This window comes from Sphingomonas aurea (genome assembly GCF_030678875.1).
Classification (GTDB): Bacteria; Pseudomonadota; Alphaproteobacteria; order Sphingomonadales; family Sphingomonadaceae; genus Sphingomonas; species Sphingomonas aurea.
The window spans coordinates 1-55,646 of record NZ_JAUUDS010000002.1 but is presented as its reverse complement, the minus strand read 5'-3'; the positions used below and the strand labels follow the sequence as shown (position 1 = coordinate 55,646).

The 55,646-nt window shown below is 68.2% G+C and carries 54 protein-coding genes (1 of these 54 running past the window's edge); 30 read left to right on the top strand and 24 right to left on the bottom strand.

The window, feature by feature from the left end:
* Both Q5H91_RS06385 and Q5H91_RS06380 read left to right on the top strand, forming a co-directional pair.
* A protein-coding gene (locus Q5H91_RS06385) for a sensor histidine kinase (RefSeq protein ID WP_305172464.1) crosses the window boundary here: on the top strand, positions 1 to 1,052 show its 3' portion. It extends 712 nt beyond the left edge of the window; 1,052 of the gene's 1,764 nt are visible here — the last part of the coding sequence; its start codon lies beyond the left edge, outside the window; it ends in the stop codon at positions 1,050 to 1,052.
* Positions 1,053 to 1,054: 2 nt separating this feature from the next.
* The gene (locus Q5H91_RS06380) at positions 1,055 to 2,332 is read left to right on the top strand and encodes a sigma-54-dependent transcriptional regulator (RefSeq protein WP_305172837.1); all 1,278 of its coding nucleotides are present in this window, start codon (positions 1,055 to 1,057) and stop codon (positions 2,330 to 2,332) included.
* A gap of 46 nt (positions 2,333 to 2,378) precedes the next feature.
* Here Q5H91_RS06380 and Q5H91_RS06375 read toward each other — a convergent pair whose 3' ends face one another.
* The 4 genes from Q5H91_RS06375 to Q5H91_RS06360 form a co-directional block, all read right to left on the bottom strand.
* Positions 2,379 to 3,167 (bottom strand): substrate-binding domain-containing protein, encoded by a 789-nt coding sequence (locus Q5H91_RS06375; protein ID WP_305172463.1) that lies wholly within the window; start codon positions 3,165 to 3,167, stop codon positions 2,379 to 2,381.
* 368 nt (positions 3,168 to 3,535) lie between these two features.
* Entirely contained in the window at positions 3,536 to 4,948 is a 1,413-nt protein-coding gene (locus Q5H91_RS06370; protein WP_305172462.1) for a glycoside hydrolase family 27 protein, read from the bottom strand.
* Between the two features lie 47 nt (positions 4,949 to 4,995).
* Positions 4,996 to 5,736: a FadR/GntR family transcriptional regulator gene (locus Q5H91_RS06365; protein WP_305172461.1), complete on the bottom strand. Its 741-nt coding sequence runs from the start codon at positions 5,734 to 5,736 to the stop codon at positions 4,996 to 4,998.
* On the bottom strand, positions 5,733 to 7,052 hold the full coding sequence (locus Q5H91_RS06360) for a glycoside hydrolase family 27 protein (RefSeq protein ID WP_305172460.1): 1,320 nt from the start codon (positions 7,050 to 7,052) through the stop codon (positions 5,733 to 5,735). The genes Q5H91_RS06365 and Q5H91_RS06360 overlap by 4 nt, the downstream gene beginning before the upstream one ends.
* A 280-nt stretch (positions 7,053 to 7,332) precedes the next feature.
* On the opposite strand from Q5H91_RS06360, the gene Q5H91_RS06355 reads away from it, so the two are divergent.
* Entirely contained in the window at positions 7,333 to 10,176 is a 2,844-nt protein-coding gene (locus Q5H91_RS06355) for a TonB-dependent receptor (RefSeq protein WP_305172458.1), read from the top strand.
* Positions 10,177 to 10,336: 160 nt separating this feature from the next.
* Here the strand turns inward: Q5H91_RS06355 and Q5H91_RS06350 are convergent, their stop codons facing one another.
* From Q5H91_RS06350 to nhaA, 5 genes are all read right to left on the bottom strand, one after another.
* On the bottom strand, positions 10,337 to 10,927 hold the full coding sequence (locus Q5H91_RS06350; protein ID WP_305172457.1) for a glutathione S-transferase N-terminal domain-containing protein: 591 nt from the start codon (positions 10,925 to 10,927) through the stop codon (positions 10,337 to 10,339).
* 76 nt (positions 10,928 to 11,003) lie between these two features.
* Positions 11,004 to 12,212, bottom strand: coding sequence for an Aq_097 family APC-type transporter (locus Q5H91_RS06345; protein ID WP_305172456.1), 1,209 nt, complete (start codon positions 12,210 to 12,212; stop codon positions 11,004 to 11,006).
* On the bottom strand, positions 12,209 to 13,615 hold the full coding sequence (locus Q5H91_RS06340; protein ID WP_305172455.1) for a DUF2254 domain-containing protein: 1,407 nt from the start codon (positions 13,613 to 13,615) through the stop codon (positions 12,209 to 12,211). The genes Q5H91_RS06345 and Q5H91_RS06340 overlap by 4 nt, the downstream gene beginning before the upstream one ends.
* Positions 13,612 to 15,204: a DUF389 domain-containing protein gene (locus Q5H91_RS06335; RefSeq protein ID WP_305172453.1), complete on the bottom strand. Its 1,593-nt coding sequence runs from the start codon at positions 15,202 to 15,204 to the stop codon at positions 13,612 to 13,614. Before Q5H91_RS06335 ends, Q5H91_RS06340 begins: the two co-directional genes overlap by 4 nt.
* Positions 15,201 to 16,412, bottom strand: coding sequence for a Na+/H+ antiporter NhaA (nhaA, locus tag Q5H91_RS06330; protein ID WP_305172836.1), 1,212 nt, complete (start codon positions 16,410 to 16,412; stop codon positions 15,201 to 15,203). Before nhaA ends, Q5H91_RS06335 begins: the two co-directional genes overlap by 4 nt.
* A gap of 459 nt (positions 16,413 to 16,871) precedes the next feature.
* On the opposite strand from nhaA, the gene Q5H91_RS06325 reads away from it, so the two are divergent.
* From Q5H91_RS06325 to Q5H91_RS06315, 3 genes are all read left to right on the top strand, one after another.
* The gene (locus Q5H91_RS06325) at positions 16,872 to 18,212 is read left to right on the top strand and encodes a chloride channel protein (protein WP_305172452.1); all 1,341 of its coding nucleotides are present in this window, start codon (positions 16,872 to 16,874) and stop codon (positions 18,210 to 18,212) included.
* Positions 18,209 to 19,792, top strand: a complete 1,584-nt coding sequence (locus Q5H91_RS06320; protein ID WP_305172451.1) for an MFS transporter — start codon at positions 18,209 to 18,211, stop codon at positions 19,790 to 19,792. Before Q5H91_RS06325 ends, Q5H91_RS06320 begins: the two co-directional genes overlap by 4 nt.
* Positions 19,793 to 20,004: 212 nt before the next feature.
* A complete protein-coding gene (locus Q5H91_RS06315) occupies positions 20,005 to 20,709 on the top strand; it encodes a glutathione S-transferase family protein (RefSeq protein ID WP_305172449.1) in 705 nt (234 codons plus the stop codon).
* A gap of 66 nt (positions 20,710 to 20,775) precedes the next feature.
* Here the strand turns inward: Q5H91_RS06315 and Q5H91_RS06310 are convergent, their stop codons facing one another.
* The 4 genes from Q5H91_RS06310 to Q5H91_RS06295 all read right to left on the bottom strand — a co-directional run bounded on the left by Q5H91_RS06310 (position 20,776) and on the right by Q5H91_RS06295 (position 26,463).
* Positions 20,776 to 21,636, bottom strand: coding sequence for a hypothetical protein (locus tag Q5H91_RS06310; protein ID WP_305172448.1), 861 nt, complete (start codon positions 21,634 to 21,636; stop codon positions 20,776 to 20,778).
* Positions 21,636 to 22,937, bottom strand: a complete 1,302-nt coding sequence (locus Q5H91_RS06305) for a PQQ-dependent sugar dehydrogenase (RefSeq protein WP_305172447.1) — start codon at positions 22,935 to 22,937, stop codon at positions 21,636 to 21,638. Before Q5H91_RS06305 ends, Q5H91_RS06310 begins: the two co-directional genes overlap by 1 nt.
* Positions 22,934 to 23,368: a DUF2231 domain-containing protein gene (locus Q5H91_RS06300; protein WP_305172446.1), complete on the bottom strand. Its 435-nt coding sequence runs from the start codon at positions 23,366 to 23,368 to the stop codon at positions 22,934 to 22,936. Before Q5H91_RS06300 ends, Q5H91_RS06305 begins: the two co-directional genes overlap by 4 nt.
* A 107-nt stretch (positions 23,369 to 23,475) precedes the next feature.
* Positions 23,476 to 26,463, bottom strand: a complete 2,988-nt coding sequence (locus tag Q5H91_RS06295) for a TonB-dependent receptor (RefSeq protein WP_305172445.1) — start codon at positions 26,461 to 26,463, stop codon at positions 23,476 to 23,478.
* 267 nt (positions 26,464 to 26,730) lie between these two features.
* On the opposite strand from Q5H91_RS06295, the gene Q5H91_RS06290 reads away from it, so the two are divergent.
* Positions 26,731 to 27,252: a hypothetical protein gene (locus Q5H91_RS06290; protein ID WP_305172444.1), complete on the top strand. Its 522-nt coding sequence runs from the start codon at positions 26,731 to 26,733 to the stop codon at positions 27,250 to 27,252.
* Between the two features lie 106 nt (positions 27,253 to 27,358).
* The gene (locus tag Q5H91_RS06285; protein ID WP_305172443.1) at positions 27,359 to 29,770 is read left to right on the top strand and encodes a glycoside hydrolase family 127 protein; all 2,412 of its coding nucleotides are present in this window, start codon (positions 27,359 to 27,361) and stop codon (positions 29,768 to 29,770) included.
* A 34-nt stretch (positions 29,771 to 29,804) separates the two neighbouring features.
* On the opposite strand, the gene Q5H91_RS06280 is transcribed toward Q5H91_RS06285, so the two are convergent.
* The 3 genes from Q5H91_RS06280 to Q5H91_RS06270 form a co-directional block, all read right to left on the bottom strand.
* A complete protein-coding gene (locus tag Q5H91_RS06280) occupies positions 29,805 to 30,773 on the bottom strand; it encodes an agmatine deiminase family protein (protein WP_305172442.1) in 969 nt (322 codons plus the stop codon).
* A 187-nt stretch (positions 30,774 to 30,960) separates the two neighbouring features.
* Positions 30,961 to 31,575 carry a 30S ribosomal protein S4 gene (rpsD, locus tag Q5H91_RS06275; protein ID WP_305172441.1) on the bottom strand — a complete coding sequence of 205 codons (615 nt, stop codon included), beginning with the start codon at positions 31,573 to 31,575 and terminating at the stop codon, positions 30,961 to 30,963.
* 161 nt (positions 31,576 to 31,736) lie between these two features.
* Positions 31,737 to 31,973 carry a hypothetical protein gene (locus Q5H91_RS06270; protein ID WP_305172440.1) on the bottom strand — a complete coding sequence of 79 codons (237 nt, stop codon included), beginning with the start codon at positions 31,971 to 31,973 and terminating at the stop codon, positions 31,737 to 31,739.
* Between the two features lie 86 nt (positions 31,974 to 32,059).
* On the opposite strand from Q5H91_RS06270, the gene Q5H91_RS06265 reads away from it, so the two are divergent.
* Positions 32,060 to 32,371 carry a chorismate mutase gene (locus Q5H91_RS06265; RefSeq protein ID WP_370655239.1) on the top strand — a complete coding sequence of 104 codons (312 nt, stop codon included), beginning with the start codon at positions 32,060 to 32,062 and terminating at the stop codon, positions 32,369 to 32,371.
* Positions 32,372 to 32,637: 266 nt separating this feature from the next.
* On the opposite strand, the gene Q5H91_RS06260 is transcribed toward Q5H91_RS06265, so the two are convergent.
* Genes Q5H91_RS06260 through rpiB form a run of 5 tightly spaced genes read right to left on the bottom strand, consistent with a single transcriptional unit; the run spans position 32,638 to position 35,772 of the window.
* Complete coding sequence (locus Q5H91_RS06260) at positions 32,638 to 33,378, bottom strand: RNA methyltransferase (protein ID WP_305172439.1); 741 nt, start codon at positions 33,376 to 33,378, stop codon at positions 32,638 to 32,640.
* Positions 33,375 to 33,836 (bottom strand): transcriptional regulator NrdR, encoded by a 462-nt coding sequence (gene nrdR, locus Q5H91_RS06255; protein WP_305172438.1) that lies wholly within the window; start codon positions 33,834 to 33,836, stop codon positions 33,375 to 33,377. The genes Q5H91_RS06260 and nrdR overlap by 4 nt, the downstream gene beginning before the upstream one ends.
* 8 nt (positions 33,837 to 33,844) lie before the next feature.
* Positions 33,845 to 34,018, bottom strand: coding sequence for a small multi-drug export protein (locus Q5H91_RS06250; RefSeq protein ID WP_305172437.1), 174 nt, complete (start codon positions 34,016 to 34,018; stop codon positions 33,845 to 33,847).
* Between the two features lie 3 nt (positions 34,019 to 34,021).
* Positions 34,022 to 35,332, bottom strand: a complete 1,311-nt coding sequence (gene glyA / locus Q5H91_RS06245) for a serine hydroxymethyltransferase (protein WP_305172436.1) — start codon at positions 35,330 to 35,332, stop codon at positions 34,022 to 34,024.
* Positions 35,329 to 35,772 (bottom strand): ribose 5-phosphate isomerase B, encoded by a 444-nt coding sequence (rpiB, locus tag Q5H91_RS06240; protein ID WP_305172435.1) that lies wholly within the window; start codon positions 35,770 to 35,772, stop codon positions 35,329 to 35,331. Before rpiB ends, glyA begins: the two co-directional genes overlap by 4 nt.
* A 282-nt stretch (positions 35,773 to 36,054) precedes the next feature.
* Between rpiB and Q5H91_RS06235 the strand changes: the two genes are divergently transcribed.
* Positions 36,055 to 36,297 carry a DUF2312 domain-containing protein gene (locus Q5H91_RS06235; RefSeq protein ID WP_305172834.1) on the top strand — a complete coding sequence of 81 codons (243 nt, stop codon included), beginning with the start codon at positions 36,055 to 36,057 and terminating at the stop codon, positions 36,295 to 36,297.
* Between the two features lie 248 nt (positions 36,298 to 36,545).
* On the opposite strand, the gene Q5H91_RS06230 is transcribed toward Q5H91_RS06235, so the two are convergent.
* Positions 36,546 to 38,018 (bottom strand): helicase HerA domain-containing protein, encoded by a 1,473-nt coding sequence (locus Q5H91_RS06230; RefSeq protein WP_305172434.1) that lies wholly within the window; start codon positions 38,016 to 38,018, stop codon positions 36,546 to 36,548.
* A gap of 146 nt (positions 38,019 to 38,164) precedes the next feature.
* On the opposite strand from Q5H91_RS06230, the gene Q5H91_RS06225 reads away from it, so the two are divergent.
* The 7 genes from Q5H91_RS06225 to ruvB all read left to right on the top strand — a co-directional run bounded on the left by Q5H91_RS06225 (position 38,165) and on the right by ruvB (position 43,103).
* The gene (locus Q5H91_RS06225) at positions 38,165 to 38,464 is read left to right on the top strand and encodes a hypothetical protein (RefSeq protein WP_305172433.1); all 300 of its coding nucleotides are present in this window, start codon (positions 38,165 to 38,167) and stop codon (positions 38,462 to 38,464) included.
* A 100-nt stretch (positions 38,465 to 38,564) separates the two neighbouring features.
* Positions 38,565 to 39,104: a DUF1003 domain-containing protein gene (locus Q5H91_RS06220; protein WP_305172432.1), complete on the top strand. Its 540-nt coding sequence runs from the start codon at positions 38,565 to 38,567 to the stop codon at positions 39,102 to 39,104.
* Positions 39,105 to 39,133: 29 nt separating this feature from the next.
* Complete coding sequence (locus Q5H91_RS06215) at positions 39,134 to 39,877, top strand: YebC/PmpR family DNA-binding transcriptional regulator (protein WP_305172431.1); 744 nt, start codon at positions 39,134 to 39,136, stop codon at positions 39,875 to 39,877.
* 139 nt (positions 39,878 to 40,016) lie between these two features.
* Positions 40,017 to 40,529 carry a crossover junction endodeoxyribonuclease RuvC gene (gene ruvC, locus Q5H91_RS06210; RefSeq protein WP_305172833.1) on the top strand — a complete coding sequence of 171 codons (513 nt, stop codon included), beginning with the start codon at positions 40,017 to 40,019 and terminating at the stop codon, positions 40,527 to 40,529.
* A gap of 4 nt (positions 40,530 to 40,533) precedes the next feature.
* Entirely contained in the window at positions 40,534 to 41,130 is a 597-nt protein-coding gene (gene ruvA, locus Q5H91_RS06205) for a Holliday junction branch migration protein RuvA (protein ID WP_305172430.1), read from the top strand.
* A 36-nt stretch (positions 41,131 to 41,166) separates the two neighbouring features.
* Positions 41,167 to 41,895 (top strand): ParA family protein, encoded by a 729-nt coding sequence (locus Q5H91_RS06200; RefSeq protein WP_305172429.1) that lies wholly within the window; start codon positions 41,167 to 41,169, stop codon positions 41,893 to 41,895.
* A 188-nt stretch (positions 41,896 to 42,083) separates the two neighbouring features.
* The gene (ruvB, locus tag Q5H91_RS06195; RefSeq protein WP_305172427.1) at positions 42,084 to 43,103 is read left to right on the top strand and encodes a Holliday junction branch migration DNA helicase RuvB; all 1,020 of its coding nucleotides are present in this window, start codon (positions 42,084 to 42,086) and stop codon (positions 43,101 to 43,103) included.
* Between the two features lie 10 nt (positions 43,104 to 43,113).
* Here ruvB and Q5H91_RS06190 read toward each other — a convergent pair whose 3' ends face one another.
* Both Q5H91_RS06190 and Q5H91_RS06185 read right to left on the bottom strand, forming a co-directional pair.
* The gene (locus Q5H91_RS06190; protein ID WP_305172426.1) at positions 43,114 to 43,410 is read right to left on the bottom strand and encodes a type II toxin-antitoxin system RelE/ParE family toxin; all 297 of its coding nucleotides are present in this window, start codon (positions 43,408 to 43,410) and stop codon (positions 43,114 to 43,116) included.
* Positions 43,407 to 43,661 (bottom strand): type II toxin-antitoxin system ParD family antitoxin, encoded by a 255-nt coding sequence (locus Q5H91_RS06185; RefSeq protein WP_305172425.1) that lies wholly within the window; start codon positions 43,659 to 43,661, stop codon positions 43,407 to 43,409. Before Q5H91_RS06185 ends, Q5H91_RS06190 begins: the two co-directional genes overlap by 4 nt.
* A gap of 105 nt (positions 43,662 to 43,766) precedes the next feature.
* On the opposite strand from Q5H91_RS06185, the gene ptsP reads away from it, so the two are divergent.
* From ptsP to Q5H91_RS06120, 13 genes are all read left to right on the top strand, one after another.
* Entirely contained in the window at positions 43,767 to 46,040 is a 2,274-nt protein-coding gene (gene ptsP / locus Q5H91_RS06180) for a phosphoenolpyruvate--protein phosphotransferase (RefSeq protein ID WP_305172424.1), read from the top strand.
* 111 nt (positions 46,041 to 46,151) lie between these two features.
* Positions 46,152 to 47,126 carry a helix-turn-helix domain-containing protein gene (locus Q5H91_RS06175; RefSeq protein ID WP_305172422.1) on the top strand — a complete coding sequence of 325 codons (975 nt, stop codon included), beginning with the start codon at positions 46,152 to 46,154 and terminating at the stop codon, positions 47,124 to 47,126.
* 33 nt (positions 47,127 to 47,159) lie between these two features.
* On the top strand, positions 47,160 to 48,104 hold the full coding sequence (locus tag Q5H91_RS06170) for a tetratricopeptide repeat protein (RefSeq protein WP_305172421.1): 945 nt from the start codon (positions 47,160 to 47,162) through the stop codon (positions 48,102 to 48,104).
* Positions 48,076 to 49,137 carry a tRNA lysidine(34) synthetase TilS gene (gene tilS, locus Q5H91_RS06165; protein WP_305172420.1) on the top strand — a complete coding sequence of 354 codons (1,062 nt, stop codon included), beginning with the start codon at positions 48,076 to 48,078 and terminating at the stop codon, positions 49,135 to 49,137. The genes Q5H91_RS06170 and tilS overlap by 29 nt, the downstream gene beginning before the upstream one ends.
* 106 nt (positions 49,138 to 49,243) lie before the next feature.
* A complete protein-coding gene (gene ftsH, locus Q5H91_RS06160) occupies positions 49,244 to 51,208 on the top strand; it encodes an ATP-dependent zinc metalloprotease FtsH (RefSeq protein ID WP_305172419.1) in 1,965 nt (654 codons plus the stop codon).
* A gap of 72 nt (positions 51,209 to 51,280) precedes the next feature.
* The gene (locus tag Q5H91_RS06155; protein ID WP_305172418.1) at positions 51,281 to 51,661 is read left to right on the top strand and encodes a hypothetical protein; all 381 of its coding nucleotides are present in this window, start codon (positions 51,281 to 51,283) and stop codon (positions 51,659 to 51,661) included.
* A gap of 83 nt (positions 51,662 to 51,744) precedes the next feature.
* Positions 51,745 to 52,104, top strand: a complete 360-nt coding sequence (locus Q5H91_RS06150) for a ribosomal maturation YjgA family protein (RefSeq protein ID WP_305172417.1) — start codon at positions 51,745 to 51,747, stop codon at positions 52,102 to 52,104.
* 109 nt (positions 52,105 to 52,213) lie between these two features.
* Complete coding sequence (locus Q5H91_RS06145) at positions 52,214 to 53,476, top strand: glutamate-5-semialdehyde dehydrogenase (protein ID WP_305172416.1); 1,263 nt, start codon at positions 52,214 to 52,216, stop codon at positions 53,474 to 53,476.
* Positions 53,477 to 53,507: 31 nt separating this feature from the next.
* The gene (locus Q5H91_RS06140; protein WP_305172415.1) at positions 53,508 to 53,768 is read left to right on the top strand and encodes a hypothetical protein; all 261 of its coding nucleotides are present in this window, start codon (positions 53,508 to 53,510) and stop codon (positions 53,766 to 53,768) included.
* Positions 53,769 to 53,793: 25 nt separating this feature from the next.
* Entirely contained in the window at positions 53,794 to 54,054 is a 261-nt protein-coding gene (locus Q5H91_RS06135; RefSeq protein WP_370655238.1) for a type II toxin-antitoxin system RelE/ParE family toxin, read from the top strand.
* On the top strand, positions 54,051 to 54,653 hold the full coding sequence (locus tag Q5H91_RS06130; RefSeq protein ID WP_305172413.1) for a nicotinate-nucleotide adenylyltransferase: 603 nt from the start codon (positions 54,051 to 54,053) through the stop codon (positions 54,651 to 54,653). The genes Q5H91_RS06135 and Q5H91_RS06130 overlap by 4 nt, the downstream gene beginning before the upstream one ends.
* Positions 54,654 to 54,661: 8 nt before the next feature.
* Positions 54,662 to 55,090 (top strand): ribosome silencing factor, encoded by a 429-nt coding sequence (gene rsfS / locus Q5H91_RS06125; protein WP_502619498.1) that lies wholly within the window; start codon positions 54,662 to 54,664, stop codon positions 55,088 to 55,090.
* Positions 55,091 to 55,097: 7 nt separating this feature from the next.
* A complete protein-coding gene (locus Q5H91_RS06120) occupies positions 55,098 to 55,520 on the top strand; it encodes a 23S rRNA (pseudouridine(1915)-N(3))-methyltransferase RlmH (RefSeq protein WP_305172412.1) in 423 nt (140 codons plus the stop codon).
* The last annotated feature ends 126 nt before the right edge of the window (positions 55,521 to 55,646 follow it).

The following is a 55,646-nucleotide window of genomic DNA, read 5'->3' as shown; positions in this document are numbered from 1 at the left end:
CTCTCCTGGCGAGCCACTATCGCATCGGCAAGGATGCGACCGCCAGAGGGCCGACGGGCGAGCGGATGATCGTCGGCCGAACGGTCATGCCCGTACCCGGATGGCGGTTGCTGAACGTGGTGCCAGCGGCCCCATCCCTGGCCGAGGCGCGCAACCTGGCGCGACTGACGACGTTCACCGCGACGCTGCTGGTGGCCGCGGTCGTTATCTTCCTTCTCTGGTGGAATGCGCGGGCTGCTGTGTCGGCGGCGATCCGCGAACGGCTGGAGGCAGCGGTCGAGGAACGGACGGCGGCGTTGCGGGAGGAGATGGCGGAGAGGGTCGCGATCGACCGGCGGTTTCGCGACGCGCGCGAGGAGCTGGCGCAGGCCAATCGGCTGGGATCGCTCGGGTCGATCACCGCGGGGCTCGTCCACGAGATCAACCAGCCCGTCGCAACCATCCGCACGCTGTCCGAGAACGCCCTCCACCATCTCGCCGGCGGGCGGGTCGACCGGGTCGGCAAGAGCCTGGCATCGGTGGTCGAGATGACCGCGCGGATCGGCTCGATCACTCAGGAAATGCGCCGTTTCGCCCGACGCGGAAAGGGCAGGATCGGCCCGGTCGAGCTGGACGCGGTGATCGCGAGTGCACGATTGCTGATGGCCGACCGGTTCCGCGCCGCGCAGGTGACGCTGGACCTGCCGCCCGCCGGCCAGCCCGCGGTCGTCGCGGGGCGCGTGCGACTGGAGCAGGTGGTGGTCAACCTGCTCCAGAACGCGCTCGACGCGGTCGCGGGAACGGCCGATGCCCGGATCGCGACGGTCGTGGAACGGCAGGGTGACACGGTAACGGTGACCGTTGCCGACAACGGGCCGGGAATCGATCCCGCGCTCGCCGACGTCATCTTCGAGCCGTTCGTGACGGGCAAGGCGGAGGGACTGGGCCTTGGCCTGGGTATCGTTCGCGACATCATGGCGGAGTTCGACGGAACGGTCGCGGTCGTCCCGTCGCCGCTGGGCGGCGCGGCGTTTCGCGTGACGCTGATCCATGCCGGGGAGAATGTAGTTTGAAGGTGCTTCTGATCGACGACGACGACGATCTGCGTACCGCGCTGGTCGATTCGTTCGCGATCGCGGGACTCGAGGTCGACGACTTCGGCGACGGAGTCGCCGCGCTGGCCGGGATGGAGCCGGGCTATGCCGGGGTGGTGGTCGCCGATATCCGCATGCCCCGGATGGACGGGCACGCGGTGCTGGAGGCGGTCGTCGCACTCGATGCGGAGATACCCGTCATCCTCATGACCGGGCACGGCGACGTGGCGATGGCGGTCGCCGCGCTGAAGCGCGGTGCCTTCGACTTCATCGCCAAGCCGTTCGCCGCCGACCATCTGGTCGCCAGCGTCCTGCGCGCGATGGATGCCCGCCGGCTGGTGCTCGAGAACCGCCGCCTGCGGATCGCGGCCGAGGATGCCGAGAGCCACTATCCGCTGCTGGGCACGACCGCGTCGATGACGGCGCTGCGGCACGCGCTGCGCCAGCTGGCGCAGGTCGACGTCGACGTCCTCATCGAAGGCGAGACGGGCACCGGCAAGGAAGTCGCCGCCCGCCAGCTGCATCGGTGGAGCGCGCGGCGGAACAGGCCGTTCGTGGCGGTCGACTGCGCAGCGATGCCCGATCACCTGATCGACGAGGTCCTGTTCGGCGACCGCGGATCGGGCGGGCGCATCGCCGAGGCCAACCGGGGCACCCTTTTCCTCGACGAGATCGACAGCATGTCGACCGCAATGCAAGGCAAACTCCTCCGCATCATCGAGGAACGCGAGCTGCCCGCGACGGGCGCCGCCGGGCCACGTATCGTCGACCTGCGCGTCGTCGCGGCTGCCAAGGCCGACCTGGCCGCGGCGGTGGCGCGCGGCGATTTCCGGGAGGATCTGCTCTACCGCCTCGAAACGGTTCGGGTGCGGATGCCGCCGCTGCGCGAGCGCCGCGCCGACGTGGCGATGCTGTTCGCCTATTTCCTGCGCGAGGCGGCGGAACGGTTCGATCGCCCGGTGCCGCCGATCACCGGGCTGGTCGAGGCGCGGCTGCTGGCGGACCCGTGGCGCGGCAACGTGCGTGCGCTCCAGAACTATGCCGTGCAGACTGTCCTCTCGCTGGGCGGCGAACCGGCGGCGACCGACGACCTGTCGCTCGCGGATCAGGTCGCCCGGTTCGAGGCGGCGGTCATCGCCGATACGCTGCAACGGGTCAGCGGGGACGTGGCGGCGGCGGCCGATGCGCTGCAACTGCCCCGACGTAGCCTGTACGATCGCCTGCAGCGGCACGGTATCGACGCGGGCACCTATCGATAGCCGCGGAGCTGGAAGCGCACTTCGCCTCCACTCCGCCGCCAATCCCTTACCGGCGCGCCGGCTCCATGCCCGCCCGCCGGATCGCCGCCACCGTCGCCGGCTTCTGCGAGGACAGATAGCGGATCAGCTGCTTGGCCGCCTTCGGTTCCTTCGCGTCATTCACGATCCCGGCGGTGAAGGTCTGGATGATCTGCACCTCGGACGGCAAATGCCCGATCATCGTGATGCCCGGCACGTTCACCAGCTCGCTCGACGGGCCGATCGCCAGGTCGGCCTTGCCGGTCTTCAGCATCTCGACCGACTCGGTGCCGCGCGCGACGAGCGTCAATGTCACCGACGCTGGCAGGTCGAGCCGTGGAAACACCTTGTCGCGCACGAACTGGCCGCTGGTGCTGCCCGGCATGACGATGCGGCCTGCCTCGATCAGTGTCTGGCGAAAGGCCGCCACCGTCGCGATATTCGGTGGTGCCGCCCCCGTCCGCACTGCGGCCGCCAAAGGTGCTGTGGCGAGGCCGACCGCCGAGCCCTTGCGGATCCGGCCGTCTTCGGCCAGCCGGTTCAGACCCTCGCGCGAGAGGATCACGACATCCGCAGGCGTGCCGTGAGCGAGCTGGTAGCGAATGGTCTTCGGCCCGACCCCTTCCGAAGCGCCGGAGCCGGTTTCGACCTTGATCCCAGTCTCCTTTTCGAAACCGGGCAGTAGTTCGCGATAGGCTTGCGCGAACCCGCCGGAGGTAATCACCTTCAACGTCGTGGGCGTGCCGGCGTCGGCACCGCCCAGAAACACGGATGCCACGCCCGTGGCGAGCGCCACGACGACGAAACGCTTGTTCATACACCTGTCCTTCCAAGGATTGCGGATGCTGTGAGATGTTCCACTGGCGGGGGCTCTGTGCCGGAGCCGGTCCACGCCGCGAAAAGCCGTTCGGACCGTACAGGCCGGTAACTACCGCGGTCGACATTCCCGTGCCGATACAGGAAGATGTGCGACGGACGCGGTGACCCTGGGGCCTGTGGTCACGCCAACCTCGCCAAATTGTCGGCCCGATGCAAGCGTTTTCCCGAGCGCTGAAACCCAGTCACCGCCAGGGCGCCGAGGCGGTGAGAAGGTCCGTCTATGGCGAGCGGTCAATCGGGAGGGCGGGGTGCTGGCGACAATCCCCGTCCCGGGCGGGTCGACCTACTGCCGCTCTGGTGGAGCGGTTATTTGGATAAGCGGTAAAGCGCCGCGCCGTGGACGGGCAGCGTGGCTGCGATCCGGCGGGTTGCGGTTCCCAGATCGCGGCCTGCCCACAGGTCGCGGACCCGGACCGTTCCATTCAGCCCCAATTGGTCGAAGCCGATCGCCACCTCGCGGGGCTTGCGCTTGGGGTTCAGCTTGTCCCCGGGATGGAACAGCGCGACGTAGCGGTCGTCGGACCCTTCCGCACGCGCCGACCAGATGCGCGTGCCCCACAGAACATCGTGCGGCCGGTTGTCGGTCGATCGCTGGTTCACGTCCAGCACTTCACGATTGGTCAGCAGCGCCAGCGTCGGCGCGTCGAGGTGGCGCAGATCGCCGCCCATGATGAGTGGTGAGCGGGCGATCGCCCATAAGGTCATCAGCGTTCGCTGTTCGTCGGGGGTGAACTTGGTGTCGCGCGCGCCGAGCGCCAGCCGGCCGAGCGGAAGCATGTCGGCGTCGGGCCAGGCGCCGGGACGACGATAGGGCGTCCAATTCTCCAGCCGGGCGAACTGCGCCTCCAGCATGGGCCACTCGTCCCAGAAGTCATCGGCGATGCGCCACATCTGGGCGTGGCGGGAGACGTGATCGCCCTGGAGCAGCGGCGTCTCGCCGGGCGACAGGCTAAGCACGATGGGTCGCCCGCACTTGCTGATCGCAGCATGCACCGCCTCGATCTCTGCGGCACGGGTGTCGTAGGGGTAGCTCATGTCATCGATCTTGATGAAGTCGAGTCCCCAGGACGCGTAGAGGCGGAAGACGCTGTCATAATAGGCCTGGGCGCCCGGCTTCGTCATGTCCACGCCCCACATGTCGGGGTTCCAGTGGCAGGGATTGCCGCGGTCGGCGACGTCGGCGGCGCGATATGGTGTGCCCTCGATCGGCAGGTTACGTTCCACCGCCAGCCGCGGAATGCCGCGCATCAGGTGGATGCCGAACTTCAGCCCCCGTGCGTGGAGCCGCTGCGCCAATGGTGCGAAGCCGCGCCCGCCTGCGCTCGACGGAAATCGGTTGGGCGCCGGCAACAGGCGGCCATAGCCGTCCAGCGTCGGCACCGGCGTAGCGCTATAGTCGTAGCTGGAGGCGGAGGGCTCGTACCACTGGATGTCCACGGTGAAGACGTCGTAACCGAACGGCAGCAGCTTCCTTGCCATGATGTCGGCAGTTTCCAGCGCCTGCGCCTCGTTGATGGTGGTTGCGAAGCTGTTCCAGCTGTTCCAGCCCATCGGCGGCCGCAGCGCCAGCATCGGCGCGTCATTTCTGGACGATGCAGCGGGTAGGGGCAGGGGAGTTTGCGCGTGCAGCGCGGCAGGTGCCGCTGCCATCCCGGCCGCCGCGGTCATCAGCACGTCGCGACGGCTGATCGCCGGTGGTTCGGTCGTCGAGTGTCTCATAGCTTCAGGTCCGCTTTATTCTGTCGATCGGCTGCGGCATTGCGGCACTATCGCCCCACCGTTCCGCCCATGCCGAACCAGGTGTCGGCCAGCGCATTGCGCACCAGCATCTGCATTCGCGCGCGCGCGAGTTCAGGATCGCTCGCGGCGATCGCGTCGTACACCAGCCGGTGTTCGGGAACCGGGTCGCGGGGCAGCGCGCGCTTGCGCTGTTTGAACCGGGTCGACCACTCGACGCCTGCGGCGATACCCGAGCCGAGCGCGGTCAGCGCGTCGTTGTCGGATGCCGTCAGGATCATCTCATGGAAGCGACGGTCGGCCGCCTGCCCCTCTTCGGTCGCCAGGGTCAATCGATCCATGTCGATCAGCGCCTGGTCCATCGCCGCCAGATCCTCGTCGCTGCGTCGCTCCGCTGCCAGGCACGCCGCGAAGGGCTCGATTGCCTCGCGCAGCTCGAATAGGCTGCGCAGCAGTCGCATGTCAGGCGTTCCCGCAAAGGCCCAGGCGAGCACCTCGGGATCGAGCATGTTCCAGCGCTGGCGTGGCAGGACGCGCGTGCCGGTCTTGGGCCTGCTTTCGACCAGCCCCTTTGCGATCAGCGCCTGCACCGCTTCCCGGTAGACGCCGCGCGACACCGCCAGGTCGGCGGCGTGGCTGACCTCGCCGGGCAACAGCTCGCCGGGCCGAAACTCGCCGGAGAGAATCGACCGACCCAGCGATTGCAGAAGGGAACCGCGGACGCGGCGGCCGACCATGGACATCTCCGTGACCTTCGGACCCGCGATCATGCCCGCAGGCGATACAGGCCCGCGCCGTGGGGAGGCAGTTGCTGGACGAAGCGGCTCGTAGTGCGCGGCAATTCCTGTCCGCTCCACAGGTCGGTGACCGCCGCGCCACCAGCCAGCCCGATCTCGCGCAACCCGATGCCGACCATCTTGGATTTGTCGGTGGTGTTGAACAGGGCGAGGTAGCGGTCGGTCGGCGCGCCTTCGGGCTTTGCCGACCAGATCCGCGTGCCGTCCTCGACGAAGTGCGGCTGGTTGTCGGTCGAGGCCTGGTTGACCGCGAGCACCGCGCGGTTGGTCAGCAACGCCAGTGTCGGCGCGTCGAGGTGGCGCAGGTCGCCGCCCATGATGAGCGGAGAGCGGGCGATGCTCCACAGCGTCATCAGTGTGCACTGCTCGTCGGGTGTGAATTTGGTGTCGCGCTTGCCGAGGGCGAGACGACCCAGCGGGAGCATGTCGGCGTCGGGCCACGCGCCCGGGCGGCGCCAGGGGTTCCAGTTCTCGAGCCGGGTGAACTGCGCCTCCAGCATCGCCCACTCGTCCCAGAAGTCGTCGGAGATGCGCCACATCTGCGCGTATTCGCGGACATGGCCTCCGCGAATGACGGGCGTCTCGCCGGGCGACAGGCTGAGCATCATCGGGCGACCGGTGTTGGCGATGGCCTTGTGCGCACCCTCGATCTCCGGCGCATGCGCGTCATAGGGGCGGCTCATGTCGTCCATCTTGACGAAGTCGACGCCCCAGCCGGCATAGAGTTTGAAGACGCCGTCGTAATAGGCCTGCGCGCCGGGCTTGCGCATATCGACGCCGTACATGTCGGGGTTCCACGGGCAGATGCTGGTGGTGTCGGCGATGTCGGCCGCGCGGTAGCGGGTGCCCAGGATCGGCAGGTTCTTCTTCACCGCCAGCCGTGGGATGCCGCGCATCAGGTGGATGCCGAACTTCATCCCCATGCGATGCACGTCGGCGGCTAGCCTGGTGAAGCCCGAGCCATCGGCACTCGACGGGAAGCGATTCGGCGCGGGGATTAGGCGGCCATAGCCGTCCATCGCCGGCACCGGCGCCGTGTTATATTCGTAGCTCGACGCATTCGGCTCGTACCACTGGATGTCGACGGTGAAGATATCATAGCCGAACGGCAGCAGCTTGCTCGCCATGATCGCGGCGGTCTCGCGGGCCTGCGCCTCGGTGATCGTGGTGGCGAAGCTGTTCCAGCTGTTCCAGCCCATCGGCGGACGCGGCGCGAGCAGGCCGGAACGGCGCGGGGCCGCGCCACCCAAGGCCGCGGCTCGCGTGGACAACGCAACCGTGCCGGTCATCGCCCCCCCGATCAGTGCATGGCGCCGACTGATTGCGGATGTCGTCATCGAAAAACCCCTCCTTGACCTATTTGTCCGCGCCATCGGACGGGCGCGTTGGTCGCTAAACTCCGACAAGCTAATTACGAAAGCGCTCTGCTGCAACCGCCAAGAAATCCCATAATTCTTTCCTGTAAAGACTATTTCGCAAATACATCACGGCGTGCTTGCAAAGCATTACTCCGACATATACCCGTCTGCCGCCGCCACGAACAATAATGGTTGGGCACAAGGAGGGGTAATGAAAGCTGCATTGCTTTGCGGCGCGGTGCTATTCGCCTGCGCATCTTCATCTGCCTATGGGCAGTCAAACGCTAATTCGATAGCAGAGACGGGAACGCCGCAAGCCGACACGCCGGAACAGTTGCGGCCGCCGTCGGAGGGTGACGATATCGTCGTCACCGGTATCCGCAGCAGTCTTCGCTCGTCCGTCGCAACCAAGCGCAATGCAGAGAACATCGTCGATTCGATCTCTGCCGAGGACACGGGCAAGTTCCCCGACAACAACGTCGCTGAATCCTTGCAGCGCATCACCGGCGTCGCCATCGATCGCTCGGGCGGCGAAGGCCAGTTCATCACCGTTCGCGGCCTGGGGCCGGAGTTCAACACGGTGCTGGTCAACGGCCGCATCATGGCGACCGACAATGATGGCCGTGAATTCTCGTTCGACGTGCTGTCGTCGAACATGATCCAGCGCACCGACGTCTATAAATCCTCGCTGCCGCAGTTGCAGGAAGGCGGCATCGGCGCGACCGTCAACGTCGTCACCGCGCGTCCGCTCGACGGAAAGACCGGTTTCCACGCCTCGCTCGCCGCCGGCGGCATCTATGACGGCCTGGCGAAGAAGACGAGCCCCGACCTGTCCGGCGTCCTCAGCTGGGCTAATGACGACAAGAGTTTCGGCGCGGTACTCTCCGCCTCCTACACGGATCGCAAGAGCCAGCGCGACTTCGTCGACCTGAACGGCTGGATCCTGGGGCCGGAAGGCCTCATCAACGGTAGCGCCAACTCCAGGGGGCTGACCGCGTCGTCGCTGGTGACCAGCGGCAACATCCACACGCCGCGCAACCTGAACTTCAATCGCGAAGCCAATGAGCGCGAGCGTATTAACGTCGCGGGATCGATCCAGTCGCAGATCAACGACAATCTGCTGCTGACCGTCGACGGCATCTATTCGCGGTTCAACGTCAACACGACCAACCGCTTCTTCGGTATCTTCTACACGCCGCGGTTCATTGGCGTGACGACGGACGCCAACGGCACGGTGACCGGCTTCAACCGGCCCGGATCGCAGTTCCTGGCGGCGAACCCGGCACTGACCGATCCGTCCCTGGCGGACGATCGCGTCACCCTGTCGCAGAACGACAACATCGTCACCGGGCAGCAGCGCAAGACGCAGAGCTTCCAGACCGGCACCAACCTGGCCTGGGACGTCAGCGACCGGCTGCAGATGAAGTTCGACGTGTCGGCGACCCAGGCGACCCGCAACCAGCCGCGCTACTTCCTGGTGGTCGGCTCGCTGGCGCAGACCTCACCGCGGTTCGACCTGACGCCCGAGAACGACCTGCCGACCGCGTCGAACCTGGGGCCGATCACGGACGCCAGCCTGATGCGGGCGCATTACGGCCTGAACGAATATACCCGCGTCAAGGACAAGGGCATCGAGTTCCACGCCGACGGCACCTACAAGATCGACAACGGCATCATCAAATCGCTGATGTTCGGCGCAGCCTATAACGAGCGGCGCAAGACCCGCCGTCTCGCCGACAATTCGGACTCGGTCTGCACCTATTGCGGCTACGAGGTGACGATCCCCGCCAATCTGGTGACGCCGTACAAGCTGAACGGCTTCCTGACCAAGGCGTCGGGCAGCGAGAATGTGCCGTCACAGTTCTTCACCTTCGATCCGGCGGCGGTGTTCGCCTATATCTCGCAGCCGTCCGTGCTCGCTACGCCCCGCCAGGGACGCACCGCGGCCCAGCAGGCGGCGGAGGCGGCACGGGTCACCGCGCTGCAGGGCGGCCCCTACGGTCTGCGCAATCGCCCGGCCCAGACGCTCGACGTTCAGGAGAAGGTCGCCGCCGGCTATGTCAATGCCACCTTCGGCGGCGAGGGCTGGTCAGGCAATATCGGTGCCCGCTTCGTCGATACCCGCGTCGTGTCGCGCGGCTTCGGACAGCAGGTGCTGAACATCTTCGTCAACCCGGGCGACGACAACCTCAACTTCACCTTCGGTGCGCCGCAGTCATTGTCGGTCAGCAATCACTATTCCGACCTGCTGCCGTCGGCCAACCTGAAGTATGAGCTGGCCTCGCGCATGTTCCTGCGCGCCGCGGTGTCGAAAACGGTGACCCGCCCGACGCTGACCTCGCTGGGCGTCGACAACAGCTATAGCGGCCGCATCACCGCAGCGACGTCGAGCGGCGGCAACCCGCTGCTCAAGCCGTTCAAGTCGACCAACTACGACCTGTCGTACGAATATTACCTCAACGACATCAGCTATGTCAGTGTTTCCGGCTTCTACAAGCAGTTCAGCGACTTCCTGGAATCGCAGACGCTGCCCGTGGATTTCGCCGGCTATACGTTCCAGGACACGCGCACGCGTAACGGCCAGACCGGATCGATCGCCGGTGTCGAAATCGGCGGCCAGTACGCCTTCGACAAGCTGCCCGGTGCCCTGTCCGGCTTCGGCGTCGCCGGCAACTACACCTATGTGACGAGCAGCGTCGATCGCGGCACGACGACCAGCGACACGCAGTGCGGCTATAACGGCCTGTCGCCGCACTCGGCCAATGGCAGCGTCTTCTACGAGAAATACGGCATCCAGGCCCGTGTCTCGTACAACTGGCGTTCGGCGTTCCTGCGCCAGTGCTTCGGTGCGGCGTCGCGGCCGGAGAACCGCGCGGCCTATGGTCAGCTCGACGCGAGCGTCGCCTATGACATCACGCCGCAGTTCCAGCTGTACGTCCAGGGCGTGAACCTGACCGACGCGTATGTGAACGACTATTCGGTGCTCGAAGAGCGGTTCCTGCTGCTCCAGAACACCGGTACGCGGTATCTTTTCGGCATTCGCGGTCGGTTCTGATCCTTTCCTCCCCCAACTGGACTCCCCTGGCGATCTCGCCAGGGGAGTCACTTTTCCGATCCGCCCTTTTTCTAACGGACATGCGCGGCAACGCCCGCAACCGTTCGGTCGATCGGCAGACCACGGCCCCACATGCACCGAGACGATCGTCCGCGCAGGATCAGGCCTGCATCAGTCCCTCGTGCGTCATCGCCGTTCGCACGGCAGGACGCTCCATCATTCGGTCGCGAAGCGCGACGAGCCTGGCTGGCGCGTCGACGTCGTTCTTCTTCGCCCACAGCAGCATGACGAAGAGGTAGCAGTCGGCAGCGCTCACGGTGTCGCCGAACAGGTAATCACCCTCCATCGTCTCGGCTAACCAGGTCATCCGCTTGACGATGGTCTCGCGAGCTTTCGCCTTCTCATCGTCGCTGGCACCCGCGAAGAACGGCTTGAATGCCTTGTGGATCTCGGTCGAGATATAGGCGAGTGCCTCGAGCAGGTGGGTGTGCCCCATCGCGCCGGCGGGTTTCAGCGCCCCGTCCTGATGGGCGATCCAGTCGAGAATGGCGACGTTTTCGGTGATCGTCTCGCCGCTGTCGAGCGTCAGTGCCGGCACATAACCCTTGGGGTTGATGGCCAGGAAATCCTCACCGTGTTCGGTTTTCTTGGCCTTGAGATCGACTTTCTCATGCTCGAACGACAGGCCGGCCTCGTGGAGCGCGATATGGTCGGACAGGCTGCAAGCGCCGGGGGCAAAATAGAGTTTCATCTTTCTCTCCTCGTGGACGACCGGGCAACGCATCAGAGTAGGATGAGGCCCCCATGATCGCCTTTCGCACGCGGCGTTACCCCTCCGCTGGTGCGCCGACGAACACTGCAACGACGCAGATGAGGCCGATCACGACGAAGCCCACGCGTTGGCCGGACGATCCCGCGCCATGCTTGATCGACACCATCATCGCGAGCGCGCATTGCATCGCATAGAACAGGGCGAATGCTCGCGACGACAGAGCGACGACCTCGAACGGATCGGTCAGCCAGACGACCAGCACGGCGAGCGCGCCGGCCAGGGTGAACGCAAGCGGGACGCTGATCTTGCGGCGCGACACCTCGTTGACCAGACCGCCCGATCCGATCGAGTCCGCGACTGCCGCGCTGAGCTGGCTCGACAGCGCACCGGCCAGCACGAGGATGCCAAGCGCGGGCGCGATCAGCTCCATGATGTCGAGGATGCCGGCGACCCCCTCGGTCGCCGCCGCCCGGGACAGGAACGGCGTGAGAAGTGCGATGAAGGCGAGATAGATCGCCGACGCGATCCATTGCGCATGCCGCATGGTCCTGATCCGCAGGTCGGCGGGATAGTCATGGCCGAGATAGCGTGACGTCTCGAACCCCTGCACCGTTATGATGAGGCCGAGTAGCATCGGGATGCTTGCCCAGGTGAGCCGTGCGGGTGGCAACGGATCGCCCATGCCGCCCATTGCCCAGGCGATACCCAGCGCAACCAGCAGCCCTGCGATGATGCCGATCTTGATTGACACCGTTCCGTGAGCGAGGTGCTCTACCTTGCGCAGGCTGCCGCCGAGCGCCAGCAGCGTCATCAATCCGATGATGACGGTCACGATGATGTTCGCGGCCATCGGCTGCCACGCCGGATCGAGGGCGATGGGCTTCAGCGAGAATTCGGCGAGCAGCTTCAGATAGTAAGCGACCGACACCGCATAGGCGAGCGCGAGAACGCCTTGCGTGATCCGCGCCGCCCAGGCGATCGGATCATGGAAGGGAGCGCTCGCCAGGTGGTCCTCGACATGGACGATGTTGAACCGGATCACCCATCCGGCGGCATAGGCGATGGCCAGCAGCGCCGCCATCGCGAGCAGTGCGGCGCTGCCGAACTCGCGCGCGAGCAGTGGCCCGCAGATCAGGAAGCCCGATCCGATGATCGACGCGAGCGGCGTCACCGTCGCGCGCCATCCGTCGCTCCGGGCGAAACGGCCAAAGGTAAGTGCGAGCGTCACGATGACGGCGACGACAAGGGCGATGGCGACGATCATGCGGTCTCTCCCAGACAGGCCTGCCCATCGCGCAGACGGCGCTGATGGTCGGGCGCGGCGAGCGCACGCAGCAGCTCATCGGCACGTTGCAGCACGACCTCGCGATTCACGCCCGTCAGGGCTTCGCCGGCCAAGTCGCGGAATTGCCGAGTCAGGCTGGTGAGCTTGTCCAGCCGGTCGGCTGCGTGGCACCCGAGCGCCACGTCGCCCAGCACCGCGACGAAGCGCTTGCCCGCGATCATGTCCGCCGACGCATATTGAGACAGCGCCCCGAAGGCGCGGTCGACGAACCCCGAGAACGTGACCGGGTGGGTGATGACGCGGAGCTGGCCTTCCTTGTCCGCCCGCAGCCGCGAGGGCAGCTCACGTCCGCCAAGGTCGGCGAGCGCGGCACCCAGCCAGTCGAGGCAGGAACTGGCGGTGAACGGATCGTTGACGCCGGGCGACAGCGCACGGGCGGCGATCTCGACCAGCTCGTCGATGAGGAAGCGGATATCCTGAAGGGCCGTGCGACGTGATCCTGACGCGAATGTATCGCGCAGCGCATCGATCGCGTCGTCGTCCAGTCGGTCGGCCGGCCATGCTTCGAGCAGCGTGCTGCCGCGATGGATGAAGTCGCCGGGCTGATATTGCAGGCGGACGATCACGTCCCGGTCGCGCGCGATCCGAAGCAGCGCGTCCGCGTCGATCAATTGGATATAGCCGGCATCCTTCGCATCGACACAGACGCGCTGCTGGAGCATGGCGGGCGCGGCGTCGCTGGCGAAAGCGACCGGGATCGCGGCTTCGTCATCCGGCGCGTCGGCCGGATGGCCGATCGGCTTGGGAAAGCGGTGTTCGATCTCCAGCAGCAGGCGGTCGCCGATCCGCTCGATCACGCTGTTGATGTGGATGCGGCTCGGAACATGGTGGATGAAGTAGATCAGCACCGCGATCGAACAGAGGACGAGCAGCACCCCCACCAGCACGGCAAGCTGCGGCACGAACGCTGCTTCGCCCCCGCTCTCGTCAGGGGAGCGGATCGTGCGCAGGACGATAAGCGAATAGAGAAAGGTCGCGATGAAGGTGCCGAGCGTCACCTGGTTGCCACGATCGGACATGAAGTTGCTGAGCAGCCGCGGGCCGTACTGGCCCGAAGCATAGACGACCGCCGCGATCGTCACCGAGAAGGTCGTGCCCGCCACCCCGATCATCGACCCGCCGATCGACGACAGAAGGCTGCGGGCGCCGGACGGCCGCGCGGCGTACAGCCAGGGCAGCCCGTCCATCCAGGTCGCCATGTGATGGCTGTCGAGCCACACCATCGTTGCGGCGAGCAGCAGCGCGGCGATCGCCATCACGGTCGGCACGAACCAGTAGCTTTCGCTGAGCCCGTTCGCGAGCCGGAGCAGCCGGGCTCTCATCGACCTGTCTCCCCGGCCGCTACGCTGTCCATGGCACCTACTGCGGCGCCGGGAACCAGCGGGAAGCGCTGGCCCGCGGCGGGCATGGCTATGGCGGTGATCCCCTGCGCCCGCAGCATTGCGGCAACGGCGAGTGCACGGCGTTGCGAGAGGTTCGGCCGCGCCGGCGGGTCGCCTGCCGGCAACCCTGGTACGCCGAGCGACGGCATGTTCCAGCGCCTGGCCGCCCAGATTGATGTCACAACGGCATTGCGGGCGGCGGCATCAAGCGTGTCGACATTGTCGGCAAACGCGATTTGCGGAAGCGGCGACTGCGGTGGCACGACCGAGACCGACCAGCCCGTATCCTCTGCGGCGGCGCGGCTCTCCAGCATCCGGTACGTCTCGAGGTTCGCGCCGGGCAAGGCGACCGCCGCGGCGATGACGCGGTGATGATCGCGATCGATCGTCACGTCGTCCGCCGCTACCCCGGTGATGAGCCCGACCATGCGCGCGAGCGATGCGCTCCGCTCGGCCTCGAGCTTCGCAAAATCGCCTGCCTGCCGCAATTCCTCGCGCTGCGCCTCCAGCGCGCCGGCGCCGGGTTCGAGCAGTATCTGGTCGAGATCGAGCCTGATCCGGCGGCCGAGCCTGTCCGCCAGCGCCTCTTGCAATGCTGGCGCCTTCTGCATGGTGCCGCGTGGTGCGATGACGACGGCACGCACGACGAGCGGATCCGCGGCGAAATCCAGGTCGAGTTGCGTCACGCGCGCCTCCTCGCCGAATTTCTCGCTGAGCAGGGTGCGGGTCTGCGAGACGGCCACGGCCTCGCGTCCGATCCGGTTGAGCGAGATGCCGAGCGGCACCGCCATGATGATGAAGACGAGGACTAGAAGGATCGTCTGCGTCCAGCTCTGCCGGCGCGAGAGGTGATGGCCGAAGCCGTAGAAGCGCGCCATCAGCGTCGCCGACAGCGCGATCGTGATGAAGTTGGTGACGAACAGCGCGAACGCCCCTGCGCCGACCGGCATGTTGCGCGTGGCGATGCCGTAGCCGACGACGGCCAGCGGCGGCATCAGGGCGGTGGCGATGGCGACGCCGACGATCGTCTCCCCGCGTCCACGGATGATCGCGAAGCTGCCGGCGAGCGCGGCGAAAAGCGCGACGGCCAAGTCGAACAGGTTCGGCCGCGTCCGCGCGACGATTTCCGAAGTCGGGGCTTGCAGCGGCGAGATGAGCACGATGAGCGCGGTGAACGCGACCGCCGCCGTCGATCCGATCGCCAGTGCCTTCAATGATCGGCGCAGCTCGCGAAAGTCGAAGAGCGCGAGGCTGAAGCCGAAGCCCAAGATGGGGTTCATTAGCGGCGATATCAGCATGGCCCCGATGACGACGGCGGGAGAGGAGAGCAGCAGGCCCAAGACAGCGATGCCGGCCGACATCATGGTCATGAACGCGAACCGGGGCGACCAGCCACTTTCCTCAACGATACGGGCGACGACGGCTTCATGATCGACCCGCGCGACGATCGTCCGCCGCCACCAACGATACAGCGCCAGGTGGGCAAGCCCCCCGTTCAGGTCGGAGTGGGTGCTCGCTGCCTCGCTCATGGTGCTCCCTGCTCCGCGGCCATCATGTCCTCCGGCGGTGTCAGTCGATGCCTGCCGCCGAGGTACAACACACAAGAGCCCGCAAGTGCCGAAAGGATCGAACCGGCGAGGACGCCGAGCTTCACTTGCCGCTCCAGTGTGGCATCGGTGAAAGCGAGCCCGCCGATGAACAGACTCATGGTGAAGCCGATGCCGCAGAGCAGCGCCGTGCCATAGACCTGCACCCATGATGCGCCGCCGGGCCGGTTGACCCATCCGAGGCGCACCGCGCCATATACCGCGCCGAGAACGCCGACCTGCTTGCCCACCAGCAGGCCCGCGGCGATCCCGAGCGGCAGCGGGGTCAGGAGCGTCGAGATACCGAAACCGGCAAGCGAGACGCCGGCATTGGCGAAGCCGAACAGCGGCACGATCGCATAGGCGACCCAGGGCTGGAGGCCATGTTCGAGCCGATGCAGCGGTGATCCTGCCGCGTCCGGCGCGCCGGGCGAGCGCCGGATCGGGATAAGGGCGGCGGTGACGACGCCGGCGATGGTGGCATGGATGCCGGACATCCAGACCGCGGCCCAGAGGACGAGCGCCAGGAGGAGATAGGGAAGAAGCCGCACCACCCCCCATCGATTGAGGATGAACATCACGCCGGTTGTGACGACTGCCGCGAGCAGAGCCAGTCCGCTGATCTCCCTGGTATAGGCAAGTGCGATGACGGCGACGGCACCCATGTCGTCGACGATGGCGACGGTGGTCAGGAACAGCTTCAGCGATGCGGGGACGCGTTTGCCGAGCAGCGCCATGACGCCGATCGCGAAGGCGATGTCGGTCGCCGACGGGATCGCCCAGCCTCGCGCCAGTCCGGGCGTACTACCGGCGATGGCGAGATAGACGATTGCAGGCACCGCCATGCCGCTCGCCGCCGCGATGGTCGGCAGCACGCGATCCGACCAGCTTGCCAGATGGCCGTCGACCAACTCCCGTTTGATCTCCAGCCCGACGAGCAGGAAGAACAGCGACATCAGCGCATCGTCGATCCAGTGCAGGACCGACAGCGGGCCGACATGGGCGCTCAGGATCCGGAAATAGCTGTCGCTCAAGCTGCTGTTGGCAACGACCATCGCGGCGACGGCAGCCGCCATCAGCACAAGCCCGCCCGATGCGCCGCTTTGCAGGAATGCGCGCAACGCCGATCTCGGTCTCAGTCGAACGACCAGGTCCGTGGCGGCGGCAAGGACGGGCGATGACGTCGAATTGTGATCCGGCAAACCGATGCTCCGGGCAAAAGGGTTCGGCGCTGGCGGCCCGACCAACGTGAAAACCTGCCGGCCCACGCCAGAGCCGACACCCGTTTTCGTTACTGACACCCAGGGGAAGGTATCACAACCGATTACGTGCCTTTTAGGACGGGACCGCGCTCGCACCGCGGTTTTGGCCTTCGAGCCTCGTTCTGAGGGCTGCCCCTCTTTCCTTCCAGCATCCCCTTGGGGAAAAGGTGGCGGCGTCAGGCAACCGCCAGCCTGATAAATCGCGAATGGGAACGCGGCTTGAACCGCGAGGTTTCTGGGAACCGCTCACGGACTGTGTCGTGACCCTCCCGTGGCTTGGTGTCCCTGGCGAGTGATTTGACCATCCCGTACTGGCCATGGTGCCGCACCCTTGTGTAAGCCGCCGCCATGGCCCGATCACCATCGTCTCAGGACAGCGCCCGCCGCTGGACGCCCGCGCGCTACCGTGCGCTGCTGCGTGCCCAAGGGCCGCGCTCGGTACGGTTTCGGACACGGCTGGCGATCCTGATGGGGGCGGTGGCGATCGGCCTTGCCGCCACCGTCTTTGCCAAGGCTGCAGACCTCGCCGCCGATCTGTTCGGCGCGTATGCCGCGCGCTATCCCTGGGCGCCGCTGGCGACGACGCCGCTGATCTTTGCCGCGTTGGTGTGGCTGACGCGGCGCTACGTGCCGCTGGCGCGCGGATCGGGCATTCCGCAGGTGATCGCAGCGCAAGCGGATCCGGAGCGGGCGACCGGCGCGCTGGTGTCGGTCCGCACTGTCGTCGGCAAGGCGCTGCTGACGCTCGCGGCAGTGCTGGGCGGCGCCTCGGTCGGGCGCGAGGGGCCGACGGTACAGATCGCGGCGGCGGTAATGGGATTGAGCCACCGGCTGCTGCGCGTGCCGCTGCGCGGGGCGGTGCTGATCGCGGGCGGCGCCGCGGGTGTCGCGGCGGCGTTCAACACACCGCTCGCCGGCCTGTTGTTCGCGATCGAGGAACTCGCATCGGCCTATGAGCAGAAGGTGACGCTGCTGGTCCTCGCCGCGATCGTCATCGCCGGCATGGTCGCGCAGTCGGTGCAGGGCGATTACGTCTATTTCGGGCTGATCGGCGCGCACATGCCGCTGGTGGCGGCGCTGACCGCAGTGCCGGTCGCCGGGCTGGCCGGCGGAATCGCGGGCGGGCTGTTCTCGCGATTGATGCTGGCCATGGCGACGGGCACCAACCGCCTGACCTGGTGGAGCAGGCGTCGCCCGGTGCTGTTCGCGGCGGCCTGCGGGCTGGCGGTCGGCGGGCTGGGCGTGGCGACGGGGCTGACCTGGGGTACCGGCTATGGCGCGGCGCGGGCGATGATCGTCGGGGTCGACGCGCCTTTGTGGTTCGGGCCGGCCAAGTTCGCCGCGACGCTCGCCACCGCCATCGCCGGCCTGCCCGGCGGCATCTTTGCGCCGTCGCTGGCGGTGGGGGCGGGGATCGGCAACCTGCTGCGGCCGATATTTCCGGACTCGCCCGCCTCGGCCATCGTGATCCTGGGGATGGTCGGCTATTTCGCCGGCGTCGTCCGCGCACCGCTGACCGCGGTCATCATCCTGTCCGAGACAACGGCGAGCCGCGGGCTGATGCTGCCGATGTTCGCCACCGCCTTCATCGCCGACGGTGCCAGCCAGTTCGTCTGCCGCGAGAAGCTCTATCACGGACTGGCGAAGACGTTCGCGATGCGGAAGGACGGCGAGGAGGGTAGGGGGTGACCGGCCTGACCAGCACCCTGTCGGATCGGCAGGCGGTGTGGGCCTTCGTGCTCGGCTGCGTCGCGGTGACCGCGGGCGTGGTGGCACACCTGCCGATGTTCGCGATGGCGCGGGCGATGCACTATCACCTGGCCGGCATGCCGATGGACAATGTCATGCTCGGCGGCATGGCGCTGATCGTGCTGGGGACGCTGGTCGCCGCATACGGCCTGCTGCCGCGCAACGTCGCAGCCCAGCGCGCGGCGGCGGCCGACATCGTCGTCGCCGCGCCGGAGGATGCGCGGCTTGGGGCCGCGCACTGGGGGCTGATGGCGGTGCTGGTGATCGCGCTGGTGATCGACGTGATGAAGCCGGCCTCGCTCGGCTTCACCGTGCCCGGCATGATCGCCGAATATGGCGTGCCGAAGAAGACGGTGTCGCTGGTGCCGTTCTTCGCACTGGCCGGCACCGTGACCGGATCGGTGCTGTGGGGCTGGATCGCCGATATTTATGGGCGCAAGGCGTCGATCCTGTTGTCGGCGGTAATGTTCGTCGGCACCTCCATCTGCGGCGCGATGCCGAGCCTGGCCTGGAACATCGCAATGTGTTTCATGATGGGCGCCGCGGCGGGCGGGATGCTGCCGGTCACCTATGCCCTGCTCGCCGAGATGATGCCCAACCGCCATCGCGGCTGGAGCCTGGTGCTGGTCGGCGGGCTCGGCGCGGTCGGCGGCTATTTCGCCGCCAGCGGCCTGTCGGCGGTGCTGCAGCCGATCTTCGGCTGGCGCATCCTGTGGCTGGCGAACCTGCCGACCGGGCTGACGCTGGTAGTGCTCGGCGCGCTGATCCCCGAGTCCGCCAAGTTCCTGCTCGCGCGTGGGCGGGTGCAGGAGGCGGAGGCGGTGATGCGCCGTTTTGGCGCGCGCGCCACGCGCGCCGATGCGGCGATGGTAGCGGAAAAGCGTGGCGCGCACGCGCTGACCGGCACGATGCTGTATGGCAAGCTCGCCGCGCTCAGCGTCTGTGCCCTGTCCTGGGGGTTTGTCAATTTCGGGCTGCTGCTCTGGCTGCCGGCGGATCTGGTCGCCAAGGGCTATTCGGTCGGCGTTTCGAGCCGGTTGCTCGCCGAGAGTGCCCTGATTGCCTTCCCCACGGTCTTCGTCGCGGCGCTGCTCTACAGCCGCTGGAGCACCAAATGGTCGCTGGCGACGATGATCGCGCTGACCCTGGCGGGACTGTTGCTGGTCCTGCGGCTGGAACTGGCGGGCAGCGGTAGCCCGGTGCTCCCGGTCGCGCTGCTGATCGTCGGCACCAACGGCATCATCGCCATCGTCCTGCCCTATACCGCCGAGAGTTTTCCGATGCGCGTGCGCGGCCGCGCGACCGGATGGGTCGCGGCCTGTACCAAGGGCGGCGGGCTGATGGCGCAGGGGCTGACGATCAGCGGCATCATCCTGTCGATGGGCGTGTCGTCGGCACTGGTGATGATCCCGACCGCGCTCGCGCTGGCGCTGGTCGCCTGGTTCGGCCGCGAGACGCGCGGGCGCGACCTGCGCGACCTTGACGTGGACAGCGGCCAGATCGGCCATGCGGAGAGATGAGACGGCGCTGAGGGATCGCCGATCATGATCGGAGCACGCGTCTTGCCCGCCGCGTTGCGGGCCTTCGTCAACGCGGTTGCGCGGGCGGGAGCGGTGCAGGGCTGGTGTCGGAGCCGCTCCCGATCGCCACGGCGCGGTCCGAGCGGCCGGCGTAGCTTGTAAATCACCGGGCCGTCACGATGTAGCGGCCGGCAAGAGAGAGAGCGATCACGATGACCGACCTGTCCACCTTCCAGATCACCCGCCGGTGGCCGGCCCGATATCCCGATCGTATCCAGCTCTATTCGCTGCCGACGCCCAATGGGGTGAAGGTGTCGATCATGCTGGAGGAGACGGGCCTTGCCTATGAGCCGCATCTGGTCGATTTCGGCCGGGCGGACCAGAAGACGCCCGAGTTCCTGTCGCTCAACCCCAACGGCAAGATCCCCGCGATCATCGATCCGGACGGTCCCGGCGGCCGGCCGCTGGCGCTGTTCGAATCCGGCACGATCCTGCTCTATCTCGCGGAGAAGACGGGCAAGTTCCTGCCGATCGATCCGGCCCAGCGCTGGCAGGCGGTGCAGTGGCTGATGTTCCAGATGGGCGGTGTGGGGCCGATGTTCGGGCAGCTCGGCTTCTTCCACAAGTTCGATGGCAAGGACTATGACGACAAGCGGCCGCGCGACCGGTACGTCGCGGAGACGCAGCGGCTGCTCGCCGTGATGGATGGGTGGCTGGCAGGGCGGAGCTGGTTCGTCGGCGAGGACTATTCGATCGCCGACATCGCCATGCTGGGCTGGGTCCGCAACCTGATCGGCTTCTACGAGGCGCGCGAGATCGTCGGATTCGATCGTTTCACCCATGTCGCTGCCTGGCTGGAGCGGGGGCTGGCACGGCCGGCGGTGCAGCGCGGCCTCGACATCCCGTCGCGCGCCTAGAGCCTCTGCCGACCGGGTCGAACCACGTCGTCGCCCTTCCGGGCGCCCGCTTCGCGGCGGGGTGATCTAGAACGCCGTCGCCAGGCTGACCGTTACCAGCGGCACCACCGTTGCAGTCTCGGCATCGGCAGTGCTGAGGCGGCGCAGCGTGTCGTCGCGGACCAGCGCGGCGCCGTCGATCCGAAGCCGCCAGTGCGCCGCGCCCATTACGAACGGGTACGTGTAGGCGAGGCCAACGCTGGCATAGCCGACGTCGCCGGTGCCGGCCGCGTAGAAGCCGTGCCAGCCGACCCCGGCAATCACCGGCAGGCTGATCGTCGCATTGCCCGCCTCCAGCAGTTCCGGCTCGATGCCGAGCTGCGTGAACAGGCCGCCGCCACCTTTCGGCCGGACGGTCACCGCGGCGCTGGGGTGGAGCGCGCCGATACCGTGATCCCGCTCATAGGCGGCGGTCACGCTGGCCTCGTGCGTGGTGTCGGACACGCCGTTCGGGCTGGCCTTGATCGTGTAGGCCGCACCCAGGCTCAACCCGGCAGTGGGGCGGCCGACGAGGCCGATCAGATTGTTGCTCTCGTACCAGGCGCGTGGCGTGGCGCGTTCGGCGGTGGCCGGCGCGTGGAATCCGTTGGAGGAGGTGCCGACCAGCCACAGATCGGCCTGTCCCGCCGCATCGCGATGCAGGTCGAACCCGAAGCCGAGCTGGGCGTGGATTGGCAGCCGGTCGAGATTTGCCGCATCGTCGTCGTAATTGCCGCGTGCGAAGTCGCCGTTGCGCAGGTCGATCGCGAGCGTCGGGTGGAAACGCCCGCTGCCGATGGCGACGCTGCCCAGGCTGGCATCCTCGGTATCGATCGTCGGCACGGTCTGCGCGCCCGCCGCGCTCGCGATCGTGGCCAGCAGCGGCGCCAGCCGGCGCCATGCTGCCACTATCGCGACCCGCTGCGGGTTACGCGCCACACCGTGTTCGACAGGTCATCGGCGACCAGCAGCGCGCCGGCACGGGCGTCGAACGCTACCCCGACCGGGCGCCCGCGGGCATGGCCCTCGCCATCGAGGAAGCCGGTGACGAAATCCCGCGGCGCGCCCGCCGGACGCCCACCGGCGAAGGGCACAAAGGTGACCTTGTAGCCGGCGAGGTCCTGCCGGTTCCAGCTGCCATGTTCGCCGATAAAGGCACCCTCGGCGAACGAGCCGCCCATGCCGCCGCCGGTGGTGAAGCTGATCCCCAGCGCCGCGACATGCGATCCCAGCGCATAGTCGGGGACGATCGCCCGTGCGATCATGTCGGGCCGCTGCGGCCTGACGCGCGGGTCGGCGTGATTGCCCCAATAGCTGTACGGCCAGCCGTAGAACCCGCCGGCGCGTACCGAAGTCAGGTAGTCAGGCACCAGCCGCGCGCCCAGCTCGTCGCGCTCGTTGACGACGGCCCACAGCGCATTGGTCTGCGGATTGATCGCCAGCGCGGTGGGGTTACGGATGCCGGACGCGTAGACGCGGTGTGCGCCGGTGGCGCGATCGACCTCCCAGATGACCGCGCGGTCCTCCTCCACCTCCATGCCGCGCTCGCCGACATTGCTGTTCGATCCGATGCCGACATAGAGCTTGCTGCCGTCGGGGCTGGCGGCGAGCGACTTGGTCCAGTGATGATTGACGCGCGACGGCAGCTTCGTGACCTCCTGCCCCGGCGTGGTGATGCGCGTCTGCCCGTCCTGATACGGAAAGCGCAGCAGCGCGCCCTGATTGGCGACGTACAGGTCGCCGCCGACCAGTGCGAGGCCATAGGGCGCGTCGAGCCCGTCGATCAGCACCGTACGCAGTTCTGCCTGCCCGTCGCCGTTCGCGTCGCGGAGCAGGGTGATGCGGTCGCCACCCTTTACACCGGTGTTGCCCAGGCTCTTGATATAGCCCGCGATCACGTCCTTCGGCCGCAGCTTGGGCGCGTTGCCGCCCTTGCCCTCGGCGACCAGCACATCGCCATTGGGCAGCACCAGCATCTGGCGCGGCACCTTCAGGTCGGTGGCGAGCGGCGTGATCGCGTAGCCAGCAGGCACCGTGGGCAGCGTGCCGTTCCAGCCCGCAGGCTCGGCGATCTTCATCGGCGGCACCAGCGTCTGCCGCTGCGCCGGCAGGGTGGGGTTCGGGCCGGTCTGCCGGACGTCCGGGGCCGCGTTGCTGCAGGCCGACAAGGCGAGGCCGAGCGTGAGGAGGGGGTAGGGGCGGCCGATCATCGCATGGTTCCTTCCGCAGCGACCGCCATGTGCCCGACCCATGAGGCGGCGAGCGCGGCGGCGGTCGATAGGATCGACAGCAGCAGGCCCGCGGTCCCGACCGAACTCCACGCGTCCTGGCTATGCTTGAACGCGTTCACCAGTCCCGCCATCCACATCAGCGCGAGCAGCCCGGCATAGAGCAGCGCGCGTCTCCGCCACACCGTCTGCCGCGCGGTGAAGGCCTGGATTGCTCCCCACAGCAGCACCGGCGCCCCGAACACCAGCGCGCCCGTGATCGCCCAGGCGGCGAAGTTCGACCACTGCATCTCGGCGCTGTTCAGATAGGTGATGTCGTTCGCCAGCCCGGTCGCGAACAGCGCGGTCGGAAACGCTAGCAGGATCGCGTGGAGTGGATGCAGGAAGGGACGGCGGACGGCGCGGGCGGACATGGCTGTTTCCCAGACGGACAAAGGGTCGGTGCGGAAGCAGAAAGCCTCCACACCGACCCTTCGTTCCGTTGGAACCGCCGCCTTCGGAAAAGACGGCGGTCAGATCGTCAGAAGCGGAACCGCGCGCCCAGGCCGTAGTAGCGGCCCTCGTCACGCACGTCGCGCGGGTAGTAGCGGTCGTCGCCATACTGAGCGAAGTTCCGGAACGGCTGCGCCAGCAGGTTCGCCGCGTCGAAGGTCAGCGTGACCTGCTTGATCGGCGTATAGTTGAACGAGAAGTCGAGGCGGGTGATCTTCTCGGTTCCTTCCCCGAAGTACACGCCGTTGACCACGTTGTTGCCATTCAGGAAACGCGAGCGGCCATTGTACGACAGGCGGGTCGAAACCTTGCCCTTCTCGTAGAACAGCGCCGCGTTGTAGCTCCACTTCGACAGGCCGGGGATCGCGACGAACGGCGGCGTCGAGTTTGCCGGACTGAGATCCGTCGGGAAGCGCTGCTTGCCATTTAGATAGGTTGCGTTCGCCTGGATGCCGAAGCCGCTCAGCAGGCCCGGCAGGAAGTCGAAGAAGGTCTGACCGCCGACTTCGACGCCCTTGATCTTGCCCGCGCCGGCATTCACCGGCCGGTCGACCTGGACGAGGCCGTATACGGGATCGCGATAGCGCTGAGTGTAATTGCTCGTGAAGCCGAACAGGTCGCGATAGAATACGGCGGCCGTCAGCGATGCGTTCGACGAGAAGTAATACTCCACCGTCGCGTCGAAGTTATGCGAGGTCAGCGGCACGAGATTGGGATTGCCGCCGCCGCCGGTATAGTCCGGACGACCCTGAAGACCGGCGCCGAAGCGCGGATCGTCGGTGATGGTGACCGGCGTACCGTCGGGATTGGTGGTCGGCGACAGGTTGGGCGAGATCGAGAAGGCCGGGTTCAACTGGCCGAAATCGGGCTTTGTCCGCGTCTTGGTATAGCCGAAGCGGATCTGCAGCTTGTCGGTCGGCCGGATGCGCAGGCTGGCATTGGGCAGGATGTCGACATAGTTCGCCTTGATCTGGACATCGGCTGCCGCAGTGACCGGAATGCCGTTGGCATCCCGCTGGACCACGCCGTTGACGACAACCGGGATCGTGCCGCGACCGCTGTACCGGCCCACCGTGTTGACGACGCGAGCACCGACCAGGCCGTCAACGCGGAACGAGCCGATATCGAACTCGTACTTGGTCTGACCGTAGAACGCATAGGTCTGTTCGGCTGCCAGGAAGGCACGGAGGGGATCGAGCTGGACGTTCTGTGACTGGAAACGCGCAAGCGCATCGCGATAGCCGCCATCACTGGGGTTGGCTGCGACGAGCTTCTGGAGTTGTTCGAGCGAGAATTGCCGCAACGCCGCAGAATTTCCTTCGATGCCCGACCGTGTCGGCATCAGCCAGCTGGTCCAGCCTTGCGCGTTGCCGCGGAACACGTCCTGAGTGAGCTCCAGCGCGCCCGCCGGCGTGTTGGCCAGCGGGATGTTCAGGGTTTCGGTATAGGCATAGCGGTCGCCACGCTCCAGCGAGGCATCGCGATCGGTGTAGCGGAAGCCGAACTGGAACTTCGGCAGGAATGCGATGTCGGTGTCCAGATCCAGGTCGCCCCGCCACTGCCAGCCGGACCCCTTCACCAGATAGGTGCTCTCGTAATAGCCGCGCCACTTGTAGTTGGCCGGGTTCTCGCGATCGTAGCCGGGCAGGCTGAACGCCGAACCGCCGTCGACGAAGAAGTTGACGTCGATCGTCGGTGCCGTCGTCTGCGACATATCGAAGCTGTATTCGTTCGAATCGTATTGGCTGCGCGTATAGGCCAGGTCGGTCGACAGGTGCGCGCGGCCGACATCCCACTTGGCGCCGCCGGCGGCCTGATAGGTGTTGGTGTTGTTGACGTTGGTGCTGCGATAGGCCTGGCCACGCTCACCGCCGACCTTGGTCAGCGTCTGCACCTGATCGGGCTTGTCCTCGCGCAGCACGACGTTGGTCAGCTGTGCACCGTTGTTGAGCAGTGACGCCTCGAACAGGTCGTTGGCGCCGCGCCCGCGATAGCCCTGGTAAAGGAAGTCGTAATAGAGTTCGAGGTTCGCCGCCGGTTTCCACTGAACGCTGGCATTGACCGCCGGGCGCCAGCGCTTGCCGCTGTCGTTGAACACGCCCACCCGCTCCGGAATGCGGAAAGCTCGGCCGACCGAGCTGGGGCTGACGGTCACGTTGTCGGGAAGGGTGGTGGGCACGTTGCCGGTCGCCCAGCGCACCGCGTTGCGATACTGCGACTGGGAATAGGACGCGTTGATGAGCCAGCCGATCTCGCCGATCGCGGTGTCGGCACGCTGCGACACCAGGATGTTGCCGAGCGGGTCGAACTTCTTGGTCTGGTCGTTGTACGTGCCGCGGACGCCGCCTGCGATCACCAGCTTCTCGGTGAAGTCGAACGGGCGGCGCGAGCGGACGTTGATGAGGCCGGCGAGGCCGGGCTCCAGCAGATCCGCCGTACCCGATTTATAGACCTCGAGGCCGGCGAGAGCGCCGGCCGGGAAGTCCTGCAGCTGCGACCGGCGCAGCTCGGCGGTGAAGATGTCGCGGCCGTTGAAGGTGGTGGCGACATCGGGCAGGCCGCGCACCAGCACCTGATTGACCTCGTCGCTGTACCGGTTGACCTGCACGCCGGTGACGCGCGCCAGCGATTCCGCGGCGGTGTTGTCAGGCAATTTGCCGATGTCCTGCGCGACGACGGCGTCGAGGATGGCGTCGGAATTGCGCTTGACCGCCTGCGCGCTGCCCAGCGAGGCGCGATAGCCGGTCACGACGATCTCGCTGCCGGTGCTGTTCTCGGGCGAGGTATCGGCGACGCTGTCCTCGGTGGTGCCGAGATTCTCGGTCGCGGTCGTACCGGGGCTGCGGCCCTGCGCGGACTTGGTTGCGCGCTCCTGAGCGACGGGGGCCTGCTCATCGACGCCGGCGTCGGGGGCGGCTGCCTGCGCTTGTTCCTGCGGCGTGGCGTCCTGTGCGGACGCTGGCATGGCCAGCAAGGCGAATGGCGCGGCGGACGCCATCAGCAGGAAACGCTTCATGATCTTCCCCTCTCCTCGATGTGAAAAGCCGGTCTGTGCCGGTTGGTCTCATTTGTCTGACTTAGAGGAAATGTGTCAATCCAGAAATGGCTGGCGCACAAAGCGATCCGAAAATGTGCGATATAATTATCACAAGCACCTGAAACGGCGGGATCCACGGTCAGGGCGGAGATCGTGATAGGACTTGTCCGCGGGGCGGAAGGCTGTCTTTTGAACCACAGCGTGGGTATGATAATCCGGTGCAGTCCGCGCAGAGAGGGATGCAGGATGTTCCGTGTCACCGTCGCCCGATCCACGCTGGCGGTCGTGTTGCTGGGGCTCACGATCGCTGCGCAGGCAGCCAAGCCGCCGCAGACTAGCTGGGGCCGTGCGGGCGTCTCGTTCGACCAGTATCGCGCCGACGCGATCGGGTGCGGGCGGCTCGGCGCCAATGCCGATATCGCCGACCAGCCGGCGACCAAGGCCTTTGTCGCCGCGGAAAACTGGAACGAGCGTAACCTCAACGTGCCGCAGGCGGGCGTCGACCCCGCGCGCGAGCAGGCGCAGATGATCCACCGCCTCCGCCCCGCCGAGCGGATCGCCGAGGTGCAGGGGGTCCATGTCTCGGTGACCGAGCGCTGCCTGATGCGGCTCGGCTATCGGCAGTTCGCGCTGACCGCTGAACAGGCAAAGGCGCTGTGTCGCCTGCGCGTCGGCACGTCGGCGCGGCACGCGTTCCTCTACGATCTCGCGAGCGATCCGGCGGTGCTCGCCCGCCAAGCCGTTGGGCCAAAATCACATAAGGGCTGATCCCAGCGCTACAGCGCGTTGACGACGCAGGTGGCTTCTCTATGGTCTGACATATAGTCCAGAACAGGCGCTGGCCGATGACCGGTGCCGTCGGGAGAGACAGGGCATGTCCGAAATCCTTCCTTCGCGCGGCAGCGCCTCCGCCTGCCGCCATAGCGCGCACGATCTGCGTTTGACCCGCCGCACCCTGTTCGCCGGTGCCAGCATCGTCGCGCTTGCCGGACCGGCGCTGGTCGCGCTGCCGCCCGTCAAGGGACGCCGGGTCGAGCCCGTCCCGTCGCGCTTCGTCCGCCTGACGCCGTCGCCGTTCGCGGATGCCATGGCGGCCAATCGGCGCTACCTCCTGTCGCTCGATCCCGAGCGGCTGCTCCACAATTTCTATCTCTTCGCCGGTCTGCCCGCGCCCAAGCCCATCTATGGCGGGTGGGAGGCGCAAGGGGTCGCCGGCCACTCGCTCGGCCACTGGCTGTCAGCCTGCGCGCTGGTGATCGCCAACACCGGCGACCCCGCGCTTTCCGCGAAGCTGGACCATGCGCTCGCCGAGATGGCGCGCATCCAGGCCGCGCACGGCGACGGCTATTGCGGCGGCACCACGGTCGAGCGTGACGGCAAGACCGTCGACGGCAAGATCGTGTTCGAGGAGGTGCGCCGCGGCGACATCCGCAGCCAGGGCTTCGACCTGAACGGCGGCTGGGTGCCGCTCTATACCTGGCACAAGGTCCATGCCGGGCTGCTCGACGCGCACACGCTGGCTGGCAACGCCCGCGCCATGCCGATCGCGCTCGGCGTCGCCGGCTATCTGGCGGGGGTGCTGGAGCCGCTGACCGACGCGCAGATGCAGCAGGTGCTGCGCGCCGAACATGGCGGCCTGAACGAGAGCTATGCCGAAACCTATGCGCTGACCGGCGACACGCGCTGGCTGCGGATGGCCGAGAAGATCCGGCACAAGGCGGTGCTCGACCCGCTGACCGCACGGCAGGACAAGCTGGCCGGCCTCCATGCCAATACGCAGATCCCCAAGCTGATCGGCCTTGCCCGCCTGCACGAGGTGACCGGCGACCCCCGCCACGCCGTCGCCCCGCGCTTCTTCCACGAGCGGGTGACCGGGCACCACAGCTACGTCATCGGCGGCAATTCGGAGCGCGAGCATTTCGGCCCGCCGGACATGCTGTCGACGCGGCTGACCGATGCGACGTGCGAGGCGTGCAACAGCTACAACATGCTGAAGCTGACCCGGCACCTCTACAGCTGGCAGCCACACGCCCGCTGGTTCGACTTCTACGAGCGCGTGCAGCTGAACCACATCCTCGCGCATCAGCGCCCTGATACGGGCCGTTTTGTCTATTTCATGCCGCTGTCCGCGGGTGCGCGGCGGACCTATTCGGAAGGTGAGGACAGTTTTTGGTGCTGCGTCGGCTCGGGCATGGAGAGCCATGCCAAGCACGCGGACTCCATCTACTGGAACGACGGCGCCACGCTGTTCGTCAACCTGTACATCCCCTCCGAACTCGACTGGACGCCGGGCGGTCTGGCCCTGACGCTCGACACCGCGCTGCCGATGCGGGGCACCGCGACGCTGACCGTGCGCAAGGCGCCGCGCCGGAGCCAGGCAATCGCGCTGCGCCTGCCCGGCTGGGCACAAGCGCCGCGCCTGACGCTGAACGGTGCGCCGCTCACGCCGATGATGCGCGATGGCTATGCGGTGGTGGAGCGCAATTGGCGCGCCGGCGACCGGATCGAACTGACGCTGCCGATGGCGCTGACGACGGAGCCGACGCCGGACGATCCGTCGGTGGTCGCCTTCACGCACGGCCCGCTGGTCCTTGCCGCCGATCTTGGTGCTGCGTCGGACAGCTTCGACGGGCTCGGGCCGGCGCTGGTCACCAGTGGTGCCGCCAGCACGGCACTGCGCGCCGGCACTGGGCCGCACAGTTTCCATGCCAGGGGCGCGCTGGACGAGGACCTCGTGCTGAAGCCGTTCTTCGCGCAGTATGATCGACGCACCGCGGTGTATTTCCCGACCTTCACGCCATCCGGCTGGCAGGCGCGCCGTGCCGATTACGTCCGGGCGCAGGAGGAGGCGAGCACGCTGGCCAGGCGCACGACCGACATTGTTCATCTCGGCGAGATGCAGCCCGAGCGCGACCACGGCTTCGTCGCCGCGCGCAGCGAGGTGGTGAACTGGAATGGCCGTTCCGCGCGGCGCATCCGGCCCGGCGACTCGATGCGGCTGACGCTGGCACGCCGACCGGGCCCGGCGACGCTGCGGCTGACGGTGTGGGGCAACGACGTCAATCGCCAGATGGCGATCACCGTCGACGGCACCCCGCTGAAGACCGACCGCGCCCCCCGCGAGCGCGAGGACCGGTTCGTCACGATCGACTATCCGATCCCTTCGACCGGCGCGCAGGGCAAGCCGCTGGCGGAGGTGGTCTTCACGCCGGTGAAGGAAGAGGCGGTGCTCTACGAGGTACGGATGCTGACCGCGGAGTCGGGGAACCCGGTAACGGCGGTGTGACTCACCTCCGCCCCTTGCAGGGGAGGAGTAATCGCTACGCCGGCACCTGCTGCGAAATGCAGTGGAAGCTGCCGCCCCCGGTCAGGATCGCGTCGGCGCGCAGCCCCGTTACTTCCCGGTCGGGGAACAGCGCCTGGATCGCTGCGACCGCGGCCTGGTCGTTGTCGCTGCCATAGAGCGGCACGACGACCGCGGCATTGCCGATGTAGAAGTTCATGTAGCTCGCCGGCACCACCTCCTCGTCGCGCAGCACGCGGCCGGGGGAGGGGATGGTGACCACCTCCAGCCCGGCGGCGGTCAGGTCGCGGCGGGCATGGGCATAGACCTGCCAGTTGGGATCGTTGTCGGCGGGCGCGGGGATTGCGACCCGCCCGGGCGCGACGAAGCGCGCCAGATTGTCGACATGGCCGTCCGTGTGATCGTTGAGCAGTCCCTCGCCCAGCCAGACGACGCGGGTGAAGCCCAGATCGTCGCGCAATCGCTGTTCCACGCCGTCGCGGGTCAGGTCGGGGTTGCGGTTGCGGTTGAGCAGGCACTGTTCGGTGGTGACCACGGTGCCGGTGCCGTCGCCGTCGATCGCCCCGCCCTCCAGCACCCAGTCGCACGCGGTTGCCGCCAGCCCGCGCGCTTCGGCCAGCCGCGCACCGACGGTGTCGTCGCCGGGCAGGTCGTATTTGCCGCCCCAGCCGTTGAAGCGGAACAGCCGCGCGCTGCCGTCGCCGGTCACGATCGGGCCGGTGTCGCGCAGCCAAATGTCGCCGAACGGCTGCACTTCGATGTCGGCGAACGGTGCCAGCGCGCGGGCAGCGTCGGCGGCCTCACTATCGGCGCAGACCAGCACCACGGTCTCGCCGCGCCCCTCGGCATGGATGGCGCGGGCGAAGGCGGCGACCTCCTCGCGCGCAGGTTCCAGATCGTCCTGCCACAGCTCGGCATGGCTGGGGAAACCGATCCAGACGGCGGCGTGGGCGGACCATTCGGCGGGGGGCGGGGCGGCGCTCATGCGGGACTACTCCTGTGGCGGGCTGCGTTCTGGCGGCGGATCAGCGGCTTGCCAAATGAAAAGGGCGGCCCGTTGCGGGGCCGCCCTTTTCATTTTTCGGCGGGGGTCGACATGGAAGTGAATTCCATGTCGTCGGACGGCGCTTTGGCGCCACTCGCCGGCCTCACCTTCGTTGCCTTCTACTCGCTTAACGCGAGTAGAATTCTACAACAAGGTTCGGCTCCATCTTCACCGGATAGGGCACCTCGTCCAGCGTCGGCACGCGGACGAAGGTCACCTTGGCGTTGCCGTCCGGTGCGACGTAATCGGGAATCTCGCGCTCGGCCAGGTTCTGCGCCTCGAGCACCAGCGCCATCTCCTTGGCCTTGGTGCCCAGCGTGATCTCGTCGCCGACGAAGCAGCGGCGCGACGCGATGTTGCACTTCACGCCGTTGACGCGGATGTGGCCGTGGCTGACCAGCTGGCGGGCGGCGAAGACGGTCGGCGCGTACTTGGCGCGATAGACGATCATGTCCAGGCGCTGCTCGAGCAGGCCGATCAGGTTCTGGCTGGTGTCGCCCTTCATCCGGGCGGCCTCCTGATAGCACTGCTTGAACTGCTTCTCGGTGACGTCGCCGTAATAGCCCTTCAGCTTCTGCTTGGCGCGCAGCTGAATGCCGAAGTCCGACACCTTGCCCTTGCGACGCTGGCCGTGCTGGCCGGGGCCGTACTCGCGCTTGTTGACCGGCGACTTGGGGCGACCCCAGATATTCTCGCCGAGACGACGGTCGAGCTTGTGCTTGGCGCTATGGCGCTTCGACATTCCAAATTCCTTGCAAACGACAACAACGTAGGTCCCGGTATCGCGCTGCTGATCCGTCAGGAGGGCAGGCCCGCCGCTTCACCGGGGTGCGGGGGCATTGCGAAGGCGGGCGCCTAGCGGAGAGCGGCGCACGCGTCAAGCTGTGCGGCAAGGGCGCTGGATCATTGACTGGTTGCGTAAGCCTTGAAGGCGTTGTTGCGCATGTTGTCCACTTCGCGATGGGCGTCGACCTCTTCTTCATCCCACTCGCGCGCGGTCTTGCAGACACGCTTGCCACCCAGTCGAGACCCGGTCGAGGCGAACGTCTTGCACACCCGTCGATCCGCGACGGGCTTTGCCGGCGGTGCAGCCGCGGGCGTCGCCTGAAGCGCGATGGCGAGAAGCAGAATTGCTGACATGGATGTGTTCCCCCTTTTCCCCGCCCGTCATGCCTATCTGTCGTACGGATATTTGTCGATCCGTTGCGGAAGCAGCAGATGGCGCTATGGCCGCCGACATGACGATCATCGCTCCCGCCGACTGCTCAACCATGGCCGAGGTGCGCGCCGGTGTGGACGAAACCGACCGCGAACTGGTGGCGCTGCTCGCCCGCCGATTCGGTTACATGGACGCCGCCGCCCGCATCAAGCCGGCACGAGAAGCGGTACGTGACGAGCCGCGCAAGGCCCAGGTGATCGCCAACGCCCGCGCCGCCGCCGCCGCGGCGGGCCTGCCCGCCGACGCGATTGCCGATCTATGGGAGCGGCTGGTCGAAGCCTCCATCGCCTACGAACTCGCCGCCTTCGACCGGCGCTGATTTATCAATTTCACCGACGCTTCTTCTTTCGACGCTTCCTCAGTCTTGCCATGGGATCGATGCCTTTCGTTCGCAGGTCATCATGTAGCCGCATGATCTGTAGAGTTTCTGGATCAATTTGCTTCGGTGCATAGCCATCTTCTGGTGTGCCCCAGTAGTAACTGGTGCCCGGTCCTGTAATCGTGGATCCTCCGTTATAACTGCCCCGATTTTTGGTCACGATGCCCTCGTCAGTAGCAACGTAGACCAATCTGCCACTTTGATGTTTACGAGGAGCTAAGATCGCGTTTCGCTTTTTTGCCGTCGAGTGCGGACAGGACGCCGCGCAGGGTCCGTACCTCCTGCGTCGACCAGCCCGGCTTGGTCAGCAGCGTGCGCAGCGTGCGCCGGGTCGTCGCGGTACGATGCGGCGGGAAGAAGAAGTTCGCCGCCACCAGCATCGCGTCGAGCTGCGCGATCATGCCGTCCAGCTCGTCCTGCGGCGCAGCCACCGGCAGCTCGGTCTCGGGCGGCTGGGCGAGAGCCTGCCCCTTCGACCATTCATAGGCGATCAGGATCACCGCCTGCGCCAGGTTGAGGCTGCCGAATTCCGGATTGATCGGCACGGTGACGATGGTGCGCGCGACCGCGACATCGTCGGTTTCCAGCCCCGATCGCTCCGGCCCGAACAGGATCGCGCTGCGCCCCGGCTCGGCATGGATCGCACCGGCGGCGGCCTCCGGCGTGACGACCGGCTTGGTGATGCCGCGCTTGCGCACCGTGGTGGCATAGACGTGGGCGCAGTCCGCGACCGCGTCGGCAACGGTGTCGAAGACCTGCGCGCGTTCGAGCACGATGTCCGCGCCCGACGCGGCAGGCCCGGCGGCAGGGTTGGGCCAGCCGTCGCGCGGCGCGACCAGACGCAACTCGATCAGTCCGAAATTCAGCATCGCGCGCGCGGCCTTGCCGATGTTCTCGCCGAGTTGGGGACGGACGAGGACGATGACGGGCGGTTGGACAGGGATCATCCGCGCCCCGCCTCCTCGACCTGACCCGCGAACGCCTCGAAATCGCGCGCCTCGCTGAAGTCGCGGTACACGCTGGCGAAGCGGATATAAGCGACCGAATCGAGCGCCTTCAGTCCCTCCATCACCAGCTCGCCGATCCGCGCCGAGGTGACCTCGCTCTCGCCCATGGTCTCCAGCCGGCGCTGGATGCCCGATACCAGCTTCTCGATCCGCGCCGGCTCGATCGGCCGCTTGCGGGTGGCGATCGATACAGAGCGGAGCAATTTCTCCCGGTCGAACGGCTCGCGGCGGCTCTCGCTCTTCAGCACGATCAGGTCGCGCAACTGAATGCGCTCGAACGTGGTGAAGCGCGCCGCACACCCCTCGCACTGGCGCCGTCGCCGGATCGCCGCCCCGTCGTCGGTGGGGCGGCTGTCCTTTACCTGGCTGTCTTCATGGCCGCAGAACGGGCAGCGCATTCAGCCGATCAATCGTTGCGCTTGGCATAGGCGACGCCCGCGCCGACCAGCGCGCCCAGCACCGGGCCGACGAACGGGATGGGGATCGCGACCACCGCGCCGATCGCGCCGTACTTGGCCATCTTCTTGCCCAGGCCCGGCGTGCTCTTCACGGTGTTCTGCACCTCGTCGATCTTCGACATGACTTATCCTTGGTAGATGGGGAAGCGTGCGCACAGCGCGCGCACGCGAGTCCGAACGCTCGCCTCGACCTCGGGGTCCCCGGCCTCGCCCTTGGTCCGCAGCCCGTCGAGCACGTCGGCGACCATGTGGCCGATCTCGCGGAACTCCGCCGGGCCGAAGCCGCGGGTGGTGCCGGCCGGCGAGCCGACGCGGATGCCGCTGGTCTTGACCGGGGGCAGCGGATCGTTGGGGATGCCGTTCTTGTTGCAGGTGATGCCGGCGCGCTCCAGCGCCTCGTCGGCGTCCTTGCCGGTGATGCCGAGCGGGCGCAGGTCGATCAGCGCCAGATGCGTGTCGGTGCCGCCGGCGATCACGTCGGCGCCGCGCTCCTTCAACGTCGCGGCCAGCACCTTGGCGTTCTCGACCACCGCGGCGATGTAGCTCTTGTAGTCCGGGCGCAGCGCCTCGCCGAACGCCACCGCCTTGGCGGCGATGACGTGCATCAGCGGCCCGCCCTGAAGCCCCGGGAACACCGCCGAGTTGATCTTCTTCGCGATCGCCTCGTCATCGGTCAGGATCATGCCGCCGCGCGGACCGCGCAGCGTCTTGTGCGTGGTGGTGGTCACGACATGCGCGTGGCCGAACGGGGTGGGGTGCAGCCCGGCGGCGACGATGCCGGCGAAGTGCGCCATGTCGACCATGAAATATGCGCCGACCTTGTCCGCGATCTCCCGGAACCGCTTGAAGTCGATGACGCGCGGATAGGCGCTGCCGCCCGCGATGATGAGTTTCGGCTGATGCTCGACCGCCAGCGCCTCGACCTGGTCATAGTCGATCAGGTGCGTCTGGGCATCGACGCCGTACTGGACCGCGTTGAACCACTTGCCCGACATCGCAGCGCGCGCGCCATGGGTCAGGTGGCCGCCGGCGTCCAGGCTCATGCCCAGGATCGTCTCGCCCGGCTTGACCAGTGCCAGCATCACCGCGCCGTTGGCCTGCGCGCCCGAGTGCGGCTGGACGTTGACGAAGCCGCAGCCGAAGATCTGCTTCGCACGATCGATCGCCAGCTGCTCGACCTCGTCGGAGGGATGGCAGCCCTGGTAATAGCGCTTGCCGGGATAGCCCTCGGCATATTTGTTGGTGAAGACCGACCCCTGCGCCTCCAGCACGGCGCGGCTGACGATGTTCTCCGACGCGATCAGCTCGATCTGGGTCTGCTCGCGCTCCAGCTCGTGCGCGACGCCGGCGAAGACCGCGGCATCCGCCTCGGCCAGGCCGCGGGTGAAGAAGCCATCGGGCTGGACGTCGGACAGGTCGTTGGGCTGCGTGCTCATGCGGCGAACTCCTTGGCCGACAATTTGTCGACACGGGCTTGGTGGCGGCCGCCTTCGAAATCGGCGGACAGGAAAGCGGTGATGCAGGCCTTGGCCATGTCCTCGGCCGTCAGGCGGGCGCCGAGCGCGATGGCGTTGGCATCGTTGTGCTGGCGCGCCAGCGTCGCCGACAGCGGCTCCGACACCAGGGCGCAGCGGCAGTCGAGATGGCGGTTGGCGGCGATCGAGATGCCGATACCCGATCCGCACAGCGCGATGCCGCGCTCGGCCCGGCCGTCCGCGATGGCCTCGGCCAGGGCGAAGCCGTAATCCGGATAGTCGACGCGGGCCTCGCCATGCGTGCCCAGGTCGAGCACGTCGTAGCCGCCCTCGCGCAGCCAGTCGGCAAGAACGGTCTTCAGCGACACGGCGGCATGGTCGGCGGCGATGGCGATGCGCATGGCGCTTCCTGGATCGATCGGCGGGATGGCGGCGCCTTTACCCGCCCCGCTGCCGGATTGCCACACCCATCGCGATACCGGCCATAAGGACACTGGCCCCAAGGACACTGGCCCCAAGAACACTGGCCATCGCAACCCCGCTTGAGCGTTCCGCGCCGATCCACTAGAGCCCGCGCCGCACCCGACAGGGTTAACCACGCCGCCCCTCCCGCGCGATATCGCCGCGGGCCGGGCAGCGCATTCTTGGGACGGAACGACATGGCTGAAGAGCGGGGCGAGGGCATGGGCGGCGGTCAGGTGGCGGCAGAAGAGCTGCGCCTGCTGATCGAGCGCGCCGAGCGGCTGGAAGAAGAGAAGAAGGGCATCTCGGACGACATCAAGGACGTGTTCGCCGAGGCCAAGGGCCGCGGCTACGACCCCAAGGCGATCCGCAAGATCATGTCGATCCGCAAGAAGAAGCGGGAAGAATATCAGGAGGAAGAAGCGATCCTCGAGACGTATATGCAGGCGCTCGGGATGCTCTGAACCCGCGTTTCGCGGCTCTCCGGCGAATCGCTGCAGGAGCGGCGGGAACGGGGGCGTGGAGCGGAACCGGACACTACACACCCCCTTGTGTGTCCGGTTCCAGCGATCCGGCCCGGCCGCGATTGGGCGGCAGCGGGCAGGGCGGGTGGCGAACAAGGGGGTGGATATAGATTGACGGCCGGCGTGTAGGACAGGCGTAGCCCGGCATGACGATGGCACGGGATTCGGCGGGCGTCGGGAGGTCCGCGTCAGGCCGCCTCGGCCGGCTCCGTCGTCCAGCCGAGCCGCGGGATGGTGATCGACCGCTTGCCCGACAGGTCCACCCGCGTCACGAACAGGTCGCGGCTCTCGATATAGCCGACCAGCCGGCGCACCCGGCCGAGCGAGCTGGTGCCATAGGTCGTCGCCAGCTCCATGTCGGACGGGCAGGGGCGGCCCTCGCGCGCCGCTCGCGCGACCAGCAGGAACGCGCCCATCATGTCGTCGGGCAGTGTCCCGGCCAGCGCCAGCGCGTCCGCCCATTCGGGGGCATGGATATCGAAGATGCCGGCGCGCGCGCAGGATAGGCGCCGGGTAAAGGCGGGCAGGTCGAGCGGCGGCTTGGCGAGGCCGGCCATGCGGCAGCGGACCTGGAAATCCTGGAACAGCACCGCGGGCGGGCGCAGCGCCGCCTCGCCATCGGCGACGATCGCGCGCAGCACCTCGGCATGGATCGCCTCGACCTCCGCCTCGTCCTTCGCCGGCGCGGCGGGAGCGGGGGCGAAGGGGGTGGCGATGGCGGGCTCGGGCGGGCGGGCGATGTCGGCGGCGAGTTCTTCCACCGGCACCCGGCGCGGGCGCGGGTCGAAGCTGAGCGGCAGCGACGGCGCCTCCGGCTCGGCGAGCAGGTCGGCGAGGTCGAAGGGCTTCGCCTCGGGCAGCGGCGTCAGCTTGGGGCTGCCCGAGCGCGCCGAGGTGGCGACCGCGCCGATCCGCACCGTGATCGGCCGCCGCGACACCGCCGGCCCCAGCGCCATGAAGGTGCCGCGCGGCAGGTCGCGGATGCCGTCGGCCTGGCGTCGCTCCATGCCGAGCAGGTCGGCGGCGCGCGCCATGTCGATGTCGAGGAAGGTGCGGCCCATCAGGAAGTTCGACGCCTCGGCCGCGACATTCTTGGCGAGCTTCGCCAGCCGCTGCGTCGCGATCACGCCGGCCAGGCCGCGCTTGCGCCCGCGGCACATCAGGTTGGTCATCGCCGACAGCGAGGCGCGGCGCACGTCCTCCGCCACCTCGCCGCCGGTCGTCGGGGCGAACAGCTGCGCCTCGTCGACCACGACCAGCGCCGGATACCAATGCTCGCGCGGGGCATCGAACATCGCCGACAGGAAGGCGGCGGCGCAGCGCATCTGGCCCTCCGCCTCCAGCCCCTCGAGCGAGAGGACGACCGAGGCGCGATGCTCCCGTATGCGGGCGGCGAATCGCTCGATCTCAGGAATCGAATAATCGGTCGCCTCGATTACGACATGGCCGTGCGGCCCGGCCAGCGTGACGAAGTCGCCCTCCGGATCGATCACCACCTGCTGCACCTGCCCCGCCGACCCCTCGAGCAGGCGGCGCAGCAGGTGCGACTTGCCCGACCCGGAATTGCCCTGGACGAGCAACCGGGTGGCGAGCAGTTCCTCGAGATCCATGGTCACGGGCGCGCCGCGGTCGTCGCTGCCCATGTCTACGCTGACGGTCATTGCGAGGCGTGTGGCCGATCCGCGGGGGGCGGGGCAAGGGGTTTGCGATTAGACGGAGGCGGGATGGCTGAGACTGGTGGAGAGCGGATATTCAGCATGCGGCGGGAGCGGCTGGAAAGCCGCCGAAGTCGCGCTTAGCATCTGGTATGGACTTCTCGGGCCTGCTTCTTATCCCGCTGGCGGCGCTTGTCACCGGCGCGTGGATTGTCGGCGTTTCGGCGCTGTCTTCAAGTTCGGCAACCCTCCGGCCACCATTTTGCGTCTCTTACTGCCTCGGTGTGCTATTCATGCAGCCTTGGCTCATCGCCTCTTGGCAGCAAGCAGGCATGTTCGCTGTCATGTTGGTGATGCTGGCGCTGTGGATCGCGGCCGGGTGCATCATCGGAGCCATACCCGCCATGGCCTCGGTGGCTTTGACGCGCTGGCTTGCCCGGCTCAAGCGGTAGCCGTCTGTTCGGCGGCGGGACCGCAAGCACCCCGCTTGCCCGCCCCAACAACCATCGCTACCCCGCCAGCGCCCTTCCCCTGGCACCGGGAACCGATCCGATGGCCCAGCTTCCGCTCGCCGACCTCGCCCAGCGCCTGCTCCGCAAGCCGACCCATGCGCTCGATGCCGAGGAGCGGCGCGTCCTCGACAGTATCGACAGCGGCACCATCGTCAGCCGCGACGCCGCCGACGAGGCGGACGCGCGCGCCAGCCTGGGCGATCGCCTGGCCGACCGGGTCGCGGCGGTCGGCGGGTCGTGGGGGTTCATCATCGGCTTCACCGTGGTGCTCATCGGCTGGATGCTGCTCAATACCGACGTGCTCGCGCATTTCGGGATGGCGTTCGATCCCTATCCCTACATCTTCCTGAACCTGATGCTGTCGACGCTGGCGGCGGTGCAGGCGCCGGTCATCATGATGAGCCAGAACCGCCAGGCCGCGAAGGACCGGCTGGCCGCCAGCCTCGATTATGAGACCAACCTGCGTGCCGAGCTGGACATCCTGCGCCTGCATCACAAACTCGACGGCGTGGTGCTGGACCGGCTGGCGGCGCTGGAGGCGAAAATCGACGGGCTGGCGAACCGCGCGCCCACGGCCTAAGGGCACAGGATTACCGATCAGAGGCAGTCATGGCAGGCCATTCCAAGTTCAAGAACATCATGCACCGCAAGGGCGCGCAGGATAAGAAGCGCTCCAGCATGTTTTCCAAGCTTTCCCGCGAGATCACCGTGGCGGCGAAGATGGGCCTGCCCGATCCCGACATGAACCCGCGCCTGCGCGCCGCGATCAACGCGGCCAAGGCGCAGTCGGTGCCCAAGGACAATATCCAGCGCTCGATCGACAAGGCGTCCAAGGGCGATACCGAGAATTACGAAGAGATCCGCTACGAGGGATTCGGCCCCGGCGGCGTGTCGCTCATCATCGAGGCGCTGACCGACAACCGCAATCGCACCGCCACCAACGTCCGCACCGCCGTCGCCAAGAACGGCGGCAATCTGGGCGCGAGCGGGTCGGTCAGCCATGCCTTCGACCGGATGGGCCTCATAAACTATCCCGCCAGCGCCGGCGACGCGGAAAAGGTGTTCGAGGCGGCGCTGGAGGCGGGGGCCGAGGACGTCACCTCGTCCGAGGACGGGCACGAGATCTGGACCGCGCAGGGCGACCTGCACGAGGTCGCCAAGGCGCTGGAGCCGGTGCTCGGCGAGCCGGAGGGCGCGAAGCTGGCGTGGCGCCCGCAGACCATGGTCGCAGTCGATGAGGGCGACGCGGCGACCCTGTTCAAGCTGATCGACACGCTGGACGACGACGACGACGTCCAGACGGTCTGGGGCAATTACGAAGTGTCCGACGAGGTGATGGAGAAGCTGGGCTAATGAAGATCCTCCCCGGCATGGGGAGGGGGACCATGCGCAGCATGGTGGAGGGGGGTCGCTGCGAGCGGACCGCCTGTGGAAGCCCCCCTCCACCAGCCTGCGGCTGGTCCCCCTCCCCGTGCCGGGGAGGATCTTGGCGGTGATAATCCTCGGCCTCGATCCCGGGCTCGGCACGACCGGCTGGGGGGTGATCCGCGCCGACGGCAACCGCCTCAGCCATGTCGCCAATGGCCAGATCAGGACCGAGCCGTCGATGCCGCTGCCGCGCCGCCTGTCGAACCTGCACGCCGCGCTGGTCGACGTGATCCGCGCCGAGCGGCCCGACACCGCCGCGGTCGAGGAGGTGCTGGGCAACACCAATGCCCAGTCGACGCTGAAGCTGGGCCAGGCGCGCGGCGTCGTGCTGCTGGCGGCGGCGTCGGCGGGGTTGCGGATCGGCGAATATCACCCCAGCACCGTCAAGAAGGCGGTGGTCGGCACCGGCGGCGCGGAAAAGAGGCAGATCCAGGCAATGATGGCGGTCCTTCTTCCCGGCGCGAAGCTCGCCGGCCCCGACGCGGCGGACGCGCTGGCGGTGGCGATCACCCATGCGCACCATCTGGCGAGCGAGGCGGGGATGCTGCGCCGCGCCCGGGTGACGGCGGGAGGCTAGGGGCATGATCGCGCATCTGAAGGGCCGGCTGGATGCGACCGGCATCGACCATGCGGTGATCGATATCGGCGGGGTCGGCTATCTGGTCGGCGCCTCGTCGCGCACCCTTGCCGCGATCGGTCCGGTGGGAGAGGCGGCGACGCTGTTCACCGAAATGCTGGTGTCGGAGGATTCGATCCGGCTGGTTGGTTTTGCCAGCGCCGCGGAGCGCGACTGGTTCCGCCTGCTGACCGGGGTGCAGGGCGTCGGCGCGCGCGTGGCGCTTGCCATCCTGTCGGCGCTCGAACCCGCCGAACTGGCCCGCGCCGTCGGCGCGCAGGACAAGGCGATGGTCGCGCGCGCCAACGGCGTCGGCCCGAAGCTGGCGGAGCGGATCGTGCGCGAGTTGAAGGACAAGGTCGGCACTGTCCCGCTCGGCGCCGCCGCCACCGCGCAGGCGCTGCCGGTCGGCGCGTCGGCGGACGCGGTGTCGGCGCTCCTCAACCTGGGCTTCCGCCCGGCCGAGGCGACCGGTGCCGTCGCGGCGGCCGAGGACGAGTTGGGCAGCACCGCCACCCTCGACGCGCTCGTCCGACTGGCCTTGAAGAAGGCGGCGCGGTAAGGGCGCCGCCAGATCAGGCCAGGGGGACGGGCGGCGATGGCGACGATTGCGGTCTACAGCTTGAAGGGCGGTGTCGGGAAGACGACGCTGTCGGTGAACCTCGCCTGGGCGGCGGCGTGCCTGTCGGCGCGCCGTACCCTGTTGTGGGACCTCGACGCGCAGGCTGCGGCCAGCTGGGTGCTGGGCGTCGACGAGCCCGGCCGGCTCGAGGCGCAGGCGGCGATCGTCCGCGACGTCGATCCCGCCAAGCTGGTCCGCCAGACCGCGGTCGAGCGACTATGGCTGCTGCCCGCCGACGCCTCGCTGCGCAGTCTCGACCGGCTGTTCCACGAACTCGACAAGAAGAAGCGGCTGGCGAAGATCGTCGAGGGGCTGGCCCGCGATTACGACCGCGTCGTCGTCGACTGCCCGCCGGGGCTGACCGAGACGTCGGACCAGATCCTGCGCGCCGCCGATCTGGTGGTGGTGCCGGTCATCCCCTCCGCCCTGTCGCGTCGCGCGTTCGAGACGGTGGCGGCGCATGTCACCGCGCGCAAGGGGCCGAACGTGCCGCTGCTGCCGGTCTTCTCGATGGTCGACCGCCGCCGCGCGCTCCACCGCGCCGCGCTGGAGGAGCATCCCGACTGGCCGGCGATCCCGATGGCCAGCGCGATCGAGGCGATGACGGACCGTCGCGCCCCCGTCGGCACCTATGCTGCGCGCTCGGCGGGGGGCATGGCGATCGCGAACCTGTGGCGGTCGGTGGAGAAGACGCTGGCGGGGTAGTGCGGAGCGGTCGCCCGACCCTATTCGTCATCCCCGCGCAGGCGGGGATCCATAGACGCTGACGTTCATGATTGGAGCCGCAACGTCAGCGGGTCTGGATCCCCGCCTGCGCGGGGATGACGGGGTGGTGGGTGGCGGGAAAAGACAGCCCCTCGACCCCGCAGGCGCGCGCCGCTACGGAACGAAGCGTGACCGACGACCGCATCATGACCGCGCAGCGCCGCCCCGAGGATGTCGATGCCGCGCTCCGCCCGCGGCACCTGGACGAATTCGTCGGGCAGGCGGCTGCGCGCGAGAACCTGCGCATCTTCATCCAGGCCGCGCGCAGCCGCGGCGACGCGCTGGACCATGTGCTGTTCTTCGGCCCACCGGGGCTGGGCAAGACGACGCTGGCGCAGATCGTCGCGCGCGAAATGGGGGTGGGCTTCCGCGCCACCTCCGGCCCGGTCATCGCCAAGTCGGGCGACCTCGCCGCGCTGCTGACCAATCTGGAGGACGGCGACGTCCTGTTCATCGACGAGATCCACCGGCTGCAACCCGCGGTCGAGGAGGTGCTGTACCCGGCGATGGAGGACCGCGCGCTCGACCTGATGATCGGCGAGGGGCCGTCGGCACGCTCGGTGCGGATCGATCTGCCGCGCTTCACCCTGGTCGGCGCGACGACGCGGCAGGGGCTGCTGACCACGCCCCTGCGCGACCGGTTCGGCATTCCCATCCGCCTGCAATTCTACACGGTCGAGGAACTGACACGGGTGGTGACCCGCGCCGCCGGGCTGCTCGACCTGGGCATCGCGCCGGACGGCGCCACCGAGGTCGCGCGCCGCGCCCGCGGCACGCCGCGCATCGCCGGGCGGCTGCTGCGCCGGGTGCGCGACTTCGCCAATGTCGCCGGGGCCGCGACCGTCGATGCGAAGATCGCCGATGCCGCGCTCAACCGGCTGGAGGTCGACGCGCTCGGCCTCGACGCGATGGACCGCCGCTACCTGACCATGATCGCCGACATCTATCGCGGCGGCCCGGTCGGGGTCGAGACGCTGGCCGCCGGGCTGTCCGAACCGCGCGACACGATCGAGGAGGTGATCGAGCCATACCTTATCCAGCTGGGGCTGGTGGCGCGGACCGCACGCGGACGCGTGCTGAACGCCGGCGGCTGGAAGCATCTCGGCCTCAACCCGCCCGCCGGATCGCAGGACGGCCTGTTCGACTGAGGTGCCGGTTTTACTCCGGACCCAGCAGACCGGCATAATCCCGCGCTCCGTGCAGGACGTGCAGCACGACGACCTGATCGTCGTCGAGTCGGTAGAAGATCAGGTAGTTGCCATGAACGCGGCGGCGGATACCGAACGCCTCGAACCGGGGAACCAGCGGATAGCCGCGCGGCAGTTCGGCAAGGGACAGGCACTTGGCGCGCAACGCCCGGACGAGTCCCGCAGCCCTGTCAGGATCGTAACCAGCGATGTGATCGCCGATGGCGATCAGGTCTGCCTGCGCCTTGTTGGTCAGGCGGATGATCACCGCCGCCGGGACATTGCGCTGTACCGCGCCTCCAGTCGATCGAACACAGCATCGGCGTCCTCGGTGCGCCCGGCATTGGCATCCGCCACGCCCTGCAGGATGGCCGCGTTCAGCGCAGCGAGCCGCGCCTCGCGCTCCTGCACCAGTCGCACGCCTTCGCGCAGCACCTCACTCTTCGAATTGTAGCGGCCCGACTCCACCAGCCGCGTCACGGCGTTTTCCAGCAACGGTCCCAGCTCGGCACTAATCATCGGCTAGCCTCCAACGATTGAACCTACCCGGTTATCAACAGTTATCAAGTGCGAACGCGATTTGCTGTGTGGCACCCATGACACACATCTGTTAGCCCTATGGCCATGCCCAGCACGGCCGCCGCCTCTGCCCGCGAGATCCTCGTCCGTCTGCACGATGTGATGGCGGCGCGCACGCCCGCGCAGGCCAAGCTGAACCAGGTCGTCGGCATCATCGGCGAGGCGACCAACAGCGAGGTGTGCTCGATCTACCTGCTGCGCGAAGGGGTGCTGGAACTCTTCGCCACGCGCGGCCTGGCGCAGGAGGCGGTGCACGTCACCAAGCTGGCGCTGGGCGAGGGGCTGGTCGGCATCATCGCGGCCCGCGGCGAGGTGCTGAACCTCGACGAGGCGGCCAGCCATCCCGACTTCGCCTACAAGCCCGAAACGGGGGAGGAACGTTTCCACAGCTTCGCCGGGGTGCCGATCATCCGGCGCGAGCGCGTCGTCGGCGTCCTCGCCGTCCAGCATGCCGAGCAGCGCCGCTACGACGATATCGAGATCGAGGCGTTGCAGACCGTCGCGATGGTGCTGTCCGAACTGATCGCCAATGCCGGGCTGATCGACACCGCCGCGCAGGGCAAGGACCGGGTCCAGTCGACCGCCGCGGTACGCATTCCGGGGCAGAAGCTGGTCGAGGGCATGGCGTCCGGCAGCGCCGTCTTCCACCAGCCGCGCATCGTCGTCGAGCATACGGTAGCCGAGGACATCGATGCCGAGCGGCACCGCGTCTACGCCGCGTTCGACAAGATGCGCGAGCAGATCGACCGCATCGCGCGCGAGGCGGAGTTCGGCGTCGGCGGTGAGCATCTGGAAGTCATCGAGACCTACAAGATGTTCGCCTATGACGAGGGCTGGGCGCGGCGGATCAACGAGGCGATCGACAGCGGCCTGACCGCGGAAGCGGCGATCGAGCGTGTCCAGCAGCGCACCCGCCAGCGCATGCGCCAGATCGACGACCCGCTGCTCGCCGATCGGATGCACGATCTGGAGGATCTGGCCAACCGCCTGCTGCGCATCGTGTCGGGCCAGATGGGCACCGCCGCGCAGCTCGGTTTGCGCCAGGACACGATCCTGATCGCGCGCAACCTGGGCCCGGCCGAGCTGCTGGAATATGACCGGCGGCGGCTGAAGGGCGTGATCCTGGAGGAGGGGTCGCTGACCGCGCACGTCATCATCGTCGCGCGGGCGATGGGGGTGCCGGTGCTCGGCCGGGTCCGCGACGTGCGCCGTTTGATCGCAGAGGGTGACCACCTGCTCCTCGATGTCACCGACGGCAGCGTCTATGTCCGCCCCTCGTCGATCATGGAGGAGGCGTTCGAGGCGAAGCTGGCGCTCCGCCAGAAGCGCAAGGCGGCGTTCGCGGCGCTGCGCGACCTGCCGCCCGAGACGAAGGACGGCAGCCGCATCACCCTGATGGTGAATGCGGGGCTGCGCGACGACGTGGCGGCGCTCGACCTGACCGGCGCCGACGGCATCGGCCTGTTCCGCACCGAGTTCCAGTTCCTCGTCTCGGCCACCCTGCCGCAGCGCGAGCGCCAGCAGCGGCTGTACCGCGAGGTGATGGAGGCGGCGGGCGAGCGGCCGGTGGTGTTCCGCACCGTGGATATCGGCGGCGACAAGGCGCTGCCCTATCTGACGGTGGAAGCGCATGGCGAAGAGAACCCGGCGATGGGCTGGCGTGCGCTGCGCCTGGCGCTGGAACGCGACGGGCTGATGAAGGCGCAGGCGCGTGCCCTGCTGGAAGCGGCGGCGGGCCGCACGCTCAACGTCATGTTCCCGATGGTATCGGAGGCGTGGGAGTTCACCGAGGCGCGCGCGCTGTTCGAGGCGCAGCGCGAGTGGCTCGCCGCGCGCGGCAAGCGTCTGCCGGTCGAGATCCGCTACGGCGCGATGCTGGAGGTGCCGGCGCTGGCCGAGCAGCTCGACCTGCTGCTGCCGACCTGCGATTTCCTGTCGATCGGCACCAACGACCTGACCCAATTCCTGTTCGCCGCCGATCGCGCCAACCCGAAGCTGGCGGAGCGGTACGATTGGCTGTCGGTGTCGATCCTGCGCTTCATCGCCCGGGTCGCCGGGGTGGCGCGCGCGGCCGGTGTGCCGGTGGGCGTCTGCGGCGAGATGGGCGGCCGTCCGCTGGAGGCAATGGCGCTGATCGCGATCGGCATCGACCGGCTGTCGATCACCCCGGCCGCGGTCGGCCCGGTGAAGGCGATGATCCGCTCGATCGATCGCGGCGAAGCGGCGGAATTCGTGGCGGATTTGCTGGCACGGCCGCCGCGCGACCTGCGCGGCGCGCTGACCGAATGGGCGACGGCACGCGGCATCGATCTGGCGTAGGAGGCCGGCATCCCGTCGCAGGTGCGACTCACGGTTGCGTTGACAGGGCGGTGGTGCTCTGAAACATGGGAACAGCGGGCCGGGGTGGCGGTCCGCAGCGGAGTTTAGTGGATGACAGAGGTCCAGCCCGGCGACGCCCCAGCGCCCGAGCGCGTGGGTGACCGGCTGCGCAAGGCGCGAGAGGCGCAGGGTTTGTCGCTGGCCGAGGTCGGCTCGCGCACGCGCGTGCCGCTGCGCCATCTCGAGGCGATCGACGCGACGGATTTCGCCGCGCTGCCTTCACCGACCTATGCCGTCGGCTTCGCCCGTGCCTATGCCCGCGCGGTCGGGCTGGACGATGCCGCCGTCGCCCACGAAGTCCGCGCCGAACTGGCGCAGGTGCCGCGTGCGCCCGAGTATGAGCCGTACGAGACTGCCGACCCATCGCGCGTACCCTCGCGTGGGGTGGCGATCCTGGGGCTGGGCCTCGCCATCGCGGTGCTGGTGCTGGCCGGGCTATACTACGCCACCGACCTGTTCCGCCCCGGCGGCACCGCTCCCGCGATCGTTGCCGCGCCACCGGTCGTCACCGCGCCGGTCGCCGTCGCGCCGGCGCCGTCACCGACCCCGGCGACCGGGCCTGTCACCCTGACCGCCGGCGACAACGAGGTGTGGCTGCGCGTCTATGACGCCGCCAACACCACCCTCTACCTCGGCACGCTGAAGCCGGGCGAGAGCTTTGCAGTGCCGGAGGGCGCCAACGCGCCCAAGATCAACGTCGGCCGCCCCGACCAGCTGCGCGTCGCGGTCGGCGGCAACGCCATCCCACCGCTCGGCGACGGCTCGCGCCCGATCAAGGACGTCGCGGTCGACGCCGCCTCGCTGCTCGCACGGACCGGCCAGGGTGGCGGGCAGGGCGGGGTTACTCCCGCGCCGACCCCGGCGGCGGCGTCCAGCGTCGCCGCACCGGCGCGCCCCGCCGCCGCGCGTCCCACTCCGCGTCGTACACCCCGGCCCGCCGCCACCGGCCGGGCGCTGACCGAGACGCAGCGCGCCAACCTCCAGTCCGCCCAGAACCCGCCCGCTGCCGCCCCAGATGCGCAGTAGGGCGAAGCGATGCAGCCAGTGAGAATGTCGGCCATGCGTAACCTGATGATGCTCTGCACGGGCATCGTGATGATCCTGCCGGGCGTCGCCGCCGCGCAGTCCGGCACCGTCGAAGCGCGGGTCGGCCGGCTCGAGAGCGAGATGCGCGCCGTCCAGCGCAAGGTTTTCCCCGGCGGGGCCGGCCAGCTGGTCCAACCCGATATCGTCGCGCCGACCACTCCGACCGAGATCCCCGGCGCGCCCGTTTCGTCGCCGATCGTCGACCTCGCCGCGCGCGTGTCGTCGCTGGAGCAGCAGGTGGCGACGCTGACCGGTCAGGCCGAGCAGAACGGCTTCCAGCTCCGCCAGTTGCGTGAGCAGTTCGACGCGTACAAGGCGGCGACCGACGCGAAGCTCGCCGCCCCCGCCGCTGCCACCGCGCCCGCAGTCGGTGGCGCGGTCGACGGTGGCGATCCGGCGCCGATCGCTGGCGCCAGCCCCTCGCGCCCGCTCTCCGACAGCCGCCCCGCCGCGGCGACGCCCGCGGCTGCCGCCGATCCCGATCGCACCGCGCGGCTCGCCGCGATCAAGCGCCCGGCCAAGGGCGGCGATCAGGCCGAGGAGCAGTATCTCTATGGCTACCGCCTATGGGATGCGAAGCTGTACCCCGAGGCGCAGGCGCAGCTGAAGAAGACCGTCGCCGACTTCCCCGCCAGCCGCCGCGCCAGCTACGCGCAGAACCTGCTCGGCCGCGCCTATCTCGACGACGGCAAGCCCAGCCTGGCGTCGATGGCGTTCTACGACAATTACAAGAAGATGCCCGATGGCGAGCGCGCGCCCGACAGCCTGCTCTATCTGGGCCAGGCGCTGGTCAAGCTCGACAAGCCGGCCGACGCCTGCCGCGTCTATGCCGAACTAACCGACGTCTACGGCGCCAAGATGACCGCGGCGTTCAAGGCCGATCTGGCCCGTGGCCGTACCGCCGCCAGGTGCAAGTGACCCGCTGATCCCCGCCGCGCTCGCCGCACGCTTCGCGGCGGGGGTGGCGCGGGCGGTGCAGTCCACGCCTGAGGCCCGTTACTCCAGCGCAGGCTGGGGTCTCGCCGGGGACGGTGCACCCGCTCAGGAGGCCCCTCTCGCGCGCCTGGCGCTGGCCATCTCCGGCGGCCCGGACAGCATGGCGATGCTGGCGCTCGCCACGGCCGCGTTCCCCGGCCGCGTGATCGCCGCGACCTTCGACCACGGCCTCCGTCCCGCCTCCGCGACGGAGGCGGCGATGGTCGCCGACTGGTGTGCCAGTCGCGCCATTTCCCACGCCACGCTCCGCCCGGATCAACCGCTCCCAGCCAGCAACGTCCAGGCCGCCGCCCGCTCCGCCCGCTACGCCGCACTGGGCCGCTGGGCTGCTGACGGCGGCGCGCCGCTCCTCGCCACCGCCCACCACGCCGACGATCAGGCGGAAACCTTCCTGATGCGCGCCAATCGCGGCAGCGGCCCGACCGGCCTCGCCGGCATCCGTCGCGCCCGCCCGCTCTGCGACGGCGTCACGCTGATCCGCCCCCTTCTCGACTGGCGCCGCGCCGAGCTTGGCCAAGTCGCCGCGCACCTGCCGGTCGTGCAGGATCCCAGCAACGCCGACCGCCACTATACCCGCGTTCGCGCGCGCCACTGGCTCGCCGCCAATCCCGAACTCGACCCTGCGCAACTCGCCCGCGCCGCCGACCATGTCGCCGACATCGCCGCCGATCTGGACGAACTCGCCGACTGGGCGTGGCAGACGCGACAGGGGCCGGACGGGCTCGACGTCGCCGGCCTGCCCCGCGCGCTGCGCCGCCTGCTGGCCCGCCGCGGCATCGCGGTGCTGCGGGCGGAAGAGGGGATCGCGGCGCCCGCCTTTGGCCCGGCATCGAATGTCGAGCCGCTGCTCGATGCGCTTGGCGCGGGATGCCGGGCGACCCAGGGCGGAGTGCTGGTGACGCCGCGCGGCGCAAACTGGCGCTTTGCGGTCGCGCCGACGCGACGAAACGGATGACGCCAACGGCGGGGCGTTGCCCATTTCCGCGCATTGATCGACGTTTTGTTCCATTGTCATTAACCCCACCGGGCTTATCTTGGCAGCGAAAGGTATCGCCGTGGCCATGAACGACAATGACAAGCAGCCTCCCGAGAATGGCGGAGGCAATCCCTGGATGAAGAGCCTGCTGATCTGGGTGGGCATTCTCCTCGGCCTCGCGCTGTTCGTCACGATGGTCGACGGCCGTTCGACCACGGCGGGCACCGGCAACCAGATCGCCTACTCGACCTTCCTCGACAAGGTGGATGAAGGTACGGTCAAGGACGTCAACATCAGCCGCGACATCATCACCGGCACGATGTCGAACGGCGAGAAGTTCCGCGCCTATCCGCTCCCCGATTCGACGCTGGTCGGCAAGCTGCGCGAGAAGGGCGTGACGATCACCGCCAAGCCGGAGGATGGCCCCTCGGTCTGGATGGTGCTGCTGTACCAGTCGCTGCCGTTCCTGCTGTTCCTCGGCATCGCCTTCTTCGTGCTGCGCCAGATGCAGAAGGGCGGCGGCGCCAACGGTGCGATGGGCTTCGGCAAGAGCCGCGCACGGATGCTGACCCAGAAGGAAGGTCGCGTGACCTTCGACGACGTCGCCGGCATCGACGAGGCGCGCGCCGAGCTGACCGAAATCGTCGAGTTCCTGAAGGACCCGTCGAAGTTCGCGCGCCTGGGCGGCAAGATCCCGAAGGGTGCGCTGCTGGTCGGCTCGCCCGGCACCGGCAAGACGCTGCTCGCCCGCGCCATCGCGGGTGAGGCGGGCGTGCCGTTCTTCACCATCTCCGGCTCGGACTTCGTCGAGATGTTCGTCGGCGTCGGTGCCAGCCGCGTGCGCGACATGTTCGAACAGGCCAAGAAGTCGGCCCCGTGCATCGTGTTCATCGACGAGATCGACGCGGTCGGTCGCCATCGCGGTGCGGGCCTCGGCAACGGCAACGACGAGCGCGAGCAGACGCTGAACCAGCTCCTTGTCGAGATGGACGGATTCGAGGCGAACGAGGGGATCATCATCGTCGCGGCGACCAACCGCCCCGATGTGCTCGACCCCGCGCTGCTGCGTCCGGGCCGCTTCGACCGCCAGGTCGTCGTGCCCCGCCCGGATATCGAGGGCCGCATCAAGATCCTCGAAGTCCATATGAAGAAGGTACCGCTGGCGCCCGACGTCGACGCCCGCACGATCGCGCGCGGCACGCCGGGCTTCTCGGGCGCCGACCTCGCCAACCTCGTCAACGAGGCGGCGTTGATGGCGGCGCGCAAGTCGAAGCGGCTCGTCGCGATGGCCGAGTTCGAGGAGGCCAAGGACAAGGTCATGATGGGCGCCGAGCGTCGTTCCATGGTCATGACCGAGGACGAGAAGCGGATGACCGCCTATCACGAGGCGGGTCACGCCATCGTATCGATCCACGAACCCGCGTCCGATCCGATCCACAAGGCGACGATCATTCCGCGCGGCCGGGCGCTGGGCATGGTGATGCGCCTGCCTGAGCGGGACAGCTACAGCTATCATCGCGACAAGATGTACGCGAACCTCGCGGTATCGATGGGCGGCCGCGTCGCGGAGGAAGTGATCTTCGGCTACGACAAGGTGTCGTCGGGCGCGTCTGGCGACATCCAGTACGCCACCGGCCTCGCCCGCGACATGGTCACCAAATGGGGCATGTCGGACAAGGTCGGCCCGGTCGAGTATGCCCAGCCTGAAGGCGAGAGCTTCCTCGGCTATTCGTCGTCTCAGCCGGTGCGCATGTCGAATGCGACCGCGCAGCTGATCGATGACGAGATCAAGGCGATCGTCGAGGGCGGGCTGACCAAGGCCAAGCAGGTGCTGACCGACCATATCGACCAGCTCCACCTGCTCGCCGGTGCGCTGCTCGAATATGAGACGCTGTCGGGCGACGAGATCAAGAAGCTGATCGCCGGCGAGGAGATCGGCCGGATGGATCAGGGGCCGAAGACCCCGGCGGTGCCGACCGCGGGCACCTCGATCCCCAAGACGCGCCGCCCGTCCGGCGGCTTCGGCAGCGCCACTCCGCTCGGCGCCTGAAGCGCCTGTATTCAGCCGGCGGCAAGCCGGCTGCTGGCATGGGCCGGCCTTCCTGTTTCGGAAGGTCGGCCCATGTCTTATCCGCGTATCCCCTTGTCTGCCTTCGCGATTGTCGCCGCCTTCGCGATCGCCGCGCCGGCGGGGGCCGCGATGACCGTCGGCACGTTCGTCCAGCGCGCGCAGGTGCTGCGCGAGCAGGGCTTTGCCGCGCTCCTCTCCCCCGACTTCCAGGTCCTGAAGGAAGAGGCGCGCCAAGCCAGGACCGAGCTGAAGGCCGAGAATGCCCGGCGCATCGCCGCACACAAGCCCGGCATCGCCTGCGTGCCCGAAGGGGAATCGGTCGGCATCGAGGAAATGATCGACAGCCTCGCCGCGCTTCCCGCCGCCGACCAGCGCCGGCCGCTGCGCGACGGCTATGCCAAGGTACTGGGTCGTAAATTCCCCTGCCGTTGAGGATCGGTGCAGACGCCGACCCGATTCCGTGCAGCCTGCTCGGCCCGCTTGCCCCAGACCAACCCTCGCGCCACGCAGCGGGGATGCGATGGAGGTTCGGCTATGCGGCGACGGCGCTGTTGCTGCTCGCGATCGAGGCGGCGATCGCCCTTTGGCTCGACGACGCTCTCATCCGTCCGCATGTCGGCGATGCGCTGGCCGTGATGCTCGTCTATTGCGGCTTGCGCATCGGCTCGCCGGCCGGCTGGCGCACCGACCTCGCACTCGCGCTGGCGACCGCCTTTGCGATCGAGTTCGGCCAATATGCCGGCCTGCTCCACCGGCTTGGCTGGGAGGGCCAGCCGGCCGCCCGCCTGCTTCTCGGCACCAGCTACGACCCGCGCGACCTGCTGTCCTATGTCGCCGGCGCTGCCGTCATCTGGTGTGTCGAGCAACGGCGGTAGAAACAGGATCACGCGGAGCCGCATCTCCGCGTGAACCGAAATCTTCTACCTCTAAGCAGGCAAGCTGCTCTCTCTCGCCTCGCACCCCCCGTCGTGATAGCGCCCCGCCATGGCCGACGCAGAGACCGATCCCGCCCAGCTGATCGCCACCATGGCTGCCGAAGCACGCGCCGCGGCCACCACGCTGGCCCGTCTCCCTACGGAAACCAAGCGCCAGGGCCTTCACGCCGCCGCCGCTGCGATCCGCGCGCAGGCCGACGCGATCCTCGCCGCCAATGCCAGCGACATGGCGCGGGCGGAAACGGCGGGACTGAGCGGCGCGCTGCTCGACCGACTGCGGCTCGACCCCGCGCGGTTGGCGGCGGTGGCAGACGCGGTGGCGGTAGTCGCCATGCTCGACGATCCGGTCGGGCAGGTGATCGACGCGCGCACCCGCCCCAACGGCCTCGTCCTGTCGCGCGTGCGCGTGCCGATCGGCGTGATCGGCATCGTCTATGAGAGCCGCCCCAACGTCACCGCCGACGCTGCCGCGCTCTGCGTGATGAGCGGCAATGCCGCGATCCTGCGTGGCGGCAGCGAGGCGCTGGCGAGCAATCGCGCGCTCCACGCCGCCTTCGTTGCCGGGCTGGAGCAGGGCGGCCTGCCGCGTACCGCGGTGCAGTTGGTTCCCACCGCCGACCGCGCCGCTGTCGGTGCGATGCTGGCCGCGGCCGGGCTGATCGACCTGATCGTGCCCCGCGGCGGCAAGGGCCTGGTCGCGCGTGTGCAGGCAGAGGCGCGGGTGCCCGTGCTCGCCCATCTCGACGGCATCAACCACGTCTATGTCCACGCCTCTGCCGATCCGGCGATGGCCGAGGCGGTGGTGATCGACGCCAAGATGCGCCGCACCGGCGTCTGCGGCGCGATGGAGACGCTGCTGATCGACCGCGACTTTCCCCGGGCGGCAGAGCTGGTCGAGGCGTTGGCGGCGACCGGCTGCACCGTGCGCGGCGATGCCGGCGTGCAGGCACTCGCCACCGTCGATCCTGCCGCTCCCGCCGACTGGGACACCGAATATCTGGACGCCATCGCGTCCGTCGCACTGGTTGAGGGCGTCGATGGCGCCCTCGCACACATCGCCCGGCATGGGTCGCACCATACCGACGCCATCGTCGCGGAGGATGTTGCCATTGCCGAGCGTTTCCTGGCGGAAGCGGACTCGGCGATCGTCCTGTGGAACGCCTCCACCCAGTTCGCCGATGGCGGTGAGTTCGGCCTGGGCGCCGAGATCGGCATCGCCACCGGCCGCCTCCACGCGCGCGGTCCCGTCGCGCTGGAGGGGCTGACGACCTACAAATGGATCGGCCGCGGGACGGGGCAGGTGCGTGGTTGAAGCGGCCGCGGCAGGGGCGTAGGCTGGTCGCATGAACGCATTCGCCTCGATCACCGCGCCGCTCGATGCGGCCACGCTGGCGCTGGTCGAGGAACGTGCCCGCGAACGGGGCATCACCGGCGCCGAGTTCGCGGCGGAGGCGATCAGGGAAGCCGTCGAGCGCGATGACGTATTCGCCGCCGCGATCAGAGCCGAAGTCGACGAGGCCGATGCACAGATCGAGCGAGGCGAATTCTACACTCAGGAGCAGATCGAGGCGTGGCTCGAAGACCGCAAGCACTCGCGGCGCTGATTTGCTCACGCTGCGCTGGGCGCCCTTGGCGCTACATGATCTGACGATCATCGACGGATATTATCTCACGACCGCTCCTGCTTCGTCGTTCGACATCAACCATCGGATCGTCGCGGCTGCGCAGTTCCTGTCGGAAACGCCCTTCGCAGGCCCGCTGATCGGTGATCGCGACCGGCGGAAATGGCGGGTTCGCAACACGCCGTACATCCTGATCTATCGTGTGCTTGGCGGACAATTGCGTATCCTGCGCGTGTTCCACACCTCTCGCGATCCGCGTTCGCGATGACCCCCACCGGCCTCCTGGGCGGCAGCTTCAACCCCGCGCATCGGGGGCATCGCCGTATCACGCTTGCCGCGATCGACGCGCTGGCGCTCGACGAGGCGTGGTGGCTGGTGTCGCCCGGCAACCCGCTGAAACCCGCCGCCGGCATGGCGCCGCTTTCCGCCCGGCTCGCCTCTGCGCGCAAGATGGCCCGGCGCGCCCCGATCCGCGCGACCGCGATCGAGGCGCGACTCGGCACCCGCTACACCGTCGACACGATCCGCGCGCTCCAGCGCCGCTACCCGAAGCGACGGTTCGTGTGGATCATGGGGGCGGACAATCTGGCGCAGTTCCACCGCTGGCGCGACTGGCGAGGAATCGCGCGTGCGATCCCGATTGCGGTGGCGGCGCGGCCGGGATATGATGCGCGCGCACTCGCGGCCCCCGCGATGGCCTGGCTGCGGCGCTATCGACGACCGCGGGCAGCGGCGCAACGATGGACGACGTGGAGTTTGCCGGCCCTGGTGCTGCTGCGCTTCCGCCCCGATCCGACGTCCGCGACCGGCCTGCGCGCCGGCGATCCCGACTGGCACCGGCGCTTCCTGCCGGGCCCGTCCTCCTAGGAGTTACCTTGGCCACTTCCCCTTCCGCCCCCCGTTCGACCCCAAGGGCATCTGATGCCGCCGAGATCGAGGCGTTGCACCGGCTGGTGATGCAGTCGCTCGACGACGATCAGGCCGTCGAGGTCGTGACGATCCCCCTGGCGGGCAAATCGACCATCGCCGATCACATGGTGATCGCCAGCGGCCGTTCGACGCGCCAGGTGGCGTCGATGGCGGCGAAGCTCGCCGAGCGGATCAAGGCGGAATGCGGCCGCAGTCCGCGGATCGAGGGGTTGCCGACCGCCGACTGGGTGCTGATCGACGCCGGCGACGTCATCGTCCACCTGTTCCGACCCGAGGTCCGCTCCTTCTACAATCTGGAGCGGATGTGGTCGTTCGGCGACGCGCCGGCCGCGATGCCGGAGCCGCCCAGGACCGGGGAGCAGCCGCGCACCTGAGCCGTCGATGCTCCTCCACATCGTCGCGCGCGGGCGGATCGGCCGCTCGGCAGAGGCGGAGCTGGTCGACCGCTATCTGAAGCGGATCGCCTGGCCGACCCGCATCACCGAACTGCCCGATACCGGCGGACGCGAGCCCGCGGCTGCGCCGCAGACCCGCCGCATCCTGCTCGACGAGAAGGGAGAGGCGATGCCCTCGCTCGCGCTGGCCGAGCGGCTCGGCCGCTGGCGCGACGACGGGGTGCGCGAGGCGCGTTTCCTGCTGGGCGCCGCCGACGGGTTCGACGATGCCGCGCGAGCGGAGGCGGACCTGCTGCTGTCGTTCGGCCGCGCGACCTGGCCGCACCTGCTGGCCCGCGCGATGCTGGCCGAACAGCTGTTCCGTGCCACCAGCATCCTCGCCGGCCATCCTTACCACCGGGAAGGGTAGGCGCGTGGCCGCCGCGCTTCGCATCCTCGCCATCGCGCTCCTTGCCGGGGGCGCCGTCGCGGCGCCGACGGCGGAGACGCCGCGCCAGCGCCTCGCCGCCGCCCGCCTCGCCGCTGCGGCGGCGGG

Excerpts from the sequence above, each read along its gene's own strand:
- Q5H91_RS06375 (WP_305172463.1), bottom strand. The coding sequence starts at position 3,167 with ATGAACAAGCGTTTCGTCGTCGTGGCGCTCGCCACGGGCGTGGCATCC.
- Q5H91_RS06370 (WP_305172462.1), bottom strand. The coding sequence starts at position 4,948 with ATGAGACACTCGACGACCGAACCACCGGCGATCAGCCGTCGCGACGTG.
- Q5H91_RS06365 (WP_305172461.1), bottom strand. The coding sequence starts at position 5,736 with ATGATCGCGGGTCCGAAGGTCACGGAGATGTCCATGGTCGGCCGCCGC.
- Q5H91_RS06360 (WP_305172460.1), bottom strand. The coding sequence starts at position 7,052 with ATGACCGGCACGGTTGCGTTGTCCACGCGAGCCGCGGCCTTGGGTGGC.
- Q5H91_RS06355 (WP_305172458.1), top strand. The coding sequence starts at position 7,333 with ATGAAAGCTGCATTGCTTTGCGGCGCGGTGCTATTCGCCTGCGCATCT.
- Q5H91_RS06350 (WP_305172457.1), bottom strand. The coding sequence starts at position 10,927 with ATGAAACTCTATTTTGCCCCCGGCGCTTGCAGCCTGTCCGACCATATC.
- Q5H91_RS06345 (WP_305172456.1), bottom strand. The coding sequence starts at position 12,212 with ATGATCGTCGCCATCGCCCTTGTCGTCGCCGTCATCGTGACGCTCGCA.
- Q5H91_RS06340 (WP_305172455.1), bottom strand. The coding sequence starts at position 13,615 with ATGAGAGCCCGGCTGCTCCGGCTCGCGAACGGGCTCAGCGAAAGCTAC.
- Q5H91_RS06335 (WP_305172453.1), bottom strand. The coding sequence starts at position 15,204 with ATGAGCGAGGCAGCGAGCACCCACTCCGACCTGAACGGGGGGCTTGCC.
- Q5H91_RS06325 (WP_305172452.1), top strand. The coding sequence starts at position 16,872 with ATGGCCCGATCACCATCGTCTCAGGACAGCGCCCGCCGCTGGACGCCC.
- Q5H91_RS06315 (WP_305172449.1), top strand. The coding sequence starts at position 20,005 with ATGACCGACCTGTCCACCTTCCAGATCACCCGCCGGTGGCCGGCCCGA.
- Q5H91_RS06305 (WP_305172447.1), bottom strand. The coding sequence starts at position 22,937 with ATGATCGGCCGCCCCTACCCCCTCCTCACGCTCGGCCTCGCCTTGTCG.
- Q5H91_RS06300 (WP_305172446.1), bottom strand. The coding sequence starts at position 23,368 with ATGTCCGCCCGCGCCGTCCGCCGTCCCTTCCTGCATCCACTCCACGCG.
- Q5H91_RS06295 (WP_305172445.1), bottom strand. The coding sequence starts at position 26,463 with ATGAAGCGTTTCCTGCTGATGGCGTCCGCCGCGCCATTCGCCTTGCTG.
- Q5H91_RS06290 (WP_305172444.1), top strand. The coding sequence starts at position 26,731 with ATGTTCCGTGTCACCGTCGCCCGATCCACGCTGGCGGTCGTGTTGCTG.
- Q5H91_RS06285 (WP_305172443.1), top strand. The coding sequence starts at position 27,359 with ATGTCCGAAATCCTTCCTTCGCGCGGCAGCGCCTCCGCCTGCCGCCAT.
- Q5H91_RS06280 (WP_305172442.1), bottom strand. The coding sequence starts at position 30,773 with ATGAGCGCCGCCCCGCCCCCCGCCGAATGGTCCGCCCACGCCGCCGTC.
- rpsD (WP_305172441.1), bottom strand. The coding sequence starts at position 31,575 with ATGTCGAAGCGCCATAGCGCCAAGCACAAGCTCGACCGTCGTCTCGGC.
- Q5H91_RS06270 (WP_305172440.1), bottom strand. The coding sequence starts at position 31,973 with ATGTCAGCAATTCTGCTTCTCGCCATCGCGCTTCAGGCGACGCCCGCG.
- Q5H91_RS06265 (WP_370655239.1), top strand. The coding sequence starts at position 32,060 with ATGGCCGCCGACATGACGATCATCGCTCCCGCCGACTGCTCAACCATG.
- Q5H91_RS06260 (WP_305172439.1), bottom strand. The coding sequence starts at position 33,378 with ATGATCCCTGTCCAACCGCCCGTCATCGTCCTCGTCCGTCCCCAACTC.
- nrdR (WP_305172438.1), bottom strand. The coding sequence starts at position 33,836 with ATGCGCTGCCCGTTCTGCGGCCATGAAGACAGCCAGGTAAAGGACAGC.
- Q5H91_RS06250 (WP_305172437.1), bottom strand. The coding sequence starts at position 34,018 with ATGTCGAAGATCGACGAGGTGCAGAACACCGTGAAGAGCACGCCGGGC.
- glyA (WP_305172436.1), bottom strand. The coding sequence starts at position 35,332 with ATGAGCACGCAGCCCAACGACCTGTCCGACGTCCAGCCCGATGGCTTC.
- rpiB (WP_305172435.1), bottom strand. The coding sequence starts at position 35,772 with ATGCGCATCGCCATCGCCGCCGACCATGCCGCCGTGTCGCTGAAGACC.
- Q5H91_RS06235 (WP_305172834.1), top strand. The coding sequence starts at position 36,055 with ATGGGCGGCGGTCAGGTGGCGGCAGAAGAGCTGCGCCTGCTGATCGAG.
- Q5H91_RS06230 (WP_305172434.1), bottom strand. The coding sequence starts at position 38,018 with ATGACCGTCAGCGTAGACATGGGCAGCGACGACCGCGGCGCGCCCGTG.
- Q5H91_RS06225 (WP_305172433.1), top strand. The coding sequence starts at position 38,165 with ATGGACTTCTCGGGCCTGCTTCTTATCCCGCTGGCGGCGCTTGTCACC.
- Q5H91_RS06220 (WP_305172432.1), top strand. The coding sequence starts at position 38,565 with ATGGCCCAGCTTCCGCTCGCCGACCTCGCCCAGCGCCTGCTCCGCAAG.
- Q5H91_RS06215 (WP_305172431.1), top strand. The coding sequence starts at position 39,134 with ATGGCAGGCCATTCCAAGTTCAAGAACATCATGCACCGCAAGGGCGCG.
- ruvA (WP_305172430.1), top strand. The coding sequence starts at position 40,534 with ATGATCGCGCATCTGAAGGGCCGGCTGGATGCGACCGGCATCGACCAT.
- Q5H91_RS06200 (WP_305172429.1), top strand. The coding sequence starts at position 41,167 with ATGGCGACGATTGCGGTCTACAGCTTGAAGGGCGGTGTCGGGAAGACG.
- Q5H91_RS06185 (WP_305172425.1), bottom strand. The coding sequence starts at position 43,661 with ATGATTAGTGCCGAGCTGGGACCGTTGCTGGAAAACGCCGTGACGCGG.
- ptsP (WP_305172424.1), top strand. The coding sequence starts at position 43,767 with ATGCCCAGCACGGCCGCCGCCTCTGCCCGCGAGATCCTCGTCCGTCTG.
- Q5H91_RS06175 (WP_305172422.1), top strand. The coding sequence starts at position 46,152 with ATGACAGAGGTCCAGCCCGGCGACGCCCCAGCGCCCGAGCGCGTGGGT.
- Q5H91_RS06170 (WP_305172421.1), top strand. The coding sequence starts at position 47,160 with ATGCGTAACCTGATGATGCTCTGCACGGGCATCGTGATGATCCTGCCG.
- ftsH (WP_305172419.1), top strand. The coding sequence starts at position 49,244 with ATGAACGACAATGACAAGCAGCCTCCCGAGAATGGCGGAGGCAATCCC.
- Q5H91_RS06155 (WP_305172418.1), top strand. The coding sequence starts at position 51,281 with ATGTCTTATCCGCGTATCCCCTTGTCTGCCTTCGCGATTGTCGCCGCC.
- Q5H91_RS06150 (WP_305172417.1), top strand. The coding sequence starts at position 51,745 with ATGCGATGGAGGTTCGGCTATGCGGCGACGGCGCTGTTGCTGCTCGCG.
- Q5H91_RS06145 (WP_305172416.1), top strand. The coding sequence starts at position 52,214 with ATGGCCGACGCAGAGACCGATCCCGCCCAGCTGATCGCCACCATGGCT.
- Q5H91_RS06140 (WP_305172415.1), top strand. The coding sequence starts at position 53,508 with ATGAACGCATTCGCCTCGATCACCGCGCCGCTCGATGCGGCCACGCTG.
- Q5H91_RS06130 (WP_305172413.1), top strand. The coding sequence starts at position 54,051 with ATGACCCCCACCGGCCTCCTGGGCGGCAGCTTCAACCCCGCGCATCGG.
- Q5H91_RS06120 (WP_305172412.1), top strand. The coding sequence starts at position 55,098 with ATGCTCCTCCACATCGTCGCGCGCGGGCGGATCGGCCGCTCGGCAGAG.